The organism is Sphingobacterium sp. UBA1897 (assembly GCF_002337775.1).
Lineage (GTDB): Bacteria > Bacteroidota > Bacteroidia > Sphingobacteriales > Sphingobacteriaceae > Sphingobacterium > Sphingobacterium siyangense.
In genome coordinates this window covers 1-49,108 of sequence record NZ_DDGR01000002.1, presented here as the reverse complement: position 1 = coordinate 49,108, position 49,108 = coordinate 1, and the positions used below count along the sequence as shown (strand labels likewise).

The 49,108-nt window shown below is 41.4% G+C and carries 39 protein-coding genes; 15 read left to right on the top strand and 24 right to left on the bottom strand.

What is annotated here, in order from left to right:
- Positions 1-45: 45 nt before the first annotated feature.
- The 4 genes from B4N43_RS01680 to B4N43_RS01665 form a co-directional block, all read right to left on the bottom strand.
- Complete coding sequence (locus B4N43_RS01680) at positions 46-1,662, bottom strand: RagB/SusD family nutrient uptake outer membrane protein (protein WP_070567424.1); 1,617 nt, start codon at positions 1,660-1,662, stop codon at positions 46-48.
- A 9-nt stretch (positions 1,663-1,671) separates the two neighbouring features.
- Entirely contained in the window at positions 1,672-4,785 is a 3,114-nt protein-coding gene (locus tag B4N43_RS01675) for a SusC/RagA family TonB-linked outer membrane protein (protein WP_201639549.1), read from the bottom strand.
- A gap of 402 nt (positions 4,786-5,187) precedes the next feature.
- Positions 5,188-7,443: a GH92 family glycosyl hydrolase gene (locus B4N43_RS01670; protein ID WP_088160618.1), complete on the bottom strand. Its 2,256-nt coding sequence runs from the start codon at positions 7,441-7,443 to the stop codon at positions 5,188-5,190.
- Between the two features lie 97 nt (positions 7,444-7,540).
- Positions 7,541-7,711, bottom strand: a complete 171-nt coding sequence (locus tag B4N43_RS01665; RefSeq protein WP_157698393.1) for a hypothetical protein — start codon at positions 7,709-7,711, stop codon at positions 7,541-7,543.
- A gap of 145 nt (positions 7,712-7,856) precedes the next feature.
- Here B4N43_RS01665 and B4N43_RS01660 point away from each other — a divergent pair, with 145 nt between their 5' ends.
- The 8 genes from B4N43_RS01660 (at position 7,857) to B4N43_RS01625 (ending at position 21,225) form a co-directional block, all read left to right on the top strand.
- Positions 7,857-9,686, top strand: a complete 1,830-nt coding sequence (locus B4N43_RS01660) for a right-handed parallel beta-helix repeat-containing protein (RefSeq protein ID WP_088160617.1) — start codon at positions 7,857-7,859, stop codon at positions 9,684-9,686.
- A gap of 33 nt (positions 9,687-9,719) precedes the next feature.
- Positions 9,720-11,321: a sulfatase gene (locus B4N43_RS01655; protein ID WP_286732449.1), complete on the top strand. Its 1,602-nt coding sequence runs from the start codon at positions 9,720-9,722 to the stop codon at positions 11,319-11,321.
- Positions 11,322-11,904: 583 nt separating this feature from the next.
- Complete coding sequence (locus tag B4N43_RS01650; protein ID WP_075991593.1) at positions 11,905-12,495, top strand: RNA polymerase sigma factor; 591 nt, start codon at positions 11,905-11,907, stop codon at positions 12,493-12,495.
- An 83-nt stretch (positions 12,496-12,578) separates the two neighbouring features.
- Positions 12,579-13,595, top strand: coding sequence for a FecR family protein (locus B4N43_RS01645; protein ID WP_075991592.1), 1,017 nt, complete (start codon positions 12,579-12,581; stop codon positions 13,593-13,595).
- Between the two features lie 24 nt (positions 13,596-13,619).
- Entirely contained in the window at positions 13,620-16,970 is a 3,351-nt protein-coding gene (locus B4N43_RS01640; RefSeq protein WP_201670483.1) for a SusC/RagA family TonB-linked outer membrane protein, read from the top strand.
- Positions 16,971-16,981: 11 nt separating this feature from the next.
- Positions 16,982-18,367, top strand: a complete 1,386-nt coding sequence (locus B4N43_RS01635) for a RagB/SusD family nutrient uptake outer membrane protein (RefSeq protein ID WP_286732448.1) — start codon at positions 16,982-16,984, stop codon at positions 18,365-18,367.
- 28 nt (positions 18,368-18,395) lie between these two features.
- Entirely contained in the window at positions 18,396-19,868 is a 1,473-nt protein-coding gene (locus tag B4N43_RS01630; protein ID WP_286732447.1) for a TlpA disulfide reductase family protein, read from the top strand.
- A gap of 232 nt (positions 19,869-20,100) precedes the next feature.
- The gene (locus B4N43_RS01625) at positions 20,101-21,225 is read left to right on the top strand and encodes an MBL fold metallo-hydrolase (protein ID WP_286732445.1); all 1,125 of its coding nucleotides are present in this window, start codon (positions 20,101-20,103) and stop codon (positions 21,223-21,225) included.
- A 2-nt stretch (positions 21,226-21,227) separates the two neighbouring features.
- Here B4N43_RS01625 and B4N43_RS01620 read toward each other — a convergent pair whose 3' ends face one another.
- The 4 genes from B4N43_RS01620 to B4N43_RS01605 all read right to left on the bottom strand — a co-directional run bounded on the left by B4N43_RS01620 (position 21,228) and on the right by B4N43_RS01605 (position 25,032).
- Entirely contained in the window at positions 21,228-22,037 is an 810-nt protein-coding gene (locus B4N43_RS01620) for a helix-turn-helix domain-containing protein (protein ID WP_070567440.1), read from the bottom strand.
- Positions 22,038-22,308: 271 nt separating this feature from the next.
- Positions 22,309-22,893 carry a Crp/Fnr family transcriptional regulator gene (locus tag B4N43_RS01615; RefSeq protein ID WP_232475704.1) on the bottom strand — a complete coding sequence of 195 codons (585 nt, stop codon included), beginning with the start codon at positions 22,891-22,893 and terminating at the stop codon, positions 22,309-22,311.
- A gap of 26 nt (positions 22,894-22,919) precedes the next feature.
- The gene (locus B4N43_RS01610) at positions 22,920-23,630 is read right to left on the bottom strand and encodes a response regulator transcription factor (protein ID WP_286732443.1); all 711 of its coding nucleotides are present in this window, start codon (positions 23,628-23,630) and stop codon (positions 22,920-22,922) included.
- A complete protein-coding gene (locus B4N43_RS01605; RefSeq protein ID WP_286732441.1) occupies positions 23,617-25,032 on the bottom strand; it encodes a sensor histidine kinase in 1,416 nt (471 codons plus the stop codon). Before B4N43_RS01605 ends, B4N43_RS01610 begins: the two co-directional genes overlap by 14 nt.
- A gap of 130 nt (positions 25,033-25,162) precedes the next feature.
- On the opposite strand from B4N43_RS01605, the gene B4N43_RS01600 reads away from it, so the two are divergent.
- Positions 25,163-26,572, top strand: coding sequence for an alpha-L-fucosidase (locus B4N43_RS01600; RefSeq protein WP_286732439.1), 1,410 nt, complete (start codon positions 25,163-25,165; stop codon positions 26,570-26,572).
- Between the two features lie 106 nt (positions 26,573-26,678).
- Here the strand turns inward: B4N43_RS01600 and B4N43_RS01595 are convergent, their stop codons facing one another.
- The 6 genes from B4N43_RS01595 to B4N43_RS01570 form a co-directional block, all read right to left on the bottom strand.
- A complete protein-coding gene (locus B4N43_RS01595) occupies positions 26,679-28,445 on the bottom strand; it encodes a RagB/SusD family nutrient uptake outer membrane protein (RefSeq protein WP_070567448.1) in 1,767 nt (588 codons plus the stop codon).
- Positions 28,446-28,457: 12 nt separating this feature from the next.
- Positions 28,458-31,694, bottom strand: coding sequence for a SusC/RagA family TonB-linked outer membrane protein (locus tag B4N43_RS01590; protein WP_145329223.1), 3,237 nt, complete (start codon positions 31,692-31,694; stop codon positions 28,458-28,460).
- Between the two features lie 625 nt (positions 31,695-32,319).
- Positions 32,320-33,144, bottom strand: coding sequence for an alpha/beta fold hydrolase (locus B4N43_RS01585; RefSeq protein ID WP_286732436.1), 825 nt, complete (start codon positions 33,142-33,144; stop codon positions 32,320-32,322).
- Between the two features lie 235 nt (positions 33,145-33,379).
- The gene (locus B4N43_RS01580) at positions 33,380-33,889 is read right to left on the bottom strand and encodes a DsbA family protein (RefSeq protein WP_070567469.1); all 510 of its coding nucleotides are present in this window, start codon (positions 33,887-33,889) and stop codon (positions 33,380-33,382) included.
- 2 nt (positions 33,890-33,891) lie between these two features.
- The gene (locus B4N43_RS01575) at positions 33,892-34,353 is read right to left on the bottom strand and encodes a redoxin domain-containing protein (RefSeq protein ID WP_286732434.1); all 462 of its coding nucleotides are present in this window, start codon (positions 34,351-34,353) and stop codon (positions 33,892-33,894) included.
- A gap of 269 nt (positions 34,354-34,622) precedes the next feature.
- The gene (locus B4N43_RS01570; RefSeq protein WP_248933254.1) at positions 34,623-35,174 is read right to left on the bottom strand and encodes a hypothetical protein; all 552 of its coding nucleotides are present in this window, start codon (positions 35,172-35,174) and stop codon (positions 34,623-34,625) included.
- Between the two features lie 216 nt (positions 35,175-35,390).
- Here B4N43_RS01570 and B4N43_RS01565 point away from each other — a divergent pair, with 216 nt between their 5' ends.
- Together B4N43_RS01565 and B4N43_RS01560 are read left to right on the top strand one after the other, a co-directional pair.
- On the top strand, positions 35,391-36,239 hold the full coding sequence (locus tag B4N43_RS01565) for an SDR family NAD(P)-dependent oxidoreductase (RefSeq protein ID WP_286732431.1): 849 nt from the start codon (positions 35,391-35,393) through the stop codon (positions 36,237-36,239).
- Between the two features lie 74 nt (positions 36,240-36,313).
- Positions 36,314-37,228 (top strand): helix-turn-helix domain-containing protein, encoded by a 915-nt coding sequence (locus tag B4N43_RS01560; RefSeq protein ID WP_286732429.1) that lies wholly within the window; start codon positions 36,314-36,316, stop codon positions 37,226-37,228.
- An 11-nt stretch (positions 37,229-37,239) separates the two neighbouring features.
- Here B4N43_RS01560 and B4N43_RS01555 read toward each other — a convergent pair whose 3' ends face one another.
- Positions 37,240-37,764 (bottom strand): hypothetical protein, encoded by a 525-nt coding sequence (locus tag B4N43_RS01555; protein WP_286732427.1) that lies wholly within the window; start codon positions 37,762-37,764, stop codon positions 37,240-37,242.
- Positions 37,765-37,997: 233 nt separating this feature from the next.
- Between B4N43_RS01555 and B4N43_RS01550 the strand changes: the two genes are divergently transcribed.
- Positions 37,998-38,552 carry an SMI1/KNR4 family protein gene (locus B4N43_RS01550; RefSeq protein ID WP_286732425.1) on the top strand — a complete coding sequence of 185 codons (555 nt, stop codon included), beginning with the start codon at positions 37,998-38,000 and terminating at the stop codon, positions 38,550-38,552.
- 380 nt (positions 38,553-38,932) lie between these two features.
- On the top strand, positions 38,933-39,643 hold the full coding sequence (locus tag B4N43_RS01545) for a Crp/Fnr family transcriptional regulator (RefSeq protein WP_286732424.1): 711 nt from the start codon (positions 38,933-38,935) through the stop codon (positions 39,641-39,643).
- Positions 39,644-39,692: 49 nt separating this feature from the next.
- Here B4N43_RS01545 and B4N43_RS01540 read toward each other — a convergent pair whose 3' ends face one another.
- Genes B4N43_RS01540 through nirB form a run of 4 tightly spaced genes read right to left on the bottom strand, consistent with a single transcriptional unit; the run spans position 39,693 to position 43,867 of the window.
- Entirely contained in the window at positions 39,693-40,094 is a 402-nt protein-coding gene (locus B4N43_RS01540) for a hypothetical protein (protein WP_286732422.1), read from the bottom strand.
- A 6-nt stretch (positions 40,095-40,100) separates the two neighbouring features.
- Complete coding sequence (locus B4N43_RS01535) at positions 40,101-40,913, bottom strand: formate/nitrite transporter family protein (protein ID WP_075991570.1); 813 nt, start codon at positions 40,911-40,913, stop codon at positions 40,101-40,103.
- A 46-nt stretch (positions 40,914-40,959) separates the two neighbouring features.
- The gene (gene nirD, locus B4N43_RS01530) at positions 40,960-41,307 is read right to left on the bottom strand and encodes a nitrite reductase small subunit NirD (protein ID WP_070567492.1); all 348 of its coding nucleotides are present in this window, start codon (positions 41,305-41,307) and stop codon (positions 40,960-40,962) included.
- A gap of 43 nt (positions 41,308-41,350) precedes the next feature.
- A complete protein-coding gene (gene nirB / locus B4N43_RS01525; protein WP_088160604.1) occupies positions 41,351-43,867 on the bottom strand; it encodes a nitrite reductase large subunit NirB in 2,517 nt (838 codons plus the stop codon).
- 200 nt (positions 43,868-44,067) lie between these two features.
- Between nirB and cobA the strand changes: the two genes are divergently transcribed.
- A complete protein-coding gene (cobA, locus tag B4N43_RS01520; protein ID WP_070567494.1) occupies positions 44,068-44,829 on the top strand; it encodes a uroporphyrinogen-III C-methyltransferase in 762 nt (253 codons plus the stop codon).
- 169 nt (positions 44,830-44,998) lie between these two features.
- On the opposite strand, the gene B4N43_RS01515 is transcribed toward cobA, so the two are convergent.
- Together B4N43_RS01515 and B4N43_RS01510 are read right to left on the bottom strand one after the other, a co-directional pair.
- Positions 44,999-45,748 (bottom strand): DeoR/GlpR family DNA-binding transcription regulator, encoded by a 750-nt coding sequence (locus B4N43_RS01515; RefSeq protein WP_286732420.1) that lies wholly within the window; start codon positions 45,746-45,748, stop codon positions 44,999-45,001.
- 4 nt (positions 45,749-45,752) lie between these two features.
- Positions 45,753-46,922 carry an MFS transporter gene (locus B4N43_RS01510; RefSeq protein ID WP_286732418.1) on the bottom strand — a complete coding sequence of 390 codons (1,170 nt, stop codon included), beginning with the start codon at positions 46,920-46,922 and terminating at the stop codon, positions 45,753-45,755.
- A 75-nt stretch (positions 46,923-46,997) separates the two neighbouring features.
- Here B4N43_RS01510 and B4N43_RS01505 point away from each other — a divergent pair, with 75 nt between their 5' ends.
- A complete protein-coding gene (locus tag B4N43_RS01505; RefSeq protein WP_286732416.1) occupies positions 46,998-47,387 on the top strand; it encodes a VOC family protein in 390 nt (129 codons plus the stop codon).
- A gap of 96 nt (positions 47,388-47,483) precedes the next feature.
- Here B4N43_RS01505 and B4N43_RS01500 read toward each other — a convergent pair whose 3' ends face one another.
- The 3 genes from B4N43_RS01500 to B4N43_RS01490 form a co-directional block, all read right to left on the bottom strand.
- Positions 47,484-48,038 (bottom strand): hypothetical protein, encoded by a 555-nt coding sequence (locus B4N43_RS01500; RefSeq protein WP_286732414.1) that lies wholly within the window; start codon positions 48,036-48,038, stop codon positions 47,484-47,486.
- Between the two features lie 98 nt (positions 48,039-48,136).
- Entirely contained in the window at positions 48,137-48,388 is a 252-nt protein-coding gene (locus tag B4N43_RS01495; RefSeq protein ID WP_153846684.1) for an FUSC family protein, read from the bottom strand.
- 260 nt (positions 48,389-48,648) lie between these two features.
- A complete protein-coding gene (locus B4N43_RS01490; RefSeq protein ID WP_153846683.1) occupies positions 48,649-49,038 on the bottom strand; it encodes a DoxX family protein in 390 nt (129 codons plus the stop codon).
- Between the last annotated feature and the right edge of the window lie 70 nt (positions 49,039-49,108).

The following is a 49,108-nucleotide window of genomic DNA, read 5'->3' as shown; positions in this document are numbered from 1 at the left end:
TGCTTGCTTGCTTGCTTGCTTCGTAAAAAATATAGCAGGAGAAAATTAATACCCTACATTTTGCTTCAACGTTCCTTTGCTATTATCGATGACAGCTTGTGGAATTGGCCACAATTCATTTTTTCCAGCTTTGAACGATCTATTTTCAGAGAAAAAACGATCAGTTAACGAAGTATAGGTAACCTTGCCTGTTTTAGGATCCACCGTACCTTTGGACAGCGCGCCATTTACAGGACCATTCATTACGTCTTTGGCTATTCCCCAACGAATAATATCAAAGCGACGACGTCCTTCTCCGGCGAATTCTACACGCAGCTCACGACGTACCAATTCACGCAGTTTGCTCTGGCCACTGTATACGGCTTTGTCTACTTTTGGCATCTTAGCGCGCTGGCGAACTAGATCGATATTATCATATACGGTATTATCGATAATCCCCAATTCAATCTTTGCTTCCGCATTTAACAAAAGCATTTCGGCATAACGCATCACAATAATGTTGGTACCTACGTTCCAAATGTTCGCATAACTGCTCGGATTTTGGATATATTTTTTATAGTTGTAAGCTGTGCTGGATGCATTATCTGGACCAGATGGATAATCTTCCGATTTCGGATTTAATGGATCGAAATATTTACCATTGTACAGTGCTCCTGGGTAAACAATTGTTGCGCCCAGGCGTGGATCTCTTTTTTCATATGGACTGGCAGGGTCATAAGATTTTGACTCGCCAATAGTCTGTCCATCGGCAGTTTCGTAAGCATCTACCAGACTCTGTGTTGGTACAATAGACCCCCATCCCCCCATTGAATTGGGCAGCATAATACCAAGTGAAGTATATCCTTGAATATTTACCAAATATTCGATATTCATCATGACCTCACTGTTATTTTCATTTGCCTCTTCAAATAAGGTCGCATAATCATCGAATAATTTATAATTAGCCGAAGAAATGATCTCCTGTGTTGTATTGATGACATCCTGGTATTTCTTCTCAAAAGCATAACAGCGCGCCAATAAACCAAGGGCAGCACCTTTGGACATACGGCCGCCACCCTTAGCAAACGACAAATCTGCAGCAGCTTCTTTCAATTCTTTTTCCACAAATTCCAATACTTGCTTTTGCGTATTTGCAGGCACAAACGAATTTTCTGTCGTCAAAGTTTTCGTAATGATAGGCACTCCCCCAAATAAGGTCGCCAAATCAAAATACTTGTATGCTCGTATAACGCGTACCTCGGCGGTCAGCCGCTTCTTCTTTTCAGCATTAACCGGTGATTTTTCAATATTTTCAAGGATGTAATTGGCTCGACGGATATGCTCGTACGTATAGCGGGCCTCTGCATTTCCAGCGTTTGTCGGTGTTGCGGTGCCATTTCCTAAAGCCTGGAATCCTTCCCAAGGGAAATCACTATTGGAGTTATCCGAAGTACAGTCCATGTAAAAGATCTGTGTACCGTCTTCCCAAGCAGATCCTTCGGCCAGCTTACCGTCGCTTCCCCTTGTACCGCTGTACAAACCTGTTACAGCAAAATCGGTTTCTGCTTCCGTTTTCCAAAAATTATCGGCATTATATGCATCCAACGGTTCCTGATCGAGTTTTTGACAAGAGAACAATAAGGTGGCTACGCTCAATGCAATCGTTATATTTCTAAGTTTCATGATTTTCAATTAAAAGTTTACGTTAAGACCAAACACATTTGTTTTCACTTGTGGGTAGTAATTACCTCTAGAATCCGCTGGAGCCTCCGGATCAAATCCTTTAGCAAAACCAGTAAAAGTCAAGAGGTTTTGCCCACTATAGTATACCTTGGCCCCTTTAATACCGATTCTATCCGTAAACGTTTTTGGTAAGGTATAACCGAAGGTAATGTTCTTCAAGCGGACATAACTTGCATTCTGTATCCAAAAATCGGAAGGAGTGCCTGAAGGACTATTTTGTGACCAACTGGTCAATGCCCTCGGCATCGATCCATTTGGATTGGTCTCTGCATTGAAACGATCTGCAAAAATGGTTGTCGGTTTATCAGATCCCGAGATCCCGCCAATGGCTTCACCCCAAAGATAGCCCTGTACTTTAGCGGCCCCCTGGAAGAATAGGCTCAGATCAAAGTTTTTATAACTCATATTGGACGTCAGACCAAAGATGAATTTCGGATCAGGCGAACCTAGATATACACGGTCATTTCCATCGATTTTTTTATCGCCATTCTGATCTTTATAGATAATATCACCAGCACCTACAGTTCCATTTACGCCTTGAATGCCACTGTTTTTATATTCTTCATCCGAACGATAGATTCCTGCTGTTTCGTAGCCATAAAACGAACGGATTGGTCGGCCCTGCTCATAGATATAGAAAGTTCCATTGACCTGTGGTTCGTCGCTCGCCCATTTTTTAATCTGGTTGTTGATATAAGAACCGTTTGCGGCAATGCTATATTTGAAATCTCCGATACTATTTTGATAATTTACTTGTAGCTCTACCCCATTATTTTGTACTTTCCCTGCATTTTGGTAAGGTGCTGGAAGACCATATAAGTTCGATACAGGCAGTTTTAACAATACCCCATCCGTTTTACGGTCAAAGTATTCAAATACAAAGCCTAGATTATTTTTGAAGTTCAGGTCCAAACCAATGTTGGTGCTTGTCGTTGACTCCCATTTTAATATTGGGTTTGCCGATTCTACGATGGCTCCACCGGAACTGATCTCACCACCAAAAGAATAGTTATAACCAGGAGAAATGGTAAATAAGCCTGGATAATAAGCGTCTGAAGAAGGATATGAATTGTCTGATGTTGCCGCTAATTGTTGGTTTCCTAGTTTACCCCAACCGCCCCTTAATTTCAATTCTGAGATTACATCAGACAACGAGGATTCTTTAAAGAAATCTTCCTGAGAAATACGCCATCCTGCTGAGAAAGACGGGAATGTACTCCAACGATTGCTTCCCAAGAATCGCGATGTTCCATCACGTCTCACATTGGCTTCCAATAGGTACTTATCCGCAAATGCATAATTGATACGACCGAAGAAAGAGCGTAATATTAGCTTTTTGGCTCCCCCATCGACTTTCATTCCGTCTTTGCTGCCCAAATTCAGTTCTGAAAAATCATTATTTAAGAAACCTTGTGCATAAGCACTGGAGTAATCCGCACGGAATGTTTCATCCATAAAACCACCTAAAACATTGATCTGATGGTCACCAATCTTTTTGTCATAGGTCAACAAGGTTTGAAAAGTCAATCGTTCAGATTGAAAGTTGTAAACAGTCAGATTATTCACCCCTTGCTTAGGTCCCAAATCACCGTTCGGTGCATAGTATTGGATGTCTTTGACGAATTTGGAAGACATATTGTCGATCGGTTGAAAGCCAACAACTTGTTTGATCTTCAATCCATCCATAATCTTAAATTCACCGGAGAAATTGACCTGCGTATGTTTATTGATCATATTGTCCTTTGCCTCCAGATCCATCCAAGCGATTGGGTTACCGTCGCTACCACGACCATACACACCATTGCTATATTTGTATGGAATAAAACTAGGAATACGATTTACCTGTCTAAAGATCTGTGCCATGTCACCTGTATAAGGGTTTACGGGTTCGGTAATACGTTGATAGTTATACGCCAGCCCTAAATCAAATCGAAGCCTGGAAGACACTTTTGCCCCCACATTTGTGCGTAAATTATACCGGTCCGAACTCGCTACTTTAATAACACCTTTCTGCCCTAGATAGCCTCCGGAAGCCATATACTGCACATCTTCTGTTCCTCCTGTAACCTGCAAATTATGCGATTGCTGGAAACCTGACCCTTTATACAACAACCCTAACCAATCTGTATTGGGATGACCGTCCGGATCAGATCCATTTTTGAAAAGTTCTAGATCCTGCTGGGAGAAACGCTGCGTCTTCCCTTCATTTTTAAGAGCCTCGTTTAAGATGACAGCATGGTCATAAGAGTTCATATATTCCGGTAGACGTGTTGGATCCTGAATACCGGCATAGCCTGTATAATTCAATTGCGGCTTGCCACTACCGCCCTTTTTCGTCGTAATCAAGATAACGCCGTTTGCAGCCTTAGATCCATAAATTGCTGCACTAGGTCCATCCTTCAGTACCGAAACACTTTCAATATCGTTGGGGTTAATGTTATTCATCGAGCTTTCTATTCCATCGACAATAACAAGCGGATTTGCATTATTGATAGTACCTAGGCCACGGATTCGGATCGTACCGTTGTCTTTACCGGGCTGTCCTGAATTTTGAGTAATTGTTACACCCGAAAATTTACCCTGGATCGCTGAGGATACATTTGTAACGGGACGGTCCTGTAGATCCTTTGACGTGATCGCCTGTACAGCACCAGTTAGATTTACTTTCTTTTGTTTAGCGAATCCCACAACGACCACTTCCTCCAAAGCCTCATTATTACTTTCCAGCTGAATTGATAGGGTCGTTCCTGTAACTGTCACTTCTTTGGTTTTGTAGCCAACGCTGCTAACAAGCAAAATATCTCCCGCTTTAGCTCGAATTGCAAATGTTCCCTTTGCATCTGTCGATGTCGATACCGATGTCCCTTTGACCGAAACAGTCGCAGCCGCAAGAGGACCATCTTCTGCGGTTACTTTCCCGGTAACTTGGTTCTGAGCGGCCTCTTTTGCTGTATGTTTAAATGCAATCGGCATTTCTTCGGCCCACAAATTTTGCGAAGACGCAACAAGAAGAGCAATAGCAAGCAGGCTTACCTTTTGGTTACTTGTAAATTTTGAAATCATAATTAAATAGTTAGTAAAATTGAGTCTGTCAGTTTAGTATTAGAGTGACTGGTTCAGTACGTTAAATTAGAGGGATATTTTATGGGAACAAAACAATGGTGTCACGAAATCGATTGCGCAAATAACGCAATCGATTGTCTTTTATTTATTGAAATTCACTTTGTCACTTTTTTAGTATAAAAAACAATGCAACCGGCTGCATCCAAGCTGAAACGCTGTTGTTATATTAAAAACAAATACTTATATGTTCCATTAATACTTTATTAATGGACTATTAATTGGGTTAATTGTAAATAGCTAATGGAAAACAACTATCTATAACAAAAGCGCTGTTGATCGATGATCAACAGCGCTTTTTACTTTTTTACTTTCTGGCGTGATTATGCTGGTAAGCAAGCTATGTTAGTTTCCCCAATTTCGATTTGCTCTATCCCCCATCACAAATTCCAATGTGCCACCTTTCAGCACGTCGGCATGGGTCAGCTGTGGAACGTTCAGCGGCTGCCCATTTAATTTCGCCGATTGAATGTATTTGTTTTTTGCAGATGCATTCTTGCCGATAATTACAAAAGACTTGCCATTAGGAAGCTGCATGCTCACTTTCTGGAAAAATGGAGAGCCGATGCTGTAGGAAGTCAGACCTGGTGTTACAGGATAGAAGCCCATTTGGGAAAAGACCACAAAAGCTGACATCCCTCCACCGTCTTCATCGCCCGGTACCCCCATAAGATCGTTTCTAAACCACTCACCGATCAGTTTATGTATCCGTTTCTGTGTCATCCAAGGTTGTCCGGCGTAATTGTAGAGATAAGGAATATGCAAAGCCGGCTCGTTCGCCATGGAAAATTGTCCAACATTACCTGTATGATCGGGAAGCTGCGCATAAAAATCAAATTTCGACCGACCCAAAGGTTGCTGAAACATCTCATCAAGGTATTTGACAAACAATTCATTTCCCCCCATCAATTTGATCAGATCCGGAATGTTGTGCTGTACATCCCAACGATATATCCAGGCATTGTTTTCACCATAATACTCCCGTGCTCCCTGTCCGCCAGAAAACACATAATCAAAAGGCATGATAAAATTTCCTTTGTCATCTTTGGGATGGAAAAATTTGGTCTGTTCGTTGAAAAGATTTCTATAATTGAAAGATTGCTTCATAAAGAGATCATAGTCAGCCTGGTTACCCAATTCTTGAGCAAGCTGTGCCAAGCACCATAAGTCGTAAGAGGTACCCAAGGTTACAGCGACAGGCTGTCTCCGTTCAAAACCGTTTACTTCTGGTATCGTTTCTTTCTCACCTGGATATAATGCTGGAATATAGCCTTTCTCCTTAAAAAATTCGTCTAATTTCCCTGCGGCTTTTCCCGACCAAGGAGCTAGCGTCTTTTCTGTAATCGCACCTTTTGCTGCCAGATAGGCTTTCTTGATGTCAAAATTACGCACGCCTTTGCGGTAAGCATCCAACAAAGTTGCTACACCATGATTGGAATTCATCCGTCTACTATCACCCGTAATCTCAGGGAAAGTAGGTAACCAAGGCTGCTCCATCTGTTCAGACATCCGGACAAAAGAATTGAGGATCAAGGATTCTGTGCCAGGCTCTAACAGTACCCGCAATGGATGATGTGCCCGGTAGGAGTCCCAGATCCAGTCATCGGTAAAAAAAGGTTTGCCCTCGTCCTGATGGACCTTACCGTCGAACGCACTATAATAACGGCCATCCTCAGAAATATTGACTGGCCTTTCGTAGGTGCGGTATAAGGAGGTATAAAACACATGTTTATTGGACTCATTGTCGCCTTCCACGGCAATTTTACCTAAAGCGTCGTTCCATATTTTACGGCCTTTTTCAGCCAGCTTCTTTTGATCAAAGTCGCTGATTTCACGCTTTAAATTGGCTTTTGCCTGTGCGACATCGATAAATGAAACACCATATTTCATGCGCAAGCTAGTCCCTGCCTGATTGAACTCCAATACCATACACGAATTCTTACCAACAGCTTCTGTTGCATTTTCAAGTTGTTGGCCTTGCAGTCGCTTTACCGCAACAGGTTTGGATTCGGGAATAGCATAAATATACACGTGCGTACCATTACCAATATCCTGTGTACCCGAAAGTCCCCGTCCATCCCATTGAAGTTTCCCTTCCTGTGAGTTGAACTGAAGGTATTTTGTCGAAGTTGTCGGAAACGTAAAGGTATACATCCCCGACTGATGCGACAGCGCATAGTCTACCTGAATATTCTCTTGATCCAATAGCACCGAATAGGCATACGGATGTATTTCCTCCTGATCGTAACTATACAGTTGTACCGGTTTCAAACTGCCCGGCAATTTCACCATGGGACTAAGATTGAAAGCCGATTTTCCACGATGGCTGGTAACGATAAGCGGCAGACCAAACAGACGGTCTGACGTATAGTCTCCCCGCTCAGGATAAACGCGCAAAAGGCTGTTTGGCAAGTGGACCGTTGGGTAGGTTGGCACCAATAAATGGCTGATGTTTCCCATATAAGGATTGACATAGTCAACATAATCTTTCGTCATTTTAGCTTGGGAAAAACCTTTTAGCATACTGACCGAAAGAAGAGAACAGCAACATATTGTGCGTAACAATGTATTGGTTTTACGTTTGATATTCTTCGTTAGCATTTTAAACAATTAAGTGTTCGATGGTTTAAGGGCGAAACAGTTGTTCCGCCCCTAAAGTTAATTTTTTTTGGCAACATATCGTCTTCGTGTCCATCGATTATTTGGGACCTGTCAATAAGCCAGTCTGCTTTACCTTCTTGATACTGCCATCCTTATTGTACTCCAAGCGGTCTACGCAGATGGAACGAAGCCAATCGTTGAATTCGCCATTTTTTTGTGACAATTCACTGTTATGGTAAAAAGCATACCATTTACCTTTGAACTGCAAGATAAATGTTGATTGATGTAGTGCGTAAAAAAAACGCTACGCTTTACGACTTAATTTGGATGTTGAACGATTATCCCTATATTCGACAAGCCAATCCCATAGGGAACTTGTGCGATTTAAACCAATTTATCAATAGCAGGACATCATGAACATCCTAAAACCTTATTTACTTATCCTTCTCCTACCATTTATTTATTTTGACAGCCTTGCACAGTCCGCAACGAAGAGTATCGATCTTTCCACCTATGGTGTTGTTCCCAACACGGGCACAAATAGTACGGCATTGGTCAATAAAGCTATTCAATCCATCTTCAGCAAGATTGGCAAGAAACAACCTATTATTTTAAAATTCAAAAAGGGACGTTATGACTTTCATCCAGAAGGGGCGCTAACCCGCGAATACTACATCTCCAATCACGATCAGGACAACCCCAAAACCGTAGGTATGGCATTTGAAAATTGCGACAACATCACAATTGATGGACAAGGATCAGACTTTATCTATCATGGACGCATGTTACCTATCGCATTGATCGAGAATAAAAACCTCACGTTGAAAAATATCCACATCGATTTTGAGCGCCCTCAGATCTGCCAGGTCAAGATTTTACAAAACGATACAATCAACGGTACAATTACTTATCAAACTGCACCTTGGGTAACCTATACGATCAAAGACAGCATATTTTACAATACCGGTGAAGGCTGGCAACTGAGACCGACATCGGGGATTGCCTTTGAAGAAAAGACCAAACGGATAGTCTATAATACAAGCGATATCCGCGTGGGCACAACCAAAGTGAAAGAGCTCTCTCAGGGTATTATTCAAGCGCAGCAATGGAAGAACAGCAAGCTTATACCGGGTACCGTCGTTGCCATGCGCGCGGGATTTCGTCCCAGTCCGGGCGTATTTGTCCATAAAGGAAAAAATATACGACTTGAAAATATCGCCGTCCATTACGCCGAAGGCATGGGTTTGCTAGCTCAATTAACGGACAACATCACATTGGAAGGTTTCCGAATTGCACTTCGCAGCGATCAGGATCCGCGTTATTTTACAGCTCAGGCCGACGCAACACATTTTTCGGGTTGCAAGGGTGTTATTGTATCGAAGAATGGACTGTATGAAAATATGATGGATGATGCCATCAATATCCATGGCACCTACCTGAAGATCACCAAACGACTAGACGACAAAACATTGATCGGTCGTTATATGCACGATCAATCCTACGGATTTGACTGGGGCTACCAGGGGGATACGGTCCAATTTATCCGATCCAGTACAATGGAACTCTGGGACCAGAAAAATAAGATCCAATCCATTAGCGTTTTACGCGAGAAAGCCTCAGATCCAATCCGCGAATTCATGATTACATTAAGTAATGCTTTGGACCCAGCTATTGACCCAACAAAAATGGATATTGGCATCGAAAACCTCACATGGACGCCACGTGTGCTATTTAGCGGGAATACCATACGCCACAATCGAGCACGAGGTGCTTTATTCAGCACGCCAAAAAAGACCCTGGTAGAAAACAACCGCTTTGATCATACTTCAGGTACAGCTATTCTCCTGTGTGGCGATGCCAATGGTTGGTACGAAACGGGTAGCTGCCACGATATTCAAATCCGGAACAATACTTTTATCAATGCCTTGACCAATATGTTCCAATTTACCAATGCGATTATATCGATCTATCCAGAAATTCCGGATTTAAAAAATCAGCAGAAATACTTCCATAGCCATATCGTCATCGAAGACAACCGCTTTGAAACCTTCGATAAGCCTATTCTTTACGCCAAATCAGTCAATGGATTGGTCTTTCGCAACAATCAAATCAAGACCAATAAGGAATATCCTGCATTTCATTGGAATAAAAAGCCCTTATTTTTTGAACGTGTCGCAAATAGCATTATTTCAAACAATACGGTAAATGGCAAACAAAGTGATTTAGAAACATTGGATCAATAACAAGTCCCGATATTTAAACTATAAACTGTCCCTATGTTATTTCGCAAAAACAATTCATCGTTCACCCTTGCGGTGTTATTCATGGGTATGTGTGTAGGAGGCCATGCGCAAACTGTCAACCGAACAAAAGTTAAGCAGAAGCACCAATCGGTATCCACAACAGAACGCCCCAATATTGTCGTGTTTTTTGTGGATGACCTCGGTTGGCAGGACATGTCCGAACCATTTTACAAGGTCAAAACACCGATCAACGAAAAGTTTCATACCCCCTATCTGGAAACATTGGCCAAAGAAGCCATTAAATTTACCAATGCGTATGCGACACCGGTGTGCACACCTTCCCGGGTGAGCTTTCTGACCGGTTTAAATGCTGCTCATCATCGTGTCACCAATTGGACCCATCCTAAAGCTGACACCCCGACCGATAGCAAAGATGAATTGTTGAATCCACCGGATTGGAATATCAACGGACTAAGCCCTGTACCCAATATACCACATACGATATATGCTACTCCATTTCCAAGCATCCTTAAGGCCAATGGTTACTATACCATTCATGTGGGTAAAGCACATTGGGGATCTGCCGGAACACCTGGTGCCAGCCCTTTAAATTTGGGTTTTATGGTCAATATTGCAGGACACTCCGCTGGGCACCCACAAAACTACTATGGCGAGCAGAATTACGGTAACCTTCCTGGTAAAGCAGGTTATCAGGCGGTTCCCGATCTTATGGAATACCATGGCACATCCACATTTCTAACGGAAGCCTTAACCCGGGAGGCGCTGAAGGCACTGGAGGAGCCGATACGCCGTAAGGAGCCTTTTTTCCTTAATTTTTCCAACTATGCGGTGCATGTCCCGATCCAACCCGATCCACGTTTTGTACAAAAATACCTCGACCGCGGCTTAGATTCCACTGAAGCAGCTTATGCTTCACTGGTCGAAGGTTATGACAAAAGTATGGGTGATATCGTTCAATTTCTTAAAGACAAAAACCTATACGATAACACCGTCATTATTTTCCTTAGCGACAATGGCGGACTAAGCCTCAGCCCAATGCGCACCGGACCAAGCCATACACAGAACCTACCATTAAAAGCTGGGAAAGGGTCGGTTTACGAAGGTGGAATCCGGATTCCTCTGTTGATCAAACAGGCCAAGCAGCACCCTGCAAGCACAGATGCTACCCCTGTTATGGTCGAAGATCTCTTTCCAACGATTCTCAGTTTAGCCAAAATAGATCACTATCAGCTCGTACAGGAAAAACCAGATGGAAAAAATCTTTTGCCCTTAATGGAAGGCAATAGGTCCGACAATTGGAACAGCCGGCCATTGGTATGGAATATCCCCAACAAGTGGACAGTGCCAGATGGCCCTGGAATCAACTTTTTCTCGGCAATAAGACAAGGAGATTATAAGTTGCTTTACGACATGAAAAATGGGAAGCTTGAACTTTACAACCTGCAGCAAGATATCGGTGAACTCAACAACCTTGCCCCAAAAATGAAAGGAAAAACCAGCGAGCTCAGCAAATTACTTTCTGATCAGCTCCGGACTTGGAAGGCTCAGTTGCCGACCTACAAAGCTACGGGACAGCAGATCCCCTATCCTGATCAAATTAAGCCGATGGATTAAGGGGCCTGCTTGGATGACTTATACAGCGAAGCCCCGATACAACGAAGCCCCGAAAGTACATATCGGGGCTTCGCTGGTTTATCCTGTCCTTCGAAGATACGATTTAGCAAAATCTGTTGCTATCCTTGACAACTATCCTTTTTTTTCTTTTTTTGCAGATTCAATCAGTTCACGCATTTCTAATTTAATGAACATTAGGGGTCTTTTATTAATTTAAAATATTATTAAACCTTGACAATAAAAACCGAATTTTTTATGGCTCTGCAAGCATAAAACAAGATAAATTTCAGTACTCATCCAAAAACAAATGTACTTTTGACTATTTATTCGAAAAATTAAAAGTGAATTCTATTTTCATTTTATTCAACCTAATTTTGAGTTAATTACGGCTCAAAAACCAATTTCTTATGAATATAAGCCCAAATGATGATGTCAAATGTTTAATGAATTTCAAAAGATTAAACACAAAAAATAAAAAATACGTACAGATCTTGACCTTATTTAATAAAATCTGTAATATTGAAAAAAAGTTACATTCCTCAACCCTACCAATCTAAGGAATTCAACTTCACACTATCATATCATGAAAAACGATAAAGATCCAGCTCATAATGATGCAAGCTTGTTAGCTAGGCTCCGAGAAGGCGATTTAGAGGCTTTCAATATTTTGTATGATAAATATTGGTCTTTACTTTTAGATGAATCTTACAAAAGACTCGAAGATTTAGCTTCCTGTGAAGAGATTGTTCAGGATGTATTTATTGAACTTTGGGAACACTGTCCCAGTAGAGAGATTCACAACCTGAAATCCTACCTCATTGCATGCATGAAATACAAAGTCTTTGAAACCTATAAGAAAAACAAACGCAGAAATATCCTTATCGAAGAAAATCATCACCTTTATCGAAGTTATGAAATTCTGGAAGGAGATCAGTATGCCGAAAAGGATTTAAAATCTTTAATTGAACAATGGGTAGCCCATCTCCCACAAAAAAGAAAAGAAATCTTTAAAATGAGATACTTAGATGGACTTACCACAAAAGAAATTAGTGATTTGACAGAAACTTCCCAAAATACAGTTCAAAATCACCTCGGAGTATCAATTCAAAAATTAAAAAAACTTGTTATCCAACATTTTTTGACGCTACTCATAATTTTATACAACTGTAAATAAGTAAATTACAAATAAACACCAATTTAGACTAGTACATTTTTTCCTTTTAGGGGCACTATTTAAGTGAACATTGTACTAATCATATGCAATATCCTAACCAAGAGCTCGAAAAGCTAATTGACAAATACTTAAAAGGCGAAGCCAATTCGGAAGAAATGGACGTCGTGGAACGTTTTTTCGATTCATTTTCATCCCGACCGAATTTAATCAAAACACTACCCGATCATGTACAGAAAGCACTCAAAGCACGCATTCATGGCAGAATTATAAAGAAACTGACTCGGAGGAATCAGAAAACATTCAATTTCCCTAGAATTGCAGCAGCTGCAGCTATCCTCTGTATCGCTTTTACAGCTCTTTATCTTTACAAAATTGCGCAACCAAACAATCGAGAAATTACGCTAACAAACGGACAACAGCAGCGAATTGTTCTAGAAGATGGTACAAAAGTTACACTTAATGCTTCGAGCAAAATAATCTATCCCGCCTCATTCAAAGATTCCAGCACACGTGAAGTTACTTTGATTGGGGAAGCATTTTTCGATGTCGCCAAAAATCCATCCAAGCCCTTCCTTATTCATACACCAAGAATGGAAATTAGCGTACTGGGAACCGCTTTCAATGTGCGCGATTATGCCGAAGAAAATAATGCCCAAACAGCTTTGGTACGTGGCAAAGTATCCATCTGGAAAAAAGGAACTGACAATCAGAAATTTATATTAAAGCCCAAAGAAAAGTTTGTGATCAGAAAGGTATATGGAGTTGAAAAGGAATTCCCATCTACAACTACTAAAACCGCATCGGCTCCTATGGCAATAGCTATTCAGCCATTTTCCATCTCTGAAAAAGACGGATCCGCTTTAGAAACCGAATGGTTATTAAATCGGATTACCATTCAAGATGATAGATTACTGGATATCGCCTTAAAACTAGAACGCATGTATGGCGTGGAAATTAAAATTACAAACAAAGCAGTTGCTAACCAACGCTATTCAGCAACATTCGAAAACGAACAACTAGAAAATATCCTAAAAGCATTACAAACTGTCAATTACTTTCAAATTAAAAAAACGGGGAAAAATCAAATACAACTACTCTAAAAACAATCAACCTATATAACTCACATGAACAAAACAAAACCCAAATTTAGAAAAGAGTCGAGATTGGCTTTACTGCTCATTTGTCTTAGCGCCATGCATATACAGAGCTTCGCCTATTCTCAAACTGAAAAAATTGATGTCTCCGTCCAGGGAGGAAAACTCGAAGATGTATTTCAAACAATCAATGACAAGAGCAAATACAAAATGTTCTTTAGCAAATCGACTCTCCCAAACTCGACAATCAATATTGTTGGAAAGAAAATCAGTGTAAAAGATCTTCTTTCCCAGTCTCTGGCCGGGAGCAACCTAACATGGGAAGTATTGGACAATGACATTATCGCTATAAAAGAAAAAAAAGAGAATCAGCAACACATTGCGGGCCAAGTAGTCAATGAAAATGGAACGCCTTTGGCAGGAGTATCTGTTATCATAAAGGACTGGCAAAAAGCAGAATACCGCAATATGCAAACGAGTACCGCAACGGATGTCAATGGACAATGGGGACTGCGTATTCCAAATGACGATGTCATTATTACTTTTTCTTTTATTGGTTATCAGAAGGTTGATATCACTGCAAAGCAGCTTATTGCCAATTCTACTCCTATTAAACTGAAACCGGAAGAAGGAAGCTTAGAAGAAGTGGTTGTTATTGGCTACGGTACGACAACACGTAGACTGAATACGGGATCAGTTGCTTCGATCACAGCGAAGGACATAACCTCTCAACCTGTAAGTAATCCCCTTGCCGCACTATCGGGAAGAATGTCCGGTGTATTGATCGCCCAAAACAATGGTGTGCCCGGAAGTGCTGTTCAGATTCAGATTAGGAATCAGGCGTCATTAAGTGGAACAACCTCAGGTTCAATACCGCTATACGTGGTTGATGGAGTTCCATTTACCAATTTTAACGGCGGACAACCTGCAACAGATAACCTCAATTCATTTGGTATCTCAGCTTCTTCAGGCGGCTTAAGTCCCTTCAGCATGATTAATCCAGCTGATATTGAACGTATCGATGTCTTGAAAGATGCCGACGCTACAGCGATCTATGGTAGCCGGGGCGCAAATGGTGTCGTATTGATCACCACAAAAAAAGGATCTGCAGGTCGTACTCGCATTGGTGTAAACTTTAACACCGGATTTACCGAGGTCAACCACTTTATCCCTATGTTGAATCTAGAACAATATCTCACGCTAAGAAAAGAGGCTTTTGCTAATGCTGGAGTTACACCTACAGCCGATAACGCTCCAGATCTTATGTTATGGGATCAGAACAAATCGACAGATTGGCAGAAAATGCTGATTGGAAACAAAGGACATATTACCGACGTTCAAGCGAATATGTCTGGTGGAAACGAATCTACCCGTTTTTTCTTTAATTCGGGATATAGACGCGAGAGTACTGTTTTTTATGGAGATAGCAAAAACAGTCGCTTTACCTCACGGTTAAACTTGGATCACACCTCTTCTGACAAAAAATTCAATGCCGCTTTATCAGTTAGCTATGCCAACGACAATTCCGATATGCCTTCCTCTGATGTCACATCTCTCTACAATTTGCCCCCCAATTATCCAATCTATGGTGACAATGGAAAATACTATTGGTTACCGTCATCAGCTTTTATTGACAACCCAATCGCCTTGCTCGAACGGAAATACTTTGGTAATACCAATAATCTGATCTCAAATGCCAATCTGAGCTACAAAATTATACCTGGACTGACAGCAAAAGCAAATTTTGGCTATACAATCACACAGTTGAACCAAAATAACCAACGGCCAATTACTTCCTTAAACAATACCGTTTCCAACCCGCTTGGTTCTTCTAGTTTCTCTAATACAAAGGCCGAAAATTGGATTATTGAACCGACATTGGATTATGTAAAAAGTATCGGCGAAGGTAAATTTACGGCATTAATTGGAACAAGTTTTCAGCAAAATTCATCCCGTTCACAGACAACCAATGGTTCTAATTATTCAAACGATGCACTTTTAGGTTCGCTCAGTGCCGCAGGATTATTCACTGCCAGCAATAACCTCGTATATTACAAATACAATGCACTATTCGGAAAAGTAAATTACGACTGGAAAGAGAAATATTTGTTTAATGGAACTTTTAGAAGAGATGGCTCATCTCGTTTTGGACCTAAAAACCGATTCGGAAATTTTGGAGCAATAGGGCTAGGATGGGTCTTTGGAAAAGAGGATTTTATACAAGATAATCTAACGTTTTTAAGTTTTGGTAAATTGAGAGCGAGCTATGGAACTACAGGTAATGATCAAATTTCAAATTACCTTTATCTTCCACTCTACTCTTCAACAACCGCGTATCTAAATAATCCTTCCATGAATATTGGAACACTTCCAAATGAATATATCAAGTGGGAAACAACCAAAAAACTGGAGTTTGCTTTAGATCTAGGTTTCTTGAAAGATCGAATTTTGTTTACTGGAAACTTTTTCAGAAATCGTTCTTCTGATCAGATAACTGATTTAGTTTTAAGTACTCAAACGGGCTACAACAGTTACAAAGAAAACCTACCGGCATTGATCCAAAATACAGGCTTGGAATTGGAGTTGAACACCACCAATATTACAAATGAAAATTTTACATGGAAAACATCTGCTAATTTCACGTTTTATAAAAACAAACTTGTCGAATTTCCTGGAATTGAAAACACATTTTATTCAAGTAGCTTTCTAGTTGGTGAGCCACTCAATATGGTCCGCTTGTATCACTATCAAGGTGTAGACCCCGCAACAGGAAGGGCGTTATACGAAGATCGCAATGGCGATGGGGCTATAACGGGCGATGACCGATACGTTGCTAACTTAGGTACACCTTTCTATGGTGGATTTAACAATACTTTTTCCTACAAAGGCTTCGAGCTTGGCGTATTTTTTCAATTTAACCACCGCTTTGGAGTAACTAAAATCCTCAATACAAGACCTGGTGCTATGCTCAACCAAAATGATTACTGGTTGGACAGATGGACACCAAATAACAGCAATACCAATATCCCGGGAGCAATTATCCCGACAGTACCGGCATCTTCAGCTGATGGAGTTGCATTAAGCAACTCTTATAATCAATATACCAGCTCTGATGCTGTCTATGGGGATGCTTCCTATATTAAATTGAGGTCTGTCAATTTATCTTACAACCTGCCCAAAAGCTGGACTTCGAAATTAAAAATGTCTAATTGTAATGTATTTATGCAAGGGCAAAATCTCTTTACATGGGCCAAGAACAAATATGTCCTGGATACCGAAACTACCGTGCAAGGCGGTCCATCTGGTTTAGGAACTGGAACGATTGCCCAGGTATTGCCTCCATTGCGGACGATTGTATTTGGATTTAACTGTCAATTTTAAAACTAGAGATCATGAAATTAAACATCAATAGAAATATATTATTATTAGCAATTACCAGTGGAACTCTTTTGACCAGCTCCTGCGAAAAATTTGTGGAATTGGGCGCTCCACCGACACAAGTTGTAGCTGGCGAAGCATTCTCTACAGATGCTTCGGCAAATAGTGTCATACGCGGATTGTATACCACAGCATTAAGCATCAATCTCGCCGGGACTTCAACCTTTTATACAGGAATCGCTGCAGACGACCTTCAATACAATGCGGCTGATGCAAATACCTCGGAATTCGCCAGCAATAACCTGCTGAACACAAATGGAAATGTCGCTAATTTCTGGTCAAATTGCTACCAACTTGTCAAGAATGCAAACAATGCGATATCAGGTCTCGACGCATCCACCAGCCTTACCCCAAGTGTAAAAGACCAGCTCCTGGGCGAAGCGAAATTTTTTAGGGCCTATACCTATTTCTATCTCGTCAACCTTTATGGCGATGTGCCATTGCAATTACGTGATGACCTCCACGCTTTTGAAGATGCAATTCTTCCACGAACTTCTGCACAGCAAGTATATGATCAGATTATTGCTGATCTAAAAGATGCGGAAAGTAAGATGGCGACGGCCTATGATGCAACAGCAAGCCCGAGAGGAAGAGCTAACAAAACTGCTGCAAGTGCATTATTGGCAAGAGTTTATCTTTACCAAAAGGATTATCAAAATGCAGAATCTTATGCGACCAAAGTATTACAGTCATCTGATTATGGCATGCCGACACCAGATAAAAATTTTGTAAACTCAAGTAATGAGGTTATCCTTCAACTTGGCAATCAAACGGGAGTAACGACATTTGGCTCCAATTATATTACCGCGGCTACAGCTACACCCGGCTACACCCTACCGGACGCTGTGTACAATAGCTTTGAGACATCTCCGACGGTTGACTTAAGAAAAACAAATTGGACAAGTTCAAAGACGGTCTCCAACAAAATCTATTATGCCATAACCAAATATAAAGTATCCTCGGGAACAGGTTCCGAATACCATATTATGCTTCGCTTAGCCGAGCAGTATCTTATTCGCGCGGAAGCGAGGGCTAAACTGGGAAAACTTACCGAAGCCCGGACAGATGTGGATGCTGTCCGTTCTCGCGCTGGACTTGCAGGACTTAATTCAAGCTTAAACCAAACACAATTACTATCTGCAATAGAAACGGAACGCCTGCACGAATTTTTCGGTGAGTTCGGCCATCGTTGGCTCGACCTCAAGCGGACCGATCGTGCTACCGCTGTATTATCTCCAATCAAATCAAACTGGCAGGCCACGGATGTCTTGTATCCTATTCCACAAGCCCAGATTTTGATCAACAATAAACTGACACAAAATCCAGGATACGAAGATTAATGAATTTAAAAAATCATACAGACAAAAAATGAAAACAAAAATCTTAACGGCTGCGTTGGTGTTTTCGCTAACAGCATCTTTTGCACAACAACCAGCAAAAAACAAATACCAACAGTATCTCCCCATTATAGAAAAAGGTACGTTGGTACAAAAGGATTCGCTTGCTAATGTATTAATGAGCGAATTAAAGACTTATAAATCGGAAGAAGACTACCGTACTACAATCAACATTTTGCGTTCTTTAGGGAAGGAAGATCTGCAGGCATCTGCAGAAGTACTGGCTAAGAAAAAATATCCAAAAGGATCACTAACCCGTGATGCCTTTATCACAGATGTTTTTTACAATGCAAGTACGCCAGTACAAAAAGAAAAAGCTTATAACGACCTTATCAAAAAATGGCCAGTTAAAAACTTCAAGGAAGAACCACTGACTTATGATTATGTATTGGCTAATTTAGCACAAAGTTTTGCGAACGATGGGAATGCACAAAAAGCAGTATATTATCTAGGAGAAATGAAAGAACGATTCTGGCGCGGAAATGGATATATCCCTGTTGGTCAAATCCTCCTGAGAACAGGTGATACGACTACTGCAGCACCACTCTTAAAAACCGCTATGGATGATAGTTATTACTATTTAACCCTTCCAGAGGATCAAAAAGACAATAAGGCCCGGTTTGCGGCCATGGGGTATGCAAGCTCCATGTCAGCTTATGTCAATATACTCGTTTCGCAGAAAAAATTTGCTGAAGCGCTAGGTTATATAGAAAATGCATTAAATGCAGCACCAGAGCAAGCGGATGGTCTAGCAATGGTATACTACAAATCTTTAATGGGCACAGGAAGAAAGCTTGAGGCATATAATATTCTCACCAAGTTATATGCTAAAGGACAATTTGCGGTCGAAAATGATCTTAAAAAATTATATACTGAATTGAATGGATCTGTTCAAGGTTATGAGAATTTTAATGCATCCTTAAAAATAGAGTTAACGCAAAACATTCGCAACCATATCAAAGAAATGGCAACTTTTAAACCTGCACCTAATTTTGAATTACTCAATCTTAAAGGTGAAAAAGTATCCCTAGCCAGTTTAAAGGGAAAAGTTGTGGTATTGGATTTTTGGGCAACTTGGTGTCAGCCATGTATCCGTTCATTCCCAGGAATGAAGGCAGCACAGGACTCTTATGCAGATGATAAGGATGTACAATTCTTATTCATGAATACCTGGGAGCGCGATAAGAACTATAAAGAAAATGTGATATCCTTTATCACCAAGAATAACTATCCTTTTGAAGTTCTCTATGACGATCAAAAAGATCCACAAACCGGAGAAGTTATGGCCGCGAAATTCGGAGTCAAAGGAATTCCAGCAAAATTTATTATTGATAAGGAAGGAAATATACGTTATTTTCTTACGGGATCTACTCCAAATGTAGATTACATTAAATTAGAAATGAAAGAGCTCATCGAAGCTGCTAAAAAACCTTATAAAGGCTAAAAGAAGGGGGCGTTCAAAAAGATTGAACAGCCCCCTTCTTTTTATAATCCAGCCAACTGTAGTCCGGCCAACTCCTGAGCGTAAAAGAAGAATTTTTGTGGGCTTTAAGACTTTCTTGATATTGTGGATCGGATGAATCTGCCGAAATGAGCCATACAGCACATAAATTTGAGCTATCAGCAAAAATAGATCTGTCTCAGCAGTCTTATCTTTGTTGTTATACAATATGCAGATGGCAACAAGAAACAACAGCAATAAGTGGCTTCGGTTTTTGAAAAGAATAATCTTAGGACTGACTGTTCTCATCGCTCTTATCGGACTATATATGATGCATCCACAATTTGGCAAAAGACCCTCGGGTGAAAGACTTCAACGCATACAGCTATCGAAACAGTTTAAAGAAGGAAAATTCCAGAATAGCAGCCCTACACCACAGCTCACGCAGCCCTGGACCGTCGCCCTATACGATTATTTTTTTAAGCGCTCGAACGAAACAAGTCCCAAACACACTATACCAACAATGGATATCGACTGGGAAAAGTTGTTAAGTCAGCCTCATGGGCTTGTTTGGTTTGGTCACTCCTCTTATTTCCTTCGTCTCGATGATAAGAACATACTCGTCGACCCTGTGCTTAGTGGCAGTGCTTCCCCTATTCCAGGAAGTGTAAAAGCGTTTAAAGGAGCCGATGTCTCTACCGTATCTGCTCTACCGCCGATTGACTATCTATTTATATCACATGACCATTATGATCACATGGATTATAAGACGTTAACGGCTCTACAACCCCGGGTAGGAAAAGTCATTGTTGGTCTTGGCGTTGGCTCCCATCTTGAATATTGGGGATATCGTCCTGAACAGATCATCGAAAAAGATTGGTGGGACGAAATCAACTTGGGTGATGGTTTCAGTGTAACAGTTGCACCTGCCAGACATTTTTCAGGCCGCAGTATATTTACTGCCAATACATTATGGGCATCCTATGCGCTCCAGACACCTTCCATGCGGCTCTATTTAGGCGGGGATAGCGGCTACGATAACCACTTCAAAGAGATAGGTAATCAATTGGGTCCTTTTGACCTGGCTATATTGGAAAATGGCCAATACGACCTTAGCTGGAAACATATACACATGATGCCGGAAGAGGTTGTCCAAGCGGCACATGATCTAAAAGCTTCCTTACTGTTTCCGGTTCATTCGTCTAAGTTTGTATTGGCCAATCATGCCTGGAATGAACCTCTAGAACGTATTTCCAAGGAAGCAATACGAGAACAACAGCCCTTGCTTACGCCTATGATCGGCCAGGTCATCGACCTGGATCAGCCCCCTTTAGTACCAAGTTACTGGTGGCGGAAATAGTTTTAAGCAACGGAATTGATAGTCGCTGGTGTTATGCCAAACTTCTCCTTGAAAGAAGCATAAAAATGAGAAAGGTTTTCAAAACCCAGATCAAGATAAAAATCAGCAGGTTTTTGACGCTTATTTTCAATTAGATAATAAGCCTCAGAAAGACGTCTTTCTTGCAGCCATTTTCGGGGAGACGTCTGGAATATTTTCTCAAAATCACGTTTAAAGCTTGCTAAACTCCGCCCTGTTAGTTTCGCAAAGTTTTCTAAAGGTACATTGTACCGATAGTTTTTAACCATAAATTGCTCGAGATCAATTTTATGCGGCTCCGAAAAGTCAAAAAGCAGGTCTTTTAACTGTGGATAGCTTTCCAACAACAAAGTGATCAACTCGTAGATCTTGATATTTTCCATCTGCGGGCTCACTCGGTCGATGGCTTCCGCATAGGGCGTCAATGACTCAAAATAACTTTTTATAAACAGGTTACTTTCCAGTACAACATTGGACTCACCCTGATACTTTTTGTCCGAACTGAGGTGATGGTCCATCGCGTATTGCTTCAGCCGATCAGCCCCCAGCAATACTGAAACAGATTTGTAAATATTATTTTTCGCGGGATATTTAAAAGCTTTGGCCAGTTGGTTTCTACGGGCAACCACAATCTGCCCTTCTGTCGCCACCAATTTTCCTTTCTGATGGTCCAGATGTGTTTCACCAGATAGCTGAAAAAAAACGACATGTTCGGGAATGAACTGTTCGTGCCCAAATGCTTTCTCGACATAACAGGAATACAAAAAGGCATTCCCAAAATCTTTCTCTTCCATGCTCAATACAATTTATTTTAAACGGCTCTGCGATTATGGGTACCGATAGCTAAAATCAGTCCCAGCCTAAAGGTAGCAAATATCTCATACCTTTTGCAAAGTCTAGTTGTCCGAAAGCTCAAAATATAGTTGGTACACAGCTCAAATCAAGCTACCGAAAAACTCAACGCATAAATACATTCACTTTTTGGAAAGCATCCTTCTTTTTTCTAAATCGAATAGCCCATGTCATCACCTACGTGTTTCAAAATGGAGCCATTCGAACTGCTTATTATTTCTTTGCAGCAAGCCGCTTACGTATAATACTGACAAATTCGGGTGAAACCCCCAGGTAGGATGCAATATAGTATTGCGGTACCCTTTGGGAAATAGTCGGGTATAGTTCAATAAATTCGAGATAGCGATCGGCAGCTGGTTTGGCCATTGTATGGATCAGCCTATTTTGCAGAACAGCGAGCCGACGTTGCACCAACATACGAAAAACCCGCTCAAACTTTGGAACAGTCTCTAATAATCTCTCTTTCGTCTCTGGTGTTAACATCAAAAACTCACTGTCTTCTAATGTTTCCATGTATAAACTAGATGGTGTATGATAATGAAATGAAGCAATATCACTAATCCACCAATCTTCGACAGCAAAAGCCAGCGTTACTTCAAAACCATTTTCATCCAGATAATAAATCCGGACACAACCTTTTTGAAGATATCCTTCAAACTGACAAATTTCCCCTTCCTCCAATAGCATCGTTTTCTTGGGAACCTTCTTTGTTGTCAGTAAACCAGTGAACTGTTCGGTTTCTTCGGCTGTCAAAGTAATGCACTTGGACACATTTTTAAGAATATTTTCGTACAACATAGTATTTCTTTAAATAGATCGGGTCGTTAAACACCTTCATTTTCGTGTAAAATATAACCCGCTCCATAGATACTTTCGATATGAAGTTTGCGATCCATCTGCAGCAATTTACGAAGTCGGGAGATAAAAACCTCCAGGCTTTTACCGTTAAAAAAATCCGTATTACCCCAAAACTGCAGCAGGAGATCTTTTTTATTGACCAATAGATTTTTATGAAGGACCAGATGTCGCAGCAACTCAGCTTCACGGACTGTGAGCTTTTGTATGCTTCCCATCCCATCACGCAAACTATAGCGTTCCATATTGAGCAACAGACAACCGATAGCGAGTTCGATTTCCGGATTCGTCGGCATTTCGGGCGCATTTGCCACGGTCAATAAATTGCGAATCTTGAGCAATATTTCGTCCATGTCAAAAGGTTTCGCAATGTAATCAACAGCGCCCAGACTAAGTCCTCTGAGTCGCGATGTGCGTTCATGAAGTGCTGTCAAAAAGAAAATAGGTTGCCCAGGATTCAATTGTATCATTTGTTGCGCCAGGTCAAAACCATTACCATCGGGCAACTGCACATCAATAATTAGTAATTTGACGGCACAGGACTGAAAAGCCGCCCAGCCTCCTTGCGCCGTGCTTTCCCAGCGTACCGTAAAGCCTTTGTATCGCAAATAACGTGAGAAAACTTCGCCCAAATCAGGTTCGTCTTCAATCAAAAGGATGTCAATCTTATCTTTTGCCATTGAATGCCACATTACTCATGTAAATATAAAAAATTGTACCGGAACCAGACTTACCGCCTGCTACATGGATCGTCCAACCCAGCCTGTCCAAATAAGATTTGACATAGTAAAGCCCCAGTCCTAGTCCAGGTTTATTACCCGATAGTTTCCCTCTATAAAATGCTGTAAATATCGCTTCCTGATCTGCAGCGGCGATCCCAATCCCATTATCCACTATTTTGAGGTTATAATGATGACCTTGCTGCTCCCAGCTAAACTGAATCGTCTTCTTACTATTATCGTTAAATTTTATCGCATTGGATACCAGGTTATCTAAGATTGAAAAATAATAATCTTCATCAAGATTCATCTCCACATCGGCAGCTAAAGGTTCATATTGAATTTCAATTTCACCTCGGTAGCGCAAATGAAGTTCTTTCAGTATTTGCTGTGTCAGCCGATCAATAGAAACGGATACAATTTTAGCCTCTTGTTCCTGTAATGCCACAGATCCCATGACCTGTTCAAAATAAGCTTTGAGTCGTTTGGCTTGCCTTTCCACGATGCGCCCAAGTTGTGCCACCTCCTTATCGTCTTTTCCTGTTTCACGATCGATCAAACTATGTGCACTGATCAAAATTGTCGTCAGCGGTGTATTAAATTCATGGCGCATATGATTTAGAAAACTCGTTTTCAGGTCCGCCAATTTACGTTGGTTGATCCAATTACGATAGGTTCGATAACTCAATAATACGATCACAACAATACAAGCTAAGGAGAGTAAAAACACGGGCATCATCCGTTGGACAAGACGCCAGTCCCTATTTTCATAATCAACATACAGGCTATAGGTAAAACGATAAGGAATAGGATTCTTGTCACTAACAGACAGTTGGAATACCCTATTATTATTTGTTCCGCGCTTGAGTTTGCCACTAATTAGACCAGCACGATCATCGGCTGCTAACGCATAGAAAGTCGTCCAGGCACGGTCTCTTGCATTATATATTTCCAATTTATCAAAATGGAATAGGTAAACAAGTGTCGTATCGAGCCCTTGCTGATGTACGATCCGACGAAAAATGCTGTCTAACGACTGCTGCCTCCGCATCTGATCGAGAAAGCCATTCATACAATGGTTACCGTACTGGTCTGCGTCTGCGGACTTATTTATTTTTTTTTCATACCATTTCGGCAAACAGGGTACCAATGTTGTCTGGAATATGGCATCCCCCCCAGGGAATATCTTATCATCCATAATAACAGCTCCATAAGCATTCTGGATCCGGTTGAGCTGTCCAATCTGATAATTCTTGTCTTCAAGCTTATACGTATTGAAGATCAGAAAACCGATCAGCCCTGTTAAGATCAAGAAGCTTGTTCCGAATGCCCAAGGATATATATTTTTACCGGTACTCTTCATGGTTTAAAAATAACATCAATTTGTCGAATCAAGATAGCTATTAGGCTTTTATTAGGCTTTCGTTAGGTTTCCATTAGGCTTAAATAACACAACCTTGACCTATCTTTACAACATAACAACTTAGCAAATTATGTCCAAAATTTCACAGCCCCTACTTTACTGCCTATCCTTTCTTTTACTGGGCAACACGTTATTGGCACAATCCAGTTTTTCAAAGAAGGTCCTTGAGCAGAGCCAGCTCGACTTTGTCAATCTTGGATTCGGTATGTTCATCCACTATGGCATGCCTACTTTTATGGAACAAGACTGGTCCGATCCTAATGCCGCGCTTGAACTGTTCAAATCTCCGAGGCTCAACGCCGATCAATGGGCCAAAGCTGCCAAGTCGGCCAACATGAGCTATGGTTGCCTAACCACTAAGCACCATAGTGGCTTTCCGATCTGGAATACCAAAACAACAGATTATAATGTAATGAACACGCCTTTACATCGTGATGTTGTTAAAGAATTTACGGATGCCTTCCGCAAAAATGGTTTGCGTGTTATGCTGTATTATTCCATTTTGGATATGCATCAAGGCATACGTCCACATACCATTACGAAAGCACATATCCAATTGATCAAAGATCAGTTGACCGAATTACTGACTCAATACGGCGAAATCGACGCCTTGGTCATCGATGGATGGGACGCCCCTTGGTCGCGAATTTCGTACGATGACGTTCCTTTCGATGACATCTACTATCTTGTCAAGTCACTCCAACCGAAATGTTTGTTGATGGATCTCAATTCGGCAAAATATCCAGGTGATGCGTTGTTTTACACCGATATCAAATCGTACGAACAAGGCGCGGGTCAATTTATCTCCAAGGAGCATAACAAATTGCCGGCAATGGCCTGTCTTCCCTTACAGCAAAATTGGTTCTGGAAAACATCGTTTCCGAACACCCCAGTTAAAAACGTCAATGAATTGGTCGAGAAATTTGTAATTCCGTACAACAACGCGTATTGCAACTTTATGCTCAATGTAGCACCAAATAGTGATGGTCTGATGGATCAAAATGCACTTGATGCACTGAAGACAATCGGTACATTATACAAAAATAAACCCAGCTACAGTTCATTACCAAGTTACCAGGCACCAATAGTCGACCACAATATAGCCAAACAAGTACCTTCATACAGTAGCTGGAGCGAAGATATGAACATTATGGATTTTGCCAACGACGATAACTTTGGTAGTGCCTGGGTCTCCAATCCGGCAGTCAAAGGTGAAGTATGGTATGAATTGGATTTTGAACGTAGTAAAGCTTTCAATAGTGTTGTTATTACCGAAGGAAAAGACAATCCTTCACAGTATAACTTATCCTATCTGAAAGATGGAAAATGGCATCCTATCGCGGTTACAGCGGTACAACAGGGCCGCATCAAGATCTTCCGCTTTGATGAAGTACTGGGACAAAAATTACGCTTCAGCATCAAACCTGAAAAAGGTCATGCGGTCGTAAACGAAATCGGCGTTTACCAAGAAAGACGCTAACAAGCCAAAAAACTTTCATCAAACTGAACAATACACCCTTAGTAGTAAAAAGAGGCTCCTTGCAATGCAAGGAGCCTTCTTTTATTGGGACTAATAGGTTAAATTCCTATTTACTCCAACCTGGGTTTTGTGTCAGATTTCCGTTCAGCACAATCGCTGCAGACGGAATTGGGTAAAGGTATTGCTTGTTGTTGTCATCCCAAGTACGCTTCACAGCTTTAAACCATTCCAGGTGATTGTCCGAAGTCATTGTCTGGAAATTGGTACTTTTACCCCCTATAGCCACCTTGGCTACTCCTGCAGGAACAGTTATCGAAGGAGCTGATTTACTTCCATCATAGAACACGACATCTGGAGTTCCATTGTGGTCGATATCAATCAGCTTATCTAAAGCAGGGATATAAATTCCCGTCCAAGGCAAATTTGCCATAAGCGGTCCAAGTTTCCATCGCTTCAAATCATTGAAACGGAAACCCTCCAGAGCTAATTCCACCTGTCTTTCCCGACGTATTTCTAAAAGCACGGGGCTATTGACTTCGGGGAAGAAGGTATTTTTCAAGTAGGTATCCACTTTGGTTGGCAGTGTATTCGTTCCACTTGTTATTCCTGCCCTTGAACGTAATGCTCCAATAGTTTTCGACCAATCCGCATCATTGAACGTACCTAGTTCCTGTTTCGCTTCAGCATAATTTAATAGTATTTCAGCATAACGCATTAAAGGAACTGCATTAGTATTGTAACCGCCATTGTCGTAATAGGGATCGTCTAAAGTATACTTGATCGGTTGATACCCCGTATAAGTAAAACTTGCAAAATTTGGGGGAGCAGGCTGTCCATTACGGGAATATCCTGGCGTCCGGATCAACTGCGCCAAGCGCAAGTCGCGATTTTGACACTCCTCATAGAATTCCTCAGTCTGAAAGTTCGGTCTATCCGTATAAGGAGTACCGTCAACATTCAAAAAACTATTGATAAAAGGCCTTACCAAACTTAAACGTGGACCGTAGGTTGCTGATGTCCACCACCAGTTGGCGTCGTTCAAAAGCGCAAGATCTTTACTGAAAGTTACGGCCAACATAACCTCTTTTGTCACTGGAGTATTACTGGTAAACAACTGTCGCTGTGATGTTTTAGGGTCTGCGGAGATATTAAGCCCATAAGGACCATTTTCCATTAAAATCTTGCCAGCGTCTACCGCCATCTGGAAAAATACTTCCGGCTGTGTAGCCAAATTGAGCTTTTGGTATTTACGAAATGTTCCTTCGAACAGCGCGATTCGCGTCTTCAAACCCAGTGCTGTCCATTTATTAACCGTACTACCGTCGCCCGCCGTATTTGTGATATTGGCGTAGGCAAAGTCCAGATCTTCCATGATGTGCTTCATGACCACTTCGCGCGAATCCCGTGGTGCTTTAAGAATATCCGTCTCATCAACAGCCAAAGGGTGATCTACCCAAGGCACATCGCCAAAACGAACTACTTTCTCATAATAGAACCAAGCTCTGAAAAAGCGGGCTAAGCCGATATAATTATTTTTGATGGCATCGCTCAATTTGGGACTATTACATTTAGCTATCAATTGGTTGATATTACGCAGGGTAGTCCAGGACCACCCCGAACTGATCTCAGCACTGTAAGCGCCGCCGACCATAAAATCATTGAGGCTATTTACGGCCGAATAGTCAGCCATAGCGTCACCTTTATAAGCGTCACTACCAGAGGTAATATTCCGATAGAATGAGTTGCTGTAATTTTTTAATCCACTTTCGCTCCCGAAGATATCCTCCTCGGTGGCACCTGCCTTCGGCAGCTCGTTTAGTTCACAGGAGGAGAACAAAAGCGCAACAATAGGTATATAAAATAATTTTTTCATGATAATAAAAAACTATAAGCCAATAGATAAATTAAAACTAACACTCTTCATAATCGGATAGTTAAATCCGTCGCCAGAACCCGTTCCGATCTCCGGATCAGATTTGCCCAGATTACCGACATCGAGATCCTTCGTTTTTTTGTAAAGAGGCGACCAGGTCCATAAGTTTTCGCCCGAAAGTCCAGCCCGAAGACTACTAATTTTTAACCTGTTGGTTACAGATTTAGGAAAACTATATCCGATCTGTATATTTTTCATCCGTATATAGGCAACGTTCTGAAGATATCTTGTCTGTGGCGTTGTTTTGATAGATTCATTGTACCCAGCATAACGAGGAAAATAACCGTTTGGATTGTCTTCAGTCCAATAATTGTTGAGGTGCCATTCCGGCAAGTTGTTGTAAGGTCGATTGTATTGTCCCCAAAAAATAGATTCATTGCTCGGGTACCAATTCTGCTTACCCACACCCTGGAAGAAAGACGAGAAATAAATACCTTGCCAATCCAGATTAAGGTTAAAACTATAGATATATCGTGGATCGGCATTACCGATTACAGTTCTGTCACCATGGCTATAAATCGTATTATTTCCATAATCAATTACACCATCACCATTTAGATCCGCAAAACGTACGTCACCTGGATATATTGTACCATTGTTTGACGATTTGATCAATTTTTGTTTTGCAGCACCATCAATTTCCGCCTGATTCTGAAATAAACCCTGCGTTACATAGCCCCATATTTCACCGATTCGCTGACCTTCATAATACGATCCATCTTTGATTAAACCCTCCTTATTTTCGTAACGGTCTATATTGGATCTATAATCAGCCAAAGTACCCCTTACGGACCAATTGAAAGGACTACCGTTCAGATCGAATCTATCCTTATAAGTCAAGCTCACTTCAAAACCTTTTGTGGTCATGTCAGCATAGTTTCCTTTCGGCGACTCCGCACCAAAGATGTCAGGCAAAGCTACACCTAAGGTATACATATTTAAGGTCTTGCGTTGATAGATATCGCCCGTAAAAGTCAGTTTTCCATTTAAAGACGATAGATCAAGACCTAAGTTTGCCGTGCGCGCTGTTTCCCAAGTTAAGTTATCCGGGATCACCTTAGGCACCGAGGTATATGCCGGCTTCTGTCCGTTCAATACCCGATCCATAATCTTGATCTCGTAAATATCCAAATAGGAATACGGATCGACATTACCATTACCCAATGAACCATAGGACGCTCTTAACTTCAGATCAGAAAGTGCTCTTTTGTCCACCTGGAAGAATGGCTCTTCAGAAATACGCCAGCCTACGGATGCGGAAGGGAATAGTCCCCATCGTTGGTTTGTCGGAAATTTGGACGAACCATCGTAGCGGCCATTGAATTCAAAAAGGTAACGGTCCTTGAAAATATAATTGGCACGCATAAATACCCCGACATTACGGTACTTGTTATATCCCGCTGTCGCTGTGGTATTCTGCCCTACTGCGAGGTTGATATTTTCAACATCATCATTGAGTAGACCTGTTTTGGTAATATAGGTTGAATTGTAGGTACGCTGCTCATAATTGTATCCGAGCAAACCTTTAAAATAATGATCGCCAATTGTGCGTTCATATTCACTGTAGAGATTTCCAAACAAGTAACGGTAGCGTTGGTCTACTTGATAAATATTGTCGTTCATACTTGTTTCCAACCGCAACATCTTTCCCTCCTGTGTGCTATACGGAACAGGTACACGGACTCTTACCGAATTAAAATCGCGATTTCTAAAAGTCAGATCCCCTTTAACGCGGAACGTGTTGTTGAAAAACTTAGTCTCGAAAGAAGTTGTGTTGCGGAGATCCTGATTTGCTGTATTCGTACCATTTTTACCGTAGATAAAATCCCCTACTGTATAGGCTGCAGAGAAGCTCATAGATCCATCAGGGTTAAAGATCGGCGAAGAAGGGTGTCCCTCATCGGCAATATTGCGCCAGATATTTCCACCTTCGCCAGCAGTCGATGGGTCTCTGTATTTGGCATAATTAAAATCGATGTTATTGCTTATCCGTAACCAGTCGGTGACCTGAAGTCCCGCTTTTGCACGTGTATTATAGGTCTTATATTTATCACTGTTGTAGCGGTACATGCCATTGTAGTCGTAAGCACGTCCAGAAATATAGTAATCCATTTTTTCTGAATTACCACTGATGGACAGGTTGTGATCCTGGACAAACGTATTGTCCTTGATCAACGTACCGTAATAATCTTCATTACCGTAGTATACATAATTACCTTTATCGTCGACAGTGACCTGTTCGGTAATGCCCTGTTCTTTTCTTCTCTTAAATTCTTCCAGCCAATCTGTTGTAAAGATCTGTGTCTTGTTGAGCTTGCTCGGAATCGATGAATAATTGTTCCAGGCATTATAGGCTGTAAAGAAATGCGAAGCATATTCGTAACCATCTGTCACGAATTTAGGCAAGGTTACAGGTTTTTGAAAAGAGCCACTTCCTGAATAGTTGATCGAAGTTTTTCCGGACTTGGCACGTTTCGTTGTAACCAAAACTACCCCGAAGGTACCGCGGGAGCCGTAAATCGCAGATGAAGCCGCATCTTTGAGTGTAGTTACACTTTCAATATCATTGGGATTGATCGCCGAAAGGTCACCCTCGACACCATCAATAAGCACAAGTGCACTTCCACCCTGACCAATGGAAGTTGTCCCACGGATATTGAAACTTGGTGCACGATTGGGCTTACCATCTGCTGGGGTTACATTCAAGTTGGGAATTACACCTTGGAGCATCTGGCTTGCATTACCCAGTACGCGTCCCTCAAAAGCTTCCGATCCCACTTGGTCTACTGCACCGGTAAGATTCACTTTTTTCTGCGTACCATAACCGACCACCACAACTTCCTCCAGTTCGGTATCTTTAGATTCCATGATGATATCGATCTGCCCTGCCGTCACGCTGACGATCTTTTCACTATAGCCTATCCCTGTCAATTTGAGTCTTTGCCCTATAGTGGCTTCAATCGTGAACTGCCCCGCTACATTCGTTGAGGTTGTTTTTTGGCTGGTTAAATTGGTAATGGTAATTCCGGACAAGGTTGTTCCGTTTTTGTCTTTCACCACCCCTTTCACGGTAGATTGAACTGCAATACTGTGCACCTCTTGATTCAATTTGACATAATCGCGCTCTACATTAGCCCAAGTGGGGTATGAGAGACCCAATGCCATACTGATTAGTAATGTTTTTTGCATTTTTAGTCTGGTTTAGAATTTTGCTTCAAAGTTGATGCTTTGACTTGGTTTATAATTTACGGTAATGTTAACAAATATTTAATTAATATCAACAACATTACTACCTAAACAGGTTTAGCACACCATTAGATAATCAAAATTTATCTTTTATGTAACATAAATTATAAAAACAAGTATTGACACACCTAAAATTTAATCCATTCAATTCAAAAACCTAAAGTCCCCTTTTTCATAATCCAGAAATACACTAAGTGACCGAGAAGGGATTCCGCAAGATCCATTGTTTAGTACATTTTTTCTTTCCCGTTTTTCTTGAACTAGTTCAATGAACAGCTAGACACTGGAAAGATGGAAATACTTCAAAAACTTTTTACACCGATTTGGGCAATACGGACAATAACATTGCCATACTGGATTTTTTGCTGGCTGTCTGGCAGGAGCCTATTTAGGTAAAGAACTTGGGTTAAGCTCAATTGCATTTGCCGGAATAGCAATGCTCATCTGTTACTTTCCTTCCAGCCGAAGTGACCAATAGAAATAGGCCCAAGATAGCATAACAAAAAGATGCCGCCTCGAGTATTTTTTCAAGGCAGCATCTTTTTGTTATCGTTTTTTTTGTATGCGCTTATTTTTCGCTAATAAAAGCCAGGATATCTTTATTGATGGTCTCCGCTTCTGTAGTAGGCATTCCATGCGGAAAGCCAGGATAGGTAATTAAAGTGCCATTTTGGACCAACTCAGCAGCTCTTCTACCCGTTATATCAATCGGTACGATCTGATCATCTTCACCATGCAATACTAAGACAGGAATCTCGACTTTTTTAAGTTCTTCCGTAAAATCAGTTTCAGAGAAAGCTTTGATACAATCATAGTGAGCCTTAATACCGCCCATCATTCCTTGCCGCCACCAGTTATCCATCACGCCTTGTTGTACATTTGCTCCATCGCGGTTATAACCATAAAAAGCGAGGGTAAAATCCTGAAAATACTGTTGTCTACGTGTTGCAGTATTCAATCTTATTTCGTCAAAGACCTCCATAGGTACGCCATCAGGGTTTGTTGCACTCTTAGCCATTGTGGGGGTAACCGCACTGATCAATACAGCTTTTGACACCCGAGAAGTACCATGATTGGTTATGTAGCGCACGACCTCGCCGCCACCTGTTGAGTGGCCAATATGGATGGCATCTTTTAAGTCCAATGCTTCTACCAATTGTGCAATATCCGACGCATAGGTATCCATCTCATTTCCTGTCGCCGTCTGTGTCGAGCGACCATGACCCCGGCGATCGTGTGCGATCACACGGTACCCTTTTTCGAGGAAGTACATCAGCTGCGCGTCCCAATCGTCGCTGGATAGAGGCCAACCATGATGAAATACGATCGGTTGTCCTGTTCCCCAGTCTTTGTAATAAATTTCTGTTCCGTCTTGAACTTTGAATGTTGCCATGATGATTAGTTTAAGAATTTTATTATTTACATGATATGTTAATTGGATTGCAATTTATAGTCCAACAAACATATATAACTGTATTTAAACGCATTATAAAACAAAAAGTAAATTTATAAATAACGATATATCGTTATTTATACAGTCGGTTCATCCGTTTTTTAAGATAGGTTCTATTTTCCTGCAAAAGGCTTCTCGCCGTGTGCTCAACTTTATTTAAATAGTAATCATATATTCAGTTTTCACCTAATATTTGAACCAGATCTTCCGCGCCACCGTCAAATTTCTGTCCGTTGACAAAAAATGTCGGTGTCCCATTAACGCCACTCAGCATACCACTTTCAAAATCGCCATCTACCCGATCCTGTAACGCCTCGTCCTGCATATCAGATTTGAACTTCGACATATCCAAATCCAGTTGCTCGGCGATATCCAACAGTAATCTCGCACTTAACAAGTTCTGGTTTTCAAAAATGGCATCATGCATCTCCCAAAATTTTCCCTGCAAGGCCGCCGCCTCCGCCGCTAATGCTGCGGGTTGAGCATAAGGATGCATTTCCGAAAGTGGGAAATTGCGGAATACAAACCTGATCTGGCTTCCCAGTTCGGCCATCATTTCTTTTATTATGGGATGGGCTGCACCGCAATGTGGACATTGATAATCCCCATATTCAACAATGGTCAGATCGGCCTGGCCATTTCCCAATATATGGTCAGCATTGCTGACCTTCGGTTTCAATGACATAATTATTTTAATTTAAGATTCTCCAATGCTTCGATAATACCGTCTGCACCTGGATTGACCGCAGTCGGAGATAGATAACTCCAAGCGATACCCCCTTCCTTATCAATTACAAAGAGTGCGCGCTTGCACTCACCTTCTTCTTCATCATAAACACCATATTTTTTGGCGACATCTCCTTTAGCTTCAAAATCGGCTAGAAGTGGAAAATGTAGTTTTCGGGACTGAGCGAACGCCATATGACACCATTTGCTGTCAACGGAAATACCCATAATTTCGGCATCATATTTCTTAAAATACTTGAGCATTTCATTATATAGTGCCATCTGATCGCTGCATACCGGACTCCAATCTGCGGGGTAAAATGCCAATATCACATTATGCCCCTTGAATTCTGATAAGCTAATTTTCTGATCGGGGGTCGCATACAAGGTAAAATCAGGGGCAACATCATTTTTTTTTAACATAGCAATGTTTTTAAAATGTAACCATTATTTGATAATTCAGTTCAATAGTCAATCTATATGAGCTGTAATAACATAAAGTAAAGTATTGAACAGCAATATTTGTTTTATTTAGTTTCAGGTTTGATAAAGATCTGACTTTCCAGAAGCCCCTCGAGGAATGAATTTCCGATCCAAAATCATGTTAAGGTATCCCCTCATACATCATAAATTTCTTAGATTTAGGATTCCTCGAAAAGACAGAATTATCGTTCAACACAGTCAACTTCAGACTATTTATTTAGCCATTTAGAAATCAGCTTAGTATATTTTGGCATGACAACAAAGACCATCAAAAACACAATCGTACCAGAAATCAAGAGTGCATCCGAAAAGTGATTGAAGGGAAAATTTAAAGCGCGCAATAATGGCACGAGTAACATGGGTATACAAATTGATAATGGATAAATAGCAGACCAAGTGACAAGATATTGTTTCCAGCGAGGAGGGATTTTTGCACTATTCTCTGGGGCTTCAAAAAGAAAATCCAAACCCGACCGGATCTGATAGCGATCATGACGACGAAATAGTGGCTCAGCTTTTTCGATCCATAGCTTTCTTTGCTCCGATTCTAACCACATTTGTAGATTCTCTACAGTGTCAAAACGAATAATGACTGTATAGACAAATGTCAATTTAGGAATAGGCCTCACGATCTGAAGATCAATAAAACCTGTTGCATGTTTGGTCAACGGCGTAATCTCGTTAAGCCATTTTTCATATTCCAGAATTTTACCATCCAAAATATGATGTATTATTACCGCAGAAGCACCTTGAGTTTCCATAATAAATTGATTTTATTCGTTGCGCCATTACTCTTTCCTGTCTTAAAGGTACGGCAGAATGATCTAAAGGCAAGCGAAATTTCGTTGAATAGGCATATTTGATCGTTGAAGAGTTTATCATCCACGATCTGACTACAAGATCCGTTGATCTGCCTACATCCAAAATCGATCGATTGGCCACCTTTGTATCATCAATTTATTTAAAAACAGAAAAACATGAAATCACAAAAGGTATGGTTCATCACTGGCGCTTCCAAGGGGCTAGGTCTCAGTCTCGTTAAAGAATTGCTCGCCCAAGGTTATCTTGTGGTTGCCACATCACGAACAAAACAGGCCCTAGAAGATGAAATGGGTGATCAGGAAAATTTTCTGCCGCTTGAAGTAGACATTACCGATGACAAAGACGTTGCCCGGGCAGTACTATCGGCCATTGATTATTTTGGACGAATTGATGTACTGGTCAACAATGCCGGATATGGCCAAATTGGAACCCTAGAGGAGCTCAGTGACCTGGAAGCACGTCGCAACTTTGAAGTGAATGTCTTTGGATCACTTAATGCCATCCGGCATATCGCCCCCCATATGCGACGCCAACAATCGGGACATATTTTCAATATAGCATCTATCGGCGGACTCGCAGGAAATTACCCAGCTTTTGGTGTTTATTGCTCCACCAAATTTGCTGTCGCAGGCTTTACTGAAGCCCTCGCTGTCGAAATGGAGCCTTTTGGTGTACACACGACCTTGGTGTATCCCGGCTATTTCAGAACTGATTTTTTATCTGAAGGATCCTTACATACCGCAGCCAATCCGATCGCAGCTTATGTAACTGCCCGAGAAAACGAAGCCACCCATCTGCATCAGATCCACGGGAATCAGGCAAACGATCCCCAAAAAGCAGCAACCCTATTAATCGAGCTTAGCACGCTGGAGCAGCCTCCAGTCCATTTTTTAATGGGCGAAGATGCGTATGAACTGGCCAAAAATAAGATCAACATGCTTAGGGCAGAAATCGAAAAATGGAAAAGTTATACCGTGTCAACAGGTTTCGAGCATTCCGTATAACAGCTTAGTTCAGCATAAGGTGCTTCCAAGGATATTTCACAATAATCAAATTAGAAATTCAGTAAATTTACAACATGGAGAATACATTTCGCTTTCAATCCCTTTCGGAATTCCACAGCTTTTGCGGACTACCTAAACCCGAACATCCATTGATCAGCCTGGTTGATTATAGTCAAGTACATTACCCTGTGAATGATCGCAAATTGAATTGGATACAACATTTTTATTCGATCGGTTTAAAGCGAAATGTAAATGCCAGGTTCAATTATGGACAGCAGCACTACGACTTCGACTCGGGCATACTCACCTTTGTCTCACCCTTACAATTTCTAAAAGTGGAGATCAATCAGGAAGTACAGGCGCAACCCAGCGGCTGGATCCTGTTGATCCATCCTGATTTTCTTTGGAACAGCGAACTGGCAAAACATATTCACTCCTACGATTTTTTCCAATATCAGGTCAATGAAGCCCTTTTTCTTTCAGACAAAGAAGAAGCCATCATTGTCGATATTCTGCAGAATATCGAAAAAGAGTACCAGTCTAATATCGATAAATTTAGTCGTGAACTCATTCTCAAACAGATTGAACGCTTGCTGATTTACGCCGAACGATTTTACGAGCGTCAATTTATCACTCGCAAACGATCGACCCAAGAGCTGGTCACCAAGTTTGAGCAAATACTGTCAACACAGTTTCAGCAACACATACTTGTGGAGCATGGCGTACCAACCGTCAGCTTTTTGGCGCAGCAGCTCAATTTATCACCAAACTATCTGGGCAGTTTGCTGCGTATCTACACACAACAAAACACCCAGCAGCATATTCAGCATAAAATGATCGAGTATGCCAAATTAAGATTAAGTACAAGTTCCCTCTCCATCAGTGAAATCGCCTATGAACTGGGGTTCGAATATCCACAGTCGTTCAGTAAGATCTTCAAAAAGAATACCCAACAAAGCCCCGTGGAATTTAGGCAACTGTTTCAGTAGGTTAATCATTTTTATTCCGCGTAATATCCCGCTACGCCAATGCCAATCGTCCAAAAGAACTTTGACTTTTTAAGGTCCTCCAACAGCATATCCGCATTGTCTTCGTATTCGCCATCGGCTTTGATTTCCTCAATCTCCTCCTGAACATCCTCTTCAGTAATCTGTCTCCAGACACCAACAGAGCTATTTAAAAATGTATAGCAATATCCCGCTTCGGCATCATCAACCTCACCCGCGTTTTTATCACTCAGGATACTTACAAGCTCGGTCGCTTCGACCTGAAACGGATTAACACCATAGATACTGATTTCAGTTTTTTCTGGATAGGGTCCATTGATGCTTTCTATAAATTCCAATGTTCCCTGATCATTAAAATCAAGTCTCAATTCGAGTTCATCATAATAATATTGGTCGTCCAGTGCATCTGAAGGAGCACCAAGTACACTTTGAACTTCAGCACTGCCCGCACCGAGATTAACCTGACCAATACCTTCAATTTGAATCCCAACACGTGGGACTAGTTCAATCTTTTTCATCCGTATTCAGTAAATTATAAAAAGGATACCTGCATAAATAACACTTGAACATCTGCTATCGTTTTATCCAATAATGAACATAGCTACAGCTTTATGCTGACATAAATTTACACTAATTCCCATTAAATAATTATTAACATTTTTAACTTTTCTTACGATCCTTAGTGCACATGATAATTCGCATACTCAGGCAATTATGACTAACTTTAGGAATGCATCAAAAATCGACCATTATGCAACAGACGCTAACGACATTAGACAGTTATATCCAAAATCTAAGACCTGAACTGTATACCGATCTACAATCCCCGTTATCGGCAGAAGAGTTTAGGGCCCTTGAACAGAAATATGATATTGAAATACCTCATGATCTTAAAGCACTCTATCGCTGGAAAAATGGGCAGCGCAATACAAGTTATGAAGCCTTTGTTAACAATTCGACTTTCATCCCACTAGAAGAGGCGCTGGATACAGCGCAGGAATTGACAAATATGATTGGTATGGACTTTGAAATCGAAAACTGGTGGAATGAACGTTGGATCCCTATATTCCACAACGGCGGTGGAAGTTATATCTGCTATGATCTAGGTGGCATCTTTACCGGACAGGCAGGTCAATTGATTGAATACTGGAATAAAGACAATGACCGGAATGTTATTGCACCTAACCTCGAAGGTTTTTTAGGGCTACTTAACGACTATTATGCCCATACGCCTAAAGAAAAATTCGATGATTTTTTTAGCCTAGATACCACAGGCGAATATCCCAAACGGTTTAAGGTGGACTAACAGAAACTCATCGCCCTCATTTTTTTCTCTCGATGAATTTTTAAATTTATTATACCTTTTCCCGCTGTTTCTCTTTGGAACCACAGGATAAAAACAGAGTCAACATACAATAAAGAGTAACAAAAATTAAATAAATCCTTAGCTTCATCATACTATTGGTCTTTACACTAAACCGAAGAAAACAATAAATGCTGATTTCAAATGACAGCATCAACAAGATGCCAACCATAATGGAGATGCAAAATTTCATCCAGTTCCACACATTAATAAGTTAAAATCAAAAGATATACTGTTTTTATAGAAGGTAAAATAGGAATTTAAACGAATAGATAATAACTTTGGACAGATAACACACCGTCCGTTATACGAATCAGGCCTTCATGAAATCGAAAAAAGTAAATACTTGCGACCACTCCTGCCTTATGTGCCGTTATGTCCTACAAGACTGGCTTGGACAAATCGACCTGCACCGAACAAATATCAGATTGAAAAAAGGCGAGCAGTTTATTACCGAAGGGCAATCGGTTCGGGGTATTTATTTTGTCCAGTCTGGACTTGTCAAAGTTCACCGCAATCTTGGGGATAAGGAAACCATTGTTCGTTTTGCAAAAAAGGGAGATATCGTAGGCCATCGCGGTATCAGTACTGAACAAACCGTCTATCCCATTTCGGCAACTACCTTGGATGTCACGCAGCTCTGCTTCGTGGAACTGCCATTTTTTCTGTCCACGCTACGCATAAATCCCGAATTGAGCTATCGGCTGATGTTATTTTTTGCCGACGAACTACATCTTTCTGAGCAAAAAATGACCAACCTGACACAGCTTCCTGTTAAAAACCGGCTTGCTTGGAGCTTATTGTTACTCTACCGTATTTTTGGCGAGGAAAACATAGACGGATATATCGGTCTCACCTTGAGTAAAAAAGATCTTTCATCCTATGTAGGTACTACTTACGAGACCGTCTACCGCATGCTAGGTGAACTTATCGATCTAGAGGCGATAGCGATGGACAAAAAAAATATCTTTATTAAAAACTTCCAGCTTTTGCATGATCTTTCGGAAGAAAATATGGGGAGTGAAACAGTCTAAGACGGCTAACGACTCCCCAATCCATATACTTCCCTAAAAATACATCACACTAAAATTTATAGCCTAAACCGATCCCCAAACGCCACTTGCCATCAGCAGTACCCGTTTTCGCCGCGTAAAATGCGGGCAGCTGAATAGCAATATGCCGGAATACGGCCGTCAGACCAAAGCCTAGAGACGGGGTGACCCAGGAATTCTTTGGCTTCCCTGTTTCAACCTTATCTTCTTTAAGTTTTAAACTCGGCAATAAACCCAACAACAGGCAACTTTTCGGGCTGAATATATATTTCACCGCTGGTCCAGTACAATTGATATAAGCACCATGATCAGCATATCCTGCCACGGCAATTCCCTCAAATAAACTCCCTTTGACTGTTTTTTCCTGACTGTAAGACTCCATGCTAATAGCTAGCAATAGAAATAACATGAATAATTGTTTTATCTGATGCATAAAAATCTAGTTTTGTGAAGTCGACACTTTTTCTTTTTGATGATAGGTATAATAGATAGCCATCCCTGTAAACAGCAATCCGCCGACAATATTTCCAGCTGTTACAATCAGCTGATTGCACAGCCACCAGTCGGAGATAGTCACTTTTGCACCGAACATCATCCCGGCAGGAATCACAAACATATTAACCACTGCGTGCTCATAGCCTAATGCAAAGAATATAAAGATCGGAATACCTGCAGCCAGTATTTTGCCAAGAGTAGACTTAGAAGTCATGGACATCACCACCCCCATACAGACCATCCAATTACACAAAATAGCTTTAACAAAGGCCGAAAACAAGCCTGCTGCACCATGGGCGCTGTATCCAAGCGTTTTCTTTTCGCTGATCAGGATCAGGCTCTGTTCGATGTTTCCGAGCTGGCTCGAATGTCCAGTTTCTGTACTAGCTGCCCAAAATAAAATCGCAAACAGGACACTCCCAAGTAAGTTGCCTAGAAAAACCCAGAATAAATTATTGGCCATAGCCTTAAAATTGATTTTACCTTCAAACCAGGCTAAAGGCACGAGAGAGAAGCTGCCTGTCACCAATTCCAAACCGAGGATGACGATAATAACAAACCCTACAGGAAAAACGAATGCACCGACTAATCCCAATCCAGTCTGCGAAGTGGCCAAAAGTGCGAGTGTAACAGAAATTGCCAATAAGGCACCTGACAATGCTCCCCGTATCAGTAGATCTTTGACAGGAAGCGAAGATTTGTAGATAGCGGTGTTCATCATGGCACCAGCTACCTCTTTAGGGCTAATATAATCCATTGTATTTTTGTTTTAAAAGGTTTTAGATTCAATTATTTTATTTCTCCTAAGCAGTCATCCCAATAAAAACACTTCCGTTTTCCACCTTCACAGGATAAGTCTTAATGGCACATTCATCACCCGAAAGACATTCACCTGTATCCAACGCAAAGGTTTTCTTATGGAACGGACAGGCGACTTTAGGCGTTTCACCCAAAGAGCCCAGCATGCCGCGGCTTAAAATCATCTGCCGTTTGTGCGGACATTCATTTTGTGTGGCATACCACTCATTGCGGCGGGCGAAATAAAACAGCGCCACCTGTTCGTTATTCAATTTAAGACAGACTCCACCATTTTCAATAGCATCTTCTATCCGACAAGCCTTCAGCCATTTCATGTCAATTTGCGTATTCATATGATTTCGATTAAAAGGTTTAGCGATTTTATATTTATTATATTTAATAAGTACTGACGTTCCAATCAGCAGCTTTTTTCTGTCCGCGAAAACTGTCAAAGCGAACAGTTTCATCCTTCTCTTCGGGTGCATTTACAAAGTGAACAAAGCGTTTGCGAATTTCCGGATTCTCTACGGCTACCTTCCATTCACAGCGATAACTATCGACAAGCAGCTGCATATCCTGCTCCCAGGCCTCCCCCATACCCAGGCCATCCTCTACCACGACATTCCTTAAATAATCTATTCCACCTTCCATTTTATTAAGCCAGGTAGCAGTCCGGGTCAGCGGATCGGCAGTGCGAATATAAAACATCAGGAAACGGTCAATGTAACGGATACAGGTTTCACTATCGATATCCGATGCAAGCAGCAAAGCATGCTGCGGCTTACTTCCGCCATTACCGCACACATAGAGGTTCCAGCCTTTTTCCGTCGCAATAATTCCAAAATCCTTACTCTGCGCCTCGGCACATTCGCGGATACAACCACTAACAGCCGACTTTATCTTATGTGGAGCACGAAGACCACGGTAACGTTCCTCTATCCGTATCGCAAAAGAAACACTATCGTGCAGCCCAAACCGACACCAGGTACTGCCCACACAGCTTTTGACAGTCCGTAGTGCCTTGCCATAAGCATGTCCGCTTTCAAAGCCGGCAGCAATAAGTTCTTCCCAGATAAACGGCAGATCATTGAGATGTGCACCAAATAGGTCAATGCGCTGTCCGCCCGTAATTTTTGTGTATAGGCTGTACTTCTTAGCGACTTCCCCGATAACAATCAGTTTATCTGGGGTAATTTCACCTCCCGGAATGCGCGGAACAACTGAATAGGTCCCGCCCTTCTGTATATTGGCCAAATAACGGTCATTACTATCCTGAGCCACATCATTACCCTTGCCAAGAATCATCTCGTTCCAAAGGCTCGCTAGCAAGGAAGACACCAACGGTTTACAGACTTCGCAGCCATGTCCGCGGCCTAGCGCATCCAATACATGATCGTAACTTTTCAGCTCATGGATCTTGATCAGGTCATATAGTTCCTGGCGGCTCAGATCGAAATGTTCACAGATGGTACTCCGTATATATTTTCCTTGCTGTTTCATCGTATAATTGACCAGGTCCTTGACCATCGGCACGCAGCCGCCACATCCCGATCCAGCCTTGGTACATTTCTTTACCGCATCTGCATTTTCACAATGACCAGTTATCACAGCATCACAGATCTGTGCTTTAGTGACACCTTCGCAACTGCAAATCAATGCCGCATCAGGAAGAGCCTCCAGACCAGCAGAAGCCGACTTACTTTCGCTCTGCTGGCCAAAAAGAAGGAGTTCAGGGTGTTCCGCCAACGGCAGGCTATTATTGACCATCTGAAGCAACATGTTGTAACTTGCCGCTTCCCCGACAAGTATCCCACCCAGCAGACGCGTTCCATCTTTACTTACGTTCAATCGTTTATAAATACCTTTATTACGATCCTCCAATAAGATCGTGCGTGCATAAGGCTCGCTGATAAAAGCGTCTCCAAAACTAGCCACATCAACTCCCATCAGTTTCAGTTTGGTGCTCATGTCAAATCCCTTAAAGGATTTCTCTTCCCCCACAATATGAGATGCCGCAATTTCAGCCATTTCATAGCCCGGTGCTACCAGACCATAGATCATATCATTCACTAAGGCACACTCACCGATAGCATAAACTACAGGATCAGAAGTCTGCATCTGCGCATTAACCAATATTCCGCCCCTTTCACCAACATCCAGTCCAATTTTCTTGGCCAGCTCATCACGGGGACGTATACCTGCTGAAATCACCAATAAATCCGTCTCTATCGACGAACCATCCTGAAAAGCAATCCCCGTCAGGCGATCATCCCCCAGCAATTGGCTTGTCGACTTTTGCAATAAACAGGTCAAGCCTAGTTCTGACAACTTTTGTTGCAACAACATACTGGCGCTATCATCAATCTGACGCGGCATCAGGCGTTGGGCAAATTCGATCACGGCAGTCTCTTCCAGACCAAGATCCACCATTGCTTTCGCAGCTTCGAGTCCCAAAAGTCCACCGCCCATTACTGTACCACGCTTCGCTTTTGCCGCATAAGCTTTGATCAGATCCAGATCTTCGATGGTACGATATAGAAATACCCCTTCCTTTTCAATGCCCGGAATCGGTGGAACAAAAGGAGCAGAACCAGTCGCAAAAACCAGATAGTCATAATTGACTGTGATACCTTTTTGAGATTCCACTTCTTTTTTTAATCGATTTACAGCAACAATTGGATCATCTAAATGAATTTTTACATTATTTTCCAAATACCACTCATTTTTTAACAAGAAAAGCTCGTCAATAGACGAAATTTTGAAGTAATCTGTCAAATGAACACGATCATAAGCTCGTATCGGCTCTTCTGAAAACACAATTATTTCCAGATCGTTTATTTTCTGCTTTAATTTTTCACAAAACTTATTACCGACCATACCATTACCAACAATAACAACCTTTTTTCTTTCCATAACTGCTATTTTTTATGATAAAAATTCAATTTAATATTTTAACAACACTAATTTATGCAATAAAAAATTAAAAAATCAAAATAAATATGATTTTAGTAATATTTTTTCAATAAAAAACTATAAATAATTGTAGTTTTTATGATTTATATCAGATTTTTTAATAGATTTACATATAATTCAACAACAAAAACAACAATAACATGGAAAAATTAAGCACAACATCGTTATTTATTGTAGGATCTGGCCCTGGAGACCCCGAATTACTCACCCTGAAAGCTTATAAAGCAATAGAAAATGCACAAGTGATCTTATATGACAACTTAATTAATAAAGAAATCCTTCAAATAGCAGATAAAAACTGTTTAAAACACTATGTCGGCAAGCATCCTTACGGAAAATACGTGCCCCAGGAAGAAATCAATAGGCTCATCCTTCACTATTGCGAAAGATACGAAAGAGTGGTACGGCTTAAAGGTGGCGATCCCTATCTTTTTGGGCGCGGCTTTGAAGAATGGCTTACCGTACAAAACAGATCAATTAACATGACCTACATTCCGGGCATCAGCAGCATGCAAGGCGCCGGCCTCAATGATATTCCGCTGACACATCGTGGTGTAAGTGAAGGCGTATGGGCATTAACAGGTATGAAAAAGGACGGATCCCTATCTGCCGATCTGGCCCTGGCAGTTCAGAGCAGATCTACTGTAGTCATCTATATGGGAATGCGTAAGCTCGATGAAATAGCACGCACTTATGTTTTGCACAGCAAAGGAGAAACAGCCGCAGCAATTATACAACATGCGAGTTTGCCGCAACAAAGACAGGTGCGTTGCAAAGTCAAAGATCTCGTCAGAATAAGCAAGGAGCATCAGATAGGGCATCCTGCTATCATTATCATCGGCGACGTAGTGGATCTGCAGCAAACATTGACAGTTGCTGCCGAACAGCGGCGCATTATTTAGGATCGATTATAGCGTTACTTGAAATATAAGTAAAGCCTATTATTATCCACTTTATTGCCGGACTAAAACAGACAAAGGTCATCAATACCTGCGAAGACTTTAATATTATTATTATTTGGAAGCTTTATATCATCTACCAAATCTCGTCAGATTTGTCGCTGTCAATTGGCTAGACAATCTGCAGGTCCATATTTCTAAAGAGATTCAATTCGGAATCATTTGAGTCCAGGTCGGTGATCAATGCCGTGAGCGAATCTATTGGACACACCCTAAACAGTTCACCTTGATATAGCTTATTCTGGCTGGCTAAGGCTATTGTTTTCTTTGCACATTGAACCATCATCTTTTTGGTTTCGCCATCTGCAGCTGACGCCGCCGAAACACCGAGCTCAGGATCTACAGCACAAGTTCCCATGATAAAGATATCGGCATTATACTTAGCAACTTCCATACAGGTTGTGATGCCTGAAGTTACAGCCAGATCGGGTTCAAAATGACCACCCAAAAAAATAAGTTCTACATTTTTGAACTTCTCGAGCAGTGGCACGATGGAAAAATTATTTGTAACCATCCGAATCCGGATATCCAATGGCATAGCATTCACTACGGCCCGCGTCGTGGTGCCACCATCCACAAAAAGAGTCATGCCATCTTTCAGAAACGGCTGTACTTTTAATGCGATAATATCTTTTTCTTTGGTCAGAAACGATTGCCTATCCTGGAAAGTCAGTGGATCTTTTTCTCGCAGTATAGCACCACCTCTGGTCTTGGAAAGCAAGCCGTTCCGATAGAGAAGGTCTATATCGCGGCGGATGGTATCTTCCGATACCGCCAACAACACCGCCAGCTCTTCAAATTTCACCTTCCTCCGGGCCGCTAATTCGCGGAGGATTATCTCAAAACGTTCTTCTTTTAACATGCTATTACTTCCTGATTTTATAGATAAGAGCTACCACTAGAAAAAGCAAAGCTATTGTTTCGAAAGCAATGATCAAAGAAAAATGCTGCGCAATAGCCCCCAAAAGCGCGGGGCCCGCCAGCTGACCGGCATAACCCATTGTTGAAATAACCGGAATGGCTACCGTCGGCGAAAGTCCTTCAATCCGTCCCCCCTCGCTAAAAAATACAGGGACAATATTGGCGGCTCCCAGTCCCAAAAGGACAAATCCAATGAGCGTTAGCGATAACCAAGGACTACACACGACGATCAAAATGCCCAACGAAGCCAACAAGCTACCACCTATCACCACAACCTTACTATTCAGTTTACTTACTAATCGGTCTCCCTGCAATCTCATGACCGCCATCGCAACGGAGAATGCCGCATATCCAATTCCCGTAAACTCAGGAGATACTCCTTTGTGATCCCGCAAGAAAATAGCACTCCAGTCCAACATCGCTCCCTCAGACAAAAAGGCAATGAAACACATCAGCCCAAGTATCAGCACACTCCACCTAAACCATTGAAATCCCTTTTTTGAAACCTGAGTTTCATCAATAGGAGAAAACTGGACAATGATTTCTTTTTCCCTTTGATAGCTCAGCAACTTTCGATATTGTAAGATCAGTAGCAGTATTAATAGAATAGCTATGGTAACTGCTGCATAAATAGGAATTAACCCCATCTTTATCAAAAAGCCCAAGCCGATCGATCCAAATAGCCCCCCTACACTGAACAGTCCATGTAAAGATGACATTATCGGTTTACCCATTGCATTTTGTACCTGCACACCATGTGCGTTCATGGCCACATCTATACTACCTATACTACAGCCAAATATAAAAAGGACACAGGCCATCAAGTAGCTATTGGTTACCATCAACAGTACAGGGAGCACTACGGCAGCTATCAAACCTGAAATCAAAATCACTTGTCTGCTCCCAACTTTCCCGATGAAAAACCCGGAAAGCGGCATCGTTAATAGTGCACCACCACCCAAGCACAGCAGTAAAAGCCCCAGTTCTCCGTCATTCAGACCAAGACGATCCTTGGCAAAAGGTACCATCGGTGCCCAGCTTGATAACGCGAGGCCACATACCAAAAACATGACCTGTGTCGCTACCTTAGCCTTTAATATCGATTCGTTCAACATATCTGATAATTTTTATATTGCAACATTATGCAAATTTGCATAATATTGCAATATAATTAAACAAAAAGATTTGACATGCGAATAGAACACCTCGCCCTATGGGTCGATGATCTTGAGAAAACACGTGCTTTTTATGCCAAATACTTTGGTACTGTAAGCGGAGAAAAGTACCATAACCCGAAGAAGGGGTTTTCATCCTACTTCCTTAAATTCCGCGAATCCGGCGCACGTTTGGAGATTATGAATCGTATTGATATTACTACTGCCGCGGCTGATAGGAGCCTGAACAAAGGCTATACCCATCAGGCCATTAGCGTCGGTGGAAAGGATGCTGTCGATAATCTGACCGAGCAATTACGGTCGGATGGTTATATCGTCGAAAGCGAGCCGCGTACTACGGGGGATGGTTATTATGAAAGTGTCGTGCTTGATCCGGAGGGAAATCCGATAGAAATTGTAGCTTAAATAGTTCAAAAAAGTAAAGCATCCCGGACACTATCAGGATGCTTTACCTTATTCTGCATGAAAAGTAAGCCTAAAAGGCTCTAATAAGGGCTTCCATTAGGATTTTCTTATGACAGGATCGATCCAGTAATAGTCATGGTTGGTATGAGCGAAAAACTCCATCGGCGTAACATGGCAATCAATGGTATCACTGAGCCCGTCGTCGGTATAAGTGACCACATCTTCGGATGGCATCACCATCCCGCTCATAATGGCTCCATAGTCCAAGCAGTGAAGATCAGATATCAGTACATTAACTGTGTGGGCCAGCGTCCATTTTTCCATTTCTTCCTTGCTAACACGTTTCACACGCTCTGCCAAAAACCGGGCTTCCTCCAGCTCTTTTTCGACACTGTCCGGAAAAAAAAGCAACAGGAAGGCTTCATACTTACCAAATTCTTTATTTCGGATTGCTTCATTTCGCAGAAACAGCTTCTCGCCCATCTGTCCGTACTGATCGGCATATTTTTTCAGCTCCATTTCTGCAAGTTCCCTATCCGACCATTCCTCCAATTCAGAAAGCGCATATACATCGGTACCATGGCCGTCACACTGATTGAGATACGCCCATACATCGCCCTGTACAACTTTGGGCTTCCTGTGCTCCAGCACATTGTAACCTTGCGCTACCCATGCTTCTATTTGTTCCCTTCTCATCTTAAGCTGTTTTTTAAAATAAACAACAGCGCAGCTGCAATGGTTTTCTTTTTCTATTTCAGATTTCGGGCTTTCAACTCCGCATCTAGTGCTTTCTCATTTTTTCCAAAATATTTAAAGAACAAAATGGCCAATATCAATGGGAAAATTGTAGGCCAGGTTAAACCGGCTACGAATATACTATAGGCAGCGATCCCCAAACAAAAGCCAATAATTGATGCATTGATTATTTTCGTGGGTTTAGCTTTCTTTTTGAGAACCAACAACTCTTCATTGCTCAGTTCATTTAATTTCTTTTCTTCCATCTGGTCTGTACTTTTATAGGTTAGTTATTTTATATGTTTGATGCGAATATAATTATTTAAATGAGCAATAAAAAAACATAAAAGGTTGGAAATTAGCAAAAGAATAGCGCAAAAAAATAAAAAAGGTCGGATGAAAATGGAACACCCGACCTTTTAACTAAGTTACTCCTTACATGGATACCTATAGGACAACAGCCGCAGACATATGGTTTGTTTTTTACAATTTTGTATCAACTTCTGTTCAACCAGTCTTCACCCAATCAGCTCTTGCATGTACTTTTCAAAGCCCATGCAACCAATATAGGCTGAAAAAATAAACGGGCAAGCCGCTTTCCATCCGTATCCAATCCAAAGCCGTCGCGATGGTCTTTATATTGAGCAATATTTCCGGGAAACACAGCTGCAAAAAACGCTGCTGCGATTTTTCCAACGTTCGATCGCTGTTTAGCAGGTGCGAAAATCAGTGTAGCACCCAAAGCAATTTCCGCAATACCGGAATATACAACAGTATCATCTTTGGAGATCGGAACCCAGTCCGGCACCTGAGCCTGAAATTCCTTGCGGGCGAAGGACAGATGTCCAATACCGGCTACCACCAAAAAGGTACCTAGACCAACTCGTGCAATCTTCTGCATAGGTGAATTATTCATAATCTTTTACTTAGAGGACATCATTCCACTCGAAATAGTTTGTCCAACGTATGCTGCTCCCCTAAAACTA

Coding starts and splice junctions, on each gene's coding strand:
- B4N43_RS01670 (WP_088160618.1), bottom strand. CDS start 7,443: ATGCTAACGAAGAATATCAAACGTAAAACCAATACATTGTTACGCACA.
- B4N43_RS01575 (WP_286732434.1), bottom strand. CDS start 34,353: ATGTTAAAAAAAAATGATGTTGCCCCTGATTTTACCTTGTATGCGACC.
- B4N43_RS01625 (WP_286732445.1), top strand. CDS start 20,101: ATGGCAACAAGAAACAACAGCAATAAGTGGCTTCGGTTTTTGAAAAGA.
- B4N43_RS01640 (WP_201670483.1), top strand. CDS start 13,620: ATGAACAAAACAAAACCCAAATTTAGAAAAGAGTCGAGATTGGCTTTA.
- B4N43_RS01490 (WP_153846683.1), bottom strand. CDS start 49,038: ATGAATAATTCACCTATGCAGAAGATTGCACGAGTTGGTCTAGGTACC.
- B4N43_RS01495 (WP_153846684.1), bottom strand. CDS start 48,388: ATGGAAGAAAAGAAATTAAATGAACTGAGCAATGAAGAGTTGTTGGTT.
- B4N43_RS01605 (WP_286732441.1), bottom strand. CDS start 25,032: ATGAAGAGTACCGGTAAAAATATATATCCTTGGGCATTCGGAACAAGC.
- B4N43_RS01535 (WP_075991570.1), bottom strand. CDS start 40,913: ATGGATTATATTAGCCCTAAAGAGGTAGCTGGTGCCATGATGAACACC.
- B4N43_RS01505 (WP_286732416.1), top strand. CDS start 46,998: ATGCGAATAGAACACCTCGCCCTATGGGTCGATGATCTTGAGAAAACA.
- B4N43_RS01555 (WP_286732427.1), bottom strand. CDS start 37,764: ATGAAAAAGATTGAACTAGTCCCACGTGTTGGGATTCAAATTGAAGGT.
- B4N43_RS01650 (WP_075991593.1), top strand. CDS start 11,905: ATGAAAAACGATAAAGATCCAGCTCATAATGATGCAAGCTTGTTAGCT.
- B4N43_RS01630 (WP_286732447.1), top strand. CDS start 18,396: ATGAAAACAAAAATCTTAACGGCTGCGTTGGTGTTTTCGCTAACAGCA.
- B4N43_RS01600 (WP_286732439.1), top strand. CDS start 25,163: ATGTCCAAAATTTCACAGCCCCTACTTTACTGCCTATCCTTTCTTTTA.
- B4N43_RS01645 (WP_075991592.1), top strand. CDS start 12,579: ATGCAATATCCTAACCAAGAGCTCGAAAAGCTAATTGACAAATACTTA.
- B4N43_RS01545 (WP_286732424.1), top strand. CDS start 38,933: ATGAAATCGAAAAAAGTAAATACTTGCGACCACTCCTGCCTTATGTGC.
- nirB (WP_088160604.1), bottom strand. CDS start 43,867: ATGGAAAGAAAAAAGGTTGTTATTGTTGGTAATGGTATGGTCGGTAAT.
- cobA (WP_070567494.1), top strand. CDS start 44,068: ATGGAAAAATTAAGCACAACATCGTTATTTATTGTAGGATCTGGCCCT.
- B4N43_RS01610 (WP_286732443.1), bottom strand. CDS start 23,630: ATGGCAAAAGATAAGATTGACATCCTTTTGATTGAAGACGAACCTGAT.
- B4N43_RS01550 (WP_286732425.1), top strand. CDS start 37,998: ATGCAACAGACGCTAACGACATTAGACAGTTATATCCAAAATCTAAGA.
- B4N43_RS01565 (WP_286732431.1), top strand. CDS start 35,391: ATGAAATCACAAAAGGTATGGTTCATCACTGGCGCTTCCAAGGGGCTA.
- B4N43_RS01540 (WP_286732422.1), bottom strand. CDS start 40,094: ATGCATCAGATAAAACAATTATTCATGTTATTTCTATTGCTAGCTATT.
- B4N43_RS01595 (WP_070567448.1), bottom strand. CDS start 28,445: ATGAAAAAATTATTTTATATACCTATTGTTGCGCTTTTGTTCTCCTCC.
- B4N43_RS01660 (WP_088160617.1), top strand. CDS start 7,857: ATGAACATCCTAAAACCTTATTTACTTATCCTTCTCCTACCATTTATT.
- B4N43_RS01655 (WP_286732449.1), top strand. CDS start 9,720: ATGTTATTTCGCAAAAACAATTCATCGTTCACCCTTGCGGTGTTATTC.
- nirD (WP_070567492.1), bottom strand. CDS start 41,307: ATGAATACGCAAATTGACATGAAATGGCTGAAGGCTTGTCGGATAGAA.
- B4N43_RS01615 (WP_232475704.1), bottom strand. CDS start 22,893: ATGTTGTACGAAAATATTCTTAAAAATGTGTCCAAGTGCATTACTTTG.
- B4N43_RS01570 (WP_248933254.1), bottom strand. CDS start 35,174: ATGGAAACTCAAGGTGCTTCTGCGGTAATAATACATCATATTTTGGAT.
- B4N43_RS01560 (WP_286732429.1), top strand. CDS start 36,314: ATGGAGAATACATTTCGCTTTCAATCCCTTTCGGAATTCCACAGCTTT.
- B4N43_RS01680 (WP_070567424.1), bottom strand. CDS start 1,662: ATGAAACTTAGAAATATAACGATTGCATTGAGCGTAGCCACCTTATTG.
- B4N43_RS01510 (WP_286732418.1), bottom strand. CDS start 46,922: ATGTTGAACGAATCGATATTAAAGGCTAAGGTAGCGACACAGGTCATG.
- B4N43_RS01515 (WP_286732420.1), bottom strand. CDS start 45,748: ATGTTAAAAGAAGAACGTTTTGAGATAATCCTCCGCGAATTAGCGGCC.
- B4N43_RS01585 (WP_286732436.1), bottom strand. CDS start 33,144: ATGGCAACATTCAAAGTTCAAGACGGAACAGAAATTTATTACAAAGAC.
- B4N43_RS01675 (WP_201639549.1), bottom strand. CDS start 4,785: ATGATTTCAAAATTTACAAGTAACCAAAAGGTAAGCCTGCTTGCTATT.
- B4N43_RS01635 (WP_286732448.1), top strand. CDS start 16,982: ATGAAATTAAACATCAATAGAAATATATTATTATTAGCAATTACCAGT.
- B4N43_RS01580 (WP_070567469.1), bottom strand. CDS start 33,889: ATGTCATTGAAACCGAAGGTCAGCAATGCTGACCATATATTGGGAAAT.
- B4N43_RS01590 (WP_145329223.1), bottom strand. CDS start 31,694: ATGCAAAAAACATTACTAATCAGTATGGCATTGGGTCTCTCATACCCC.
- B4N43_RS01620 (WP_070567440.1), bottom strand. CDS start 22,037: ATGGAAGAGAAAGATTTTGGGAATGCCTTTTTGTATTCCTGTTATGTC.